The organism is Streptomyces sp. STR69, from assembly GCF_024519455.1.
Lineage (GTDB): Bacteria > Actinomycetota > Actinomycetes > Streptomycetales > Streptomycetaceae > Streptomyces.
This window is the reverse complement of the sequence record NZ_JALJRY010000002.1, coordinates 114,889-157,780: the sequence shown is the minus strand read 5'-3', so window position 1 is coordinate 157,780 and position 42,892 is coordinate 114,889. Positions and strand designations below refer to the sequence as shown.

Annotated in this window: 35 protein-coding genes; 16 read left to right on the top strand and 19 right to left on the bottom strand. The window is 71.3% G+C overall.

Going from position 1 to position 42,892, the window contains the following annotated elements:
• The first annotated feature begins 74 nt into the window (after window positions 1–74).
• Window positions 75–653 (top strand): histidine phosphatase family protein, encoded by a 579-nt coding sequence (locus OC490_RS04405; RefSeq protein ID WP_262056447.1) that lies wholly within the window; start codon window positions 75–77, stop codon window positions 651–653.
• A 143-nt stretch (window positions 654–796) separates the two neighbouring features.
• Window positions 797–1,531 (top strand): polysaccharide deacetylase family protein, encoded by a 735-nt coding sequence (locus OC490_RS04400; protein WP_262056772.1) that lies wholly within the window; start codon window positions 797–799, stop codon window positions 1,529–1,531.
• 21 nt (window positions 1,532–1,552) lie between these two features.
• On the opposite strand, the gene OC490_RS04395 is transcribed toward OC490_RS04400, so the two are convergent.
• The gene (locus OC490_RS04395) at window positions 1,553–2,767 is read right to left on the bottom strand and encodes a cytochrome P450 (RefSeq protein WP_262056446.1); all 1,215 of its coding nucleotides are present in this window, start codon (window positions 2,765–2,767) and stop codon (window positions 1,553–1,555) included.
• A gap of 87 nt (window positions 2,768–2,854) precedes the next feature.
• Window positions 2,855–3,868 carry a DUF2278 family protein gene (locus OC490_RS04390; protein ID WP_262056445.1) on the bottom strand — a complete coding sequence of 338 codons (1,014 nt, stop codon included), beginning with the start codon at window positions 3,866–3,868 and terminating at the stop codon, window positions 2,855–2,857.
• A 114-nt stretch (window positions 3,869–3,982) separates the two neighbouring features.
• Here OC490_RS04390 and OC490_RS04385 point away from each other — a divergent pair, with 114 nt between their 5' ends.
• A complete protein-coding gene (locus OC490_RS04385) occupies window positions 3,983–4,423 on the top strand; it encodes an SRPBCC family protein (RefSeq protein ID WP_262056444.1) in 441 nt (146 codons plus the stop codon).
• Between the two features lie 4 nt (window positions 4,424–4,427).
• Here the strand turns inward: OC490_RS04385 and OC490_RS04380 are convergent, their stop codons facing one another.
• Window positions 4,428–9,245, bottom strand: a complete 4,818-nt coding sequence (locus OC490_RS04380) for a DNA/RNA helicase domain-containing protein (protein ID WP_262056443.1) — start codon at window positions 9,243–9,245, stop codon at window positions 4,428–4,430.
• Window positions 9,246–9,336: 91 nt separating this feature from the next.
• On the opposite strand from OC490_RS04380, the gene OC490_RS04375 reads away from it, so the two are divergent.
• From OC490_RS04375 to OC490_RS04360, 4 genes are read left to right on the top strand one after another with little or no spacing between them, the layout of a single operon-like run.
• Window positions 9,337–10,191, top strand: coding sequence for a DUF4231 domain-containing protein (locus OC490_RS04375; RefSeq protein WP_262056442.1), 855 nt, complete (start codon window positions 9,337–9,339; stop codon window positions 10,189–10,191).
• 12 nt (window positions 10,192–10,203) lie between these two features.
• Window positions 10,204–11,493 carry a toll/interleukin-1 receptor domain-containing protein gene (locus OC490_RS04370; protein ID WP_262056441.1) on the top strand — a complete coding sequence of 430 codons (1,290 nt, stop codon included), beginning with the start codon at window positions 10,204–10,206 and terminating at the stop codon, window positions 11,491–11,493.
• Window positions 11,490–12,470, top strand: coding sequence for an AAA family ATPase (locus tag OC490_RS04365; protein ID WP_262056440.1), 981 nt, complete (start codon window positions 11,490–11,492; stop codon window positions 12,468–12,470). The genes OC490_RS04370 and OC490_RS04365 overlap by 4 nt, the downstream gene beginning before the upstream one ends.
• A 1-nt stretch (window position 12,471) precedes the next feature.
• Complete coding sequence (locus OC490_RS04360) at window positions 12,472–13,593, top strand: hypothetical protein (RefSeq protein WP_262056439.1); 1,122 nt, start codon at window positions 12,472–12,474, stop codon at window positions 13,591–13,593.
• On the opposite strand, the gene OC490_RS04355 is transcribed toward OC490_RS04360, so the two are convergent.
• Entirely contained in the window at window positions 13,501–14,142 is a 642-nt protein-coding gene (locus OC490_RS04355; protein WP_262056438.1) for a LysE family translocator, read from the bottom strand. The two genes, OC490_RS04360 and OC490_RS04355, sit on opposite strands and share 93 nt — an antisense overlap.
• Before the next feature lie 146 nt (window positions 14,143–14,288).
• On the opposite strand from OC490_RS04355, the gene OC490_RS04350 reads away from it, so the two are divergent.
• The gene (locus OC490_RS04350) at window positions 14,289–16,448 is read left to right on the top strand and encodes a protein kinase domain-containing protein (RefSeq protein ID WP_262056437.1); all 2,160 of its coding nucleotides are present in this window, start codon (window positions 14,289–14,291) and stop codon (window positions 16,446–16,448) included.
• A gap of 10 nt (window positions 16,449–16,458) precedes the next feature.
• Here the strand turns inward: OC490_RS04350 and OC490_RS04345 are convergent, their stop codons facing one another.
• From OC490_RS04345 to OC490_RS04325, 5 genes are all read right to left on the bottom strand, one after another.
• Complete coding sequence (locus OC490_RS04345) at window positions 16,459–17,667, bottom strand: XdhC family protein (RefSeq protein ID WP_262056436.1); 1,209 nt, start codon at window positions 17,665–17,667, stop codon at window positions 16,459–16,461.
• A 47-nt stretch (window positions 17,668–17,714) separates the two neighbouring features.
• Entirely contained in the window at window positions 17,715–19,175 is a 1,461-nt protein-coding gene (locus OC490_RS04340) for an NCS2 family permease (protein ID WP_262056435.1), read from the bottom strand.
• A gap of 112 nt (window positions 19,176–19,287) precedes the next feature.
• On the bottom strand, window positions 19,288–21,672 hold the full coding sequence (locus tag OC490_RS04335; protein ID WP_262056434.1) for a xanthine dehydrogenase family protein molybdopterin-binding subunit: 2,385 nt from the start codon (window positions 21,670–21,672) through the stop codon (window positions 19,288–19,290).
• A gap of 2 nt (window positions 21,673–21,674) precedes the next feature.
• Window positions 21,675–22,259, bottom strand: a complete 585-nt coding sequence (locus OC490_RS04330; protein WP_262056433.1) for a (2Fe-2S)-binding protein — start codon at window positions 22,257–22,259, stop codon at window positions 21,675–21,677.
• A complete protein-coding gene (locus OC490_RS04325) occupies window positions 22,259–23,149 on the bottom strand; it encodes an FAD binding domain-containing protein (RefSeq protein ID WP_262056432.1) in 891 nt (296 codons plus the stop codon). The genes OC490_RS04330 and OC490_RS04325 overlap by 1 nt, the downstream gene beginning before the upstream one ends.
• A 311-nt stretch (window positions 23,150–23,460) precedes the next feature.
• On the opposite strand from OC490_RS04325, the gene OC490_RS04320 reads away from it, so the two are divergent.
• Both OC490_RS04320 and OC490_RS04315 read left to right on the top strand, forming a co-directional pair.
• A complete protein-coding gene (locus tag OC490_RS04320) occupies window positions 23,461–25,134 on the top strand; it encodes a PucR family transcriptional regulator (RefSeq protein ID WP_262056431.1) in 1,674 nt (557 codons plus the stop codon).
• Window positions 25,135–25,251: 117 nt separating this feature from the next.
• Entirely contained in the window at window positions 25,252–26,034 is a 783-nt protein-coding gene (locus OC490_RS04315) for a hypothetical protein (protein WP_201050999.1), read from the top strand.
• A 1-nt stretch (window position 26,035) separates the two neighbouring features.
• Here OC490_RS04315 and OC490_RS04310 read toward each other — a convergent pair whose 3' ends face one another.
• Together OC490_RS04310 and OC490_RS04305 are read right to left on the bottom strand one after the other, a co-directional pair.
• Window positions 26,036–26,293 (bottom strand): hypothetical protein, encoded by a 258-nt coding sequence (locus OC490_RS04310; protein ID WP_262056430.1) that lies wholly within the window; start codon window positions 26,291–26,293, stop codon window positions 26,036–26,038.
• A gap of 128 nt (window positions 26,294–26,421) precedes the next feature.
• Window positions 26,422–27,228, bottom strand: coding sequence for a GntR family transcriptional regulator (locus tag OC490_RS04305; RefSeq protein WP_262056429.1), 807 nt, complete (start codon window positions 27,226–27,228; stop codon window positions 26,422–26,424).
• 157 nt (window positions 27,229–27,385) lie between these two features.
• On the opposite strand from OC490_RS04305, the gene OC490_RS04300 reads away from it, so the two are divergent.
• The gene (locus OC490_RS04300; RefSeq protein ID WP_262056428.1) at window positions 27,386–28,234 is read left to right on the top strand and encodes a (2Fe-2S)-binding protein; all 849 of its coding nucleotides are present in this window, start codon (window positions 27,386–27,388) and stop codon (window positions 28,232–28,234) included.
• 303 nt (window positions 28,235–28,537) lie between these two features.
• Window positions 28,538–29,569 (top strand): DUF2637 domain-containing protein, encoded by a 1,032-nt coding sequence (locus OC490_RS04295; protein WP_019071112.1) that lies wholly within the window; start codon window positions 28,538–28,540, stop codon window positions 29,567–29,569.
• A gap of 81 nt (window positions 29,570–29,650) precedes the next feature.
• Here OC490_RS04295 and OC490_RS04290 read toward each other — a convergent pair whose 3' ends face one another.
• The gene (locus OC490_RS04290) at window positions 29,651–30,103 is read right to left on the bottom strand and encodes an ATP-binding protein (protein ID WP_262056427.1); all 453 of its coding nucleotides are present in this window, start codon (window positions 30,101–30,103) and stop codon (window positions 29,651–29,653) included.
• Window positions 30,104–30,578: 475 nt separating this feature from the next.
• Window positions 30,579–31,049 carry a hypothetical protein gene (locus OC490_RS04285; protein ID WP_262056426.1) on the bottom strand — a complete coding sequence of 157 codons (471 nt, stop codon included), beginning with the start codon at window positions 31,047–31,049 and terminating at the stop codon, window positions 30,579–30,581.
• Window positions 31,050–31,232: 183 nt separating this feature from the next.
• Here OC490_RS04285 and OC490_RS04280 point away from each other — a divergent pair, with 183 nt between their 5' ends.
• Window positions 31,233–32,318, top strand: a complete 1,086-nt coding sequence (locus tag OC490_RS04280) for a helix-turn-helix domain-containing protein (protein ID WP_262056425.1) — start codon at window positions 31,233–31,235, stop codon at window positions 32,316–32,318.
• Here OC490_RS04280 and OC490_RS04275 read toward each other — a convergent pair.
• On the bottom strand, window positions 32,315–34,057 hold the full coding sequence (locus tag OC490_RS04275) for a pyruvate dehydrogenase (RefSeq protein WP_262056424.1): 1,743 nt from the start codon (window positions 34,055–34,057) through the stop codon (window positions 32,315–32,317). The two genes, OC490_RS04280 and OC490_RS04275, sit on opposite strands and share 4 nt — an antisense overlap.
• 73 nt (window positions 34,058–34,130) lie before the next feature.
• On the bottom strand, window positions 34,131–35,780 hold the full coding sequence (locus tag OC490_RS04270; protein ID WP_262056423.1) for a protein phosphatase 2C domain-containing protein: 1,650 nt from the start codon (window positions 35,778–35,780) through the stop codon (window positions 34,131–34,133).
• A gap of 471 nt (window positions 35,781–36,251) precedes the next feature.
• Between OC490_RS04270 and OC490_RS04265 the strand changes: the two genes are divergently transcribed.
• Entirely contained in the window at window positions 36,252–37,232 is a 981-nt protein-coding gene (locus OC490_RS04265; protein WP_262056771.1) for a TrmB family transcriptional regulator, read from the top strand.
• Between the two features lie 36 nt (window positions 37,233–37,268).
• On the top strand, window positions 37,269–37,751 hold the full coding sequence (locus tag OC490_RS04260) for a DUF456 domain-containing protein (RefSeq protein WP_262056422.1): 483 nt from the start codon (window positions 37,269–37,271) through the stop codon (window positions 37,749–37,751).
• A 13-nt stretch (window positions 37,752–37,764) separates the two neighbouring features.
• On the opposite strand, the gene OC490_RS04255 is transcribed toward OC490_RS04260, so the two are convergent.
• Window positions 37,765–38,979 carry an SGNH/GDSL hydrolase family protein gene (locus OC490_RS04255; RefSeq protein ID WP_262056421.1) on the bottom strand — a complete coding sequence of 405 codons (1,215 nt, stop codon included), beginning with the start codon at window positions 38,977–38,979 and terminating at the stop codon, window positions 37,765–37,767.
• A 172-nt stretch (window positions 38,980–39,151) separates the two neighbouring features.
• On the opposite strand from OC490_RS04255, the gene OC490_RS04250 reads away from it, so the two are divergent.
• Window positions 39,152–39,523 (top strand): PPOX class F420-dependent oxidoreductase, encoded by a 372-nt coding sequence (locus tag OC490_RS04250; RefSeq protein WP_262056420.1) that lies wholly within the window; start codon window positions 39,152–39,154, stop codon window positions 39,521–39,523.
• Here the strand turns inward: OC490_RS04250 and OC490_RS04245 are convergent.
• The 3 genes from OC490_RS04245 to rsgA all read right to left on the bottom strand — a co-directional run bounded on the left by OC490_RS04245 (window position 39,520) and on the right by rsgA (window position 42,851).
• Window positions 39,520–40,032, bottom strand: coding sequence for a methylated-DNA--[protein]-cysteine S-methyltransferase (locus OC490_RS04245; protein ID WP_262056419.1), 513 nt, complete (start codon window positions 40,030–40,032; stop codon window positions 39,520–39,522). The two genes, OC490_RS04250 and OC490_RS04245, sit on opposite strands and share 4 nt — an antisense overlap.
• On the bottom strand, window positions 40,029–41,696 hold the full coding sequence (locus tag OC490_RS04240) for a DNA-3-methyladenine glycosylase 2 family protein (protein WP_262056770.1): 1,668 nt from the start codon (window positions 41,694–41,696) through the stop codon (window positions 40,029–40,031). The genes OC490_RS04245 and OC490_RS04240 overlap by 4 nt, the downstream gene beginning before the upstream one ends.
• A gap of 87 nt (window positions 41,697–41,783) precedes the next feature.
• Window positions 41,784–42,851 (bottom strand): ribosome small subunit-dependent GTPase A, encoded by a 1,068-nt coding sequence (gene rsgA, locus OC490_RS04235; protein ID WP_410098571.1) that lies wholly within the window; start codon window positions 42,849–42,851, stop codon window positions 41,784–41,786.
• Between the last annotated feature and the right edge of the window lie 41 nt (window positions 42,852–42,892).

Here is a 42,892-nt window from a genome sequence, read left to right as displayed (position 1 = left end):
CTCCCGGCCGACCCCGCCCCTCAGCACAGCGGGACGATGTCCGTACACCCTGTCCGGAGAACTGGAGCGAGCGAGTGACCAGCCGCATCACCTTGATCTCACCGGCGATGAACCGGTCCCTGCGGGAGACCCGGTTCGACGACGGTGCCCCGCTCGACACGAGCGGTACGGCCCGCGCCGAGTCCGCCGCCGGCTCGCTCCGGGCGGCCGACCGGGTGCTGGTCTCCCCCACCGTTCGCTGCGAGGAGACCGCGTCCGCCCTCGGCCTCGCGGCCGTTCCCGAGCCGGAGTTGGCGGGTCTCGACATGGGCCGCTGGCGGGGTCTGACCCTCGACGAGGTGATGGCGCAGGAGCCGGACGCGGTGATGTCCTGGCTGACGGACACGGACGCGGCGCCCCACGGCGGCGAGTCGGTGCGGGCGCTGTGCGAGCGGGCGGCCGGGTGGCTGGAGGTGGCGGCGACGTTCGAGGGCAGGACCCTCGCGGTGGTCGAGCAGGAGCTCGTACGGGCCCTGGCGGTCACGATCCTCGGCGCGCCCGGGCCCGCTTTCTGGCGGCTCGACGTGCCTCCGCTGACCGCGACCGACCTCAGCGGACAGTCCGGGCGCTGGAACCTGCGGCTCGGGCGGGAGTTGGGGTCCGAGGGCCGCTGACGCGGGTACGGGGTCCCTTTCCCGGCCACCTCGATCAGCTATACACGCCGTATATAGTCGCTGTGTATAGTCTGGACATGCCATCTCTGAGCTCTCTGCGTAAGAAGAGGAAAAGAACGCGGGCCGGGTTGCGTGCCGTCGGCATGTTCGTGGCGGTCGTCTCGCTGGCCCTCGCGTCGAGCGGGTGCACCAAGCTCGACACGACCTCGCCCGCCGCCGCCCGGACGCATGCCGTGTCGGCGACCGCGCAGGCCCGGTTCGGGACGGTCGACTGCCGTGAGGCGAAGTGCATCGCGCTGACCTTCGACGCCGGTCCGAGCGAGCACTCGGCGCGGCTGCTCGACATCCTGAAGGAGAAGCAGGTCCCGGCGACCTTCTTCCTGCTCGGCAAGCGGCACATCGAGAAGTACCCCGAGCTGGTCAAGCGCATGGCGGCCGAGGGGCATGAGGTGGCCAGCCACACCTGGGACCACAAGATCCTGACCCGGATCACGCCCGCGCAGATACGCGGCGAACTGGAACGCACGGACGACGCGATAGAGCGGATCACCGGCAAGAAGCCGACGCTGATGCGTCCGCCGCAGGGCCGCACCGACGACACCGTGCACAAGATATGCCGTGAGCTGGGCCTCTCGGAGGTCCTGTGGAGCGTGACCGCCAAGGACTACGCGACCACCGACTCCGCGCTCATCACCAAGCGCGTCCTCGCCCAGGCCACCCGGGACGGGATCATCCTGCTGCACGACCTGTATCAGGGCACCGTGCCCGCCGTACCCGGCATCATCGACGCGTTGAAGGCACGCGGGTACGTGTTCGTGACCGTGCCACAGCTGCTGGCGCCCGGTAAGGCGGAGCCCGGGAAGGTGTACCGGCCCTGAGCCATTCAGGGCCCGCTCCTTTCACCACGTCAGGTGCAGGGCGTACGGGGAGCGGTGGATCATCGTGGGCCGCATGGTGACCGGACGGCCCTCCGTGAGCCGCAGACCGGGCAGCCGGCGGGTCAACTCCTCCAGGGTGAGCCGGAGTTGCTCCCGGGCGAGCTGGGAGCCCGGGCAACCGTGCACGCCGAGGCCGAAGGCGAGGTGACGGGCGGCCGGGGAGCGGGTGATGTCGAAGGTGTCGGCGCGCGGGTGGCGCCGTTCGTCCCGGTTGGCCGCGCCGAAGGCGACGAACAGCGTTGCCCCGGCGGGGAGTTCGGTTCCGGCGAGGACGACCGGCCGGGTGGTGATTCTGCGGAAGCCCTGCAGTGCGGTGTCGTAGCGGGCCGCCTCCTCGATCGCCGCGGGAATGCGCTCGGGCTCGGCGCACAGCAGCTCCCACTGGCGCGGGTGGCGGAGCAGATGCAGGACGGTGGTGCCGATGAGCGCTGTGGTGGTGAGGTGTCCGGCGATCAGCAAGTTCTGGAGATCGGCTACCAGTTGGTGCCGGTGGTCCAGGGTCAGCGGACCCTCTGCGACGGAGGCGACCAGCTCCGAACAGAGGTCCTCGCGGGGTCGGTCGTATCGCTCCCGTGCACACCGGTCGAGGGTGTGCTGCATCGCCACGACGTCCTCGGCCGCGGCGACCTGCTCGCTCTCCTCCAGGGGACGGAACAGCAACTCCTCGGCGCGGTGTCCGCCGTGGACGACTCCGGGCACGTCGGCGGGGTCGAGGCCGACGATCCTGCCGATCACCTCGCCGGGGAGCCTGCGGGCGTACGCCGACATCAGGTCGACCTGCCCGTCTTCGGCGAAGGCGTCCACGAGGGCGGCGGCGCGCTCGGCGGCGTAGGGCAGGACGGCCGTGACGCGGGCCGGGGAGAGGCCGCGGACGATGGGCGCGCGCAGTCGCTGGTGCTCCGCGCCGTCGGCGGTGACGACGACCGGCCGCCCGCCGAAGCCGCCGCCGAGGACGGCCAGCGCGGCGGGCGAGGGCAGCACGTCGGGCCGGAGCGCGACCGCCGAGGAGAACTCCTCGGGGCGGCGCAGGACTTCGCGGACGTCGGCGTCCCGGGCGATGAGCCAGGCGTCGAGTTCGGCAAGACGGGTGAGGCCCTCGGCCTGCCGGGCCCGGGTGTAGTACGGGTACGGGTCGCGCTGCAACTCGTCAAGTCCGGCAAGCAGTTCACGGTCCACGGGACACCCTCCGGCCGGTGGTGCGGTGCGGGTCGGGCTCATGGTGCCGTACGCGCACGCGGTGCGGAAGGGAGGTTCCGGGCAGCGTCAGAACACCACGGTCCAGCCCTCCCGCGCGGCCTGTTCGGCGGTGTACGAAACGCCGTGCACCTTAAGGCCATTGGCATCGAGGAGGGTGATCTCGCCGCCCTGGTTGCCGAGTTGGACGCCGTCCGTGAGCGGGACGAGGAGCGGGGCGCCGGCGGTGAGCGGGCCGGGGGCCGGTACCGCACAGGAGTTGCCCAGCCGGTCCCGGACGTGCCAGCCGGTCAGGTCGACGGGATCGGGCGAGGCGTTGAGGAGCGTGACGTTCTCCGACTCGGGTGCCGGACCACGGGGGTTGACCAGGGCCGCCACGATCCGGACGGGCTGCCCGCCGGGCTCGTTGCGCGAGGGATCGGTGCCCTCCAGGGTGTGGCCGGTGGTGTCGTCGGTGTGCCAGGACTGGCTCTGGAAGGCGAGGAAGATGCCCACCCAGCGCGACTGCGCCGGGAAGTGGATCAGGATGCCGCCGTCCTGCCAGACCCCGTCGTCGCCGCTGAAGCGGCGGCTGTTGCCCTGGTTCATGTGGATGTCGTGGACGCCGTTGCCGGGCAGGAAGCCGAACACCTTGTCCTTGACGGTCGGTTCGGGGCCGAAGCGCTCGCCGAAGACGTACAGCCGGGCGTCCGGGTCGTCGACCGCACGTCGTACGTAGTGGTCGAGGAGGTCGGCGAGGTCGTTGTCGGGACCGCTCGCGTCCGGCGGGAGCGTGCGCAGTTGCGCCGGGTCGAAGAGGTTGCCGCGCACGAAGTCGAGGTTCGGGCCGCCGGGTCCGGGCAGCAGGGTGTTCCAGCCGCTGGGCAGGCCCTCCAGGCGGGCTGTGACCGGGTGTTGGAAGTCCTCGCTGACGAGGTAGAGCAGCTCGGAGGGCTTCTCGGCGGACAGGACGTTGACGGCGGCGCGGTAGTGCGTGCCCGCGTCGTCCGTGAGGTGGATCTGATAGTGCGGTGTACCGGCGGCACCCTCGCGCCGGGTGTCCACCGCGCGTGTGATCAGTACGCCGTAGGCCTTCAGTGGCATGACGACCGACTCCCCCAGTGGTGTACGTCTGCGTGCCTATGAACTTCTGGGCCAAGGGTGTGAGCCCCCCGACGAAAGTACCGCCGACCGTGATGCGTTCTCTACGATCCCTGCATGGTCAACTTCCGTCTCGAACGCACGGCACCGCTCCCCCTTGAGGAGGCGTGGCGCCGGTTGACGGAGTGGCCGCGCCACGCCGAGGTGGTCCCGCTGACCCGGGTCAGCGTGCTCACCCCGCCGCCGACCGGTGAGGGCACGGTGTTCGTGGCGCGCTCCGGTCTCGGCCCGCTCGCCTTCGACGACCGTATGGAGGTCACCGTGTGGCGACCGCCGACGGACGACGAGCCGGGTCTCGTACGGCTGGAGAAGCGGGGGCGGGTGGTGCTCGGCTGGGCGGAGATCGAGGTGCGGCCGGGGCCGGGGGGCCGTAGCCGCGTGGTCTGGCAGGAGGAGCTGCGGGTGCGCTTCCTGCCACGGCTCTTCGACGGACCGCTGCGGTGGGCGGCACGGTCGATGTTCGGGCGGGCGGTGAACGGACTGCTGAGGCGGGCGTGACGCGTCACTGGCCGGCAGGACGGAAGAGGCCGGAGGCCGTCCCGGGTGCGAGGGCCCGCAGCGCCTGCCGGGTCTCCGGGTCCGCGGAGCAGAGGACGACGCCTCGCGCCGCGCGCGTGAGGAGGATGCGGTAGGCGTTTCTGATCAGTCGGTCGGCTTCCGCGTCCGGGAGCACCTTGGTCCTGAGCAGTGTGGATTGGTTCTCGGACCGTACGGTGATCCAGCGGCCGTCGCGATGCACGAAGTCGGGTCCCAGGAGGACACCGCACCAGTCGAACTCGAAGCCCGCCGCGCCATGGATGTTGCCCATCTGCTCGACTCCGGAGGCGTCCACGGCCCAGCGGCCCGGTGGGGTCGGTGACTGCCACGGCCGGCGCCACTCGCCCACAGTGACCTCGCCTCTGGTCTGGTCCGACGCCTCCTCGTCGGCAGGGACCGTCCACGGCCAGCACAGACCTGCCGTCATCCGCACCGAGTTGCCGTCCTCCAGCCGCGCCCGCAGAAAATCCTCCATCTCCTGCGGACTGTCGGCGGCCAACACGTCGTAGCGACCGTCCGGTTGCCAGGAAACGGCACCCTCGTCGGTCCCGCCCAGCAGGCCCGCGACCCACCGGGGGTACGCGGCACTGCCACCGAAACGGAGCGGCCCGCCCAGTTCCACGTGCACGGTCGGCAGTCCCTTGTCCCTCGCGGACTGCAGAATCCGCTCGGCGGATCCGACGTGGTTGCGGTCCCAGGTCGAAGTCTCGTCGACAAGGAAGACGGAGACGTCCGCCGAGTCCATCATGCGCTCGGTCTCCGGCTGGTCCGATCTCTCGGCCGGGGGAATGTATCGGCCGTTCGACCGGGCGCGGGCGAACTGCGCGTCGTCGCAGACGAGCAGCGGAAGCCTGGCAGTCGACGCGGAGCCATCGCCATCCGGTGGTACGACATGAAAGGGGAACCGAACCCAATCGGCGTTCCTCGCCCGGCCACTGCCCAGGGCCATCCGCAGTCGGCTCGCGAAGGCACGCAGTCCGGAGGCGTAAGTCGCGTCGGGGTGCGTCTGCCGGGCTTCAAAAAGCAGCATCAGGGCGAGGGCCGTCTTCCCCGTTCCCGCCGGTCCTGTCACCACGACGACCTGCCGTTCCGCACGTCGCAGCGCCGACATCGCATGGCCGAGGACGGCCGACTGACCGCCGAGTGCGGAGAAGGGCGGCTCTCTGTCGAAGCGTACGGCGGCGCTCAGCACGGTCTGCCGGGGAAGCAGGCGCCCGAAGAGCAGGCGGTCCGCCGCCAGCGCCGCAGGTATCGGTGCGAGGCGGGACTGCAGAAACTCCTGGAAGTCGTCCAGCTGGTCCCCCGTGAACAACGGCACGCCGGGTCCGTCCAACGGCTGAGGCATCCGGTCGACGTCCCTGTCGTGCGCCAGGGGCAGGAAGACCACCGAGGTCAACTTCTGGTAATTGCGGCTCAGGACGTCGTGCGTGGCGACGAGCTGTGCCCATCGACTCCGCGCCCGCTCCTGCGGGTTGACCTCCCAGCGGGTCGCTTTACTGCCGGGCCTGCACAACCGTGCGTCTCCGCGGTCCACCACCAGGGACCGCCAGCCCCGTAGTTCCACGACGACGTACGAGAGCTGTCCCGTCGACGGGTTCTCGCCCGCGAGCATCACGTCCGTCGGATCGTCGCCCGGCCCCGTGCACTGACCGATGAGCACCTCGACATCCCGGAGCCCGGCGTCGACAAGCGCCCGCGCCAGCACGCCCAGTCCGTTCCGCCACTGTCCCAACTCCCCTCGCGGCAAAGGGCCTTCTGGCGAGACGGCCCGCGCGTGGCGTACCTCCCGTTCGATCCGGGCCAGTACTTCGGGTGCGGCAAGCGTCCCCGCCGACACCCGGAAGCACCAGCCGGATCGGGTCTCCTCCAGACGGAGAACGTCGCCCGTGGTGCCGCCGTCCGGGACGGGCGGCGGGGGATCGGGAGCGGCAGCGAGCTCGTAGACATCACCGCGCGGTGTACGCAGCCGTACCGGCCCGTCCCCGACGCTCACGGTGCGAGCCTCGCCCGGCGACACCGTCACCGTACGGAACACGGGCTCCGTACCGCCCTCGTCGACCAGTACCTCGACCACGCGGGGATCCGTGTCCGGCACGAGGATCCCGGTGTCCTGCGCGGTTCCGGTGCCGGCGCCCAGGGTCAGGGTGTCCCGGCTCCTGGCGACGGTCAGTACCGCGTCCCCGACCGACTCGACGATGACCGAGACGTCGACGGCGGTCAGGTCGGTCGGTGCGGGCGCCTGTTCCAGGCCGGCGTCGGGGACCTGCTGTGCGGCGGCCGTCACCAGTTGCCAGGCACGGACACTCTCCCGCGCGGCTTCGGGCAGCCGGGACCAGGCACCGGACAGCCAGTCGGCGACCCCCTCGCGCCGCTCCTCCACCAGGGCACGCAGGGCGGGCGACAGCAGGTCACCAACGATCGCCTCGCCGTCACGGGAGCCCAACACACCTGTCACGTCCAGCCAGTTGAGCCGTTCCTCCACGCGCAGCGCGGGCGAGATGTGCTCGTGGACCTCCATCACGATCGCGCCGAGGTGATGGATCGGGTCGCCGGGCGCGGCGCTCGCGAGTCGTTCCGCGAGTTCGGCTCTCAGCACGGGCAGCAGCTCGGGACGCAGCGCCATGGCATGCGCCGTCCGTGCGGCCGTCCAGGCGCTGAACCAGAGGTCCGCCTCGTCGCCCACGTCCAGGAGGGGGAACACCCGCAGCCGTACGGCCCGGATCAACTCCGGTTCGATGCGGGTCGCGACGCTCAGGGCGACGGCCAACTCGCGTGCTCCTGGGGGTGGTTCGGGGAGTCTGCGGAGCGCGGAGGGCCACGCCGGGTGCGGTGGGAGCGAGTGACGCCGGGCGGCGGCCTGGGCTTCGGGCCCGGGGATCCGGACGAGGATGTCGAGGAAGGCCCGGTTCTCGGCACGGCTCAGCGCCGCGGGCTCGGGCAGGAGGGCCAGGACGGTCGGGCCGAGGGCCGCGAAGTCGGTCGCCTCGTCGGCACTGCGGGGTGGCAGGCAGCCGGCGATGCGGTCCATGACCGCTTGCCGGACAGACGGTTCGACCTCACTTGCCTCGGTGAGGCACATCGCGGCGAGCAGGTAGAGACGCAGAGCGGCGGAACGCTCGCGCTCGGCGTCGCCGAGTTGGAGGAGGTCCGTGAGGAGTTGACCGCGCTCACGCGGTCTGGCAAGCCCCACGGCGTTCAGGAGGACGTCCCGCCACTGGTCGTCGTTCACGTGCCGCCTCAGAAGCGGGAAGTCGGCCTCGACGACCAGGGCGCGCGCCGCGAGGAAGTCCTGAAAGGAGCGGTGAACAAACTCGACGGCCCCGAGCATGTCGCTTCGGAGGAGGCCCGTGCGCTCAAGGAGGTGAGCAAGGATCTCCTCCGGAACAAGACGAGTCGGCGGTCCCGGCAGGACGAGGTCGATCTGCCGCACCACATCGTCGTGCGCCATCCGGCTCATGCCGTTGCGAAGCATCCAGTGGGCCAAACGCCCCAGCAAGAGGAGTTGTTGGTCCTGCCCGAGGCCTCTCGACGCGAGCGTTACGATGCCTCGCTCCCCGTCCCGCCGGTGGAGCAACAGCTCCAGGAAACCCGAATAGAGAGACGTGCGGTCCCCGGGCAGCGCACCCGTACCTGCCGTGTTCAGGGAACACAACACGGCACACATCAGGGGATTGCTCGCCAGCTCCGTCAAGTCGGCCCGACTGCGCAGGAGTTCGAGGAGCGACTCTTCGTAGGCCGAATTCTCCTCCGTATCGACATCTGTCGCGAGCCTCGCGCGGTACCACGCCCGTACCAGGTTCTCCGCACCAGCCGCCGTCAGAGGAGGCAGGACCACGTCGGCGAAGTCCTGGACGCCGCGCTCAGGAACCGCCGTCGGACGGCAGCTCATGATCCATTGGTTGTCGCGATAGGTGTGGAGCATCTCGCCGAGCCAGTCAAAGAAACGTCGCTGCTCGTCGGCAGACACCTCGTCCAGCCCGTCCAGCAGAACGACGGCCCTCCCCTCACCGAGGACGCGTGCGGCCCAGCCGCGGGGCTGCTGTTCCGCGAGGGGGCATCCGATCGCCGAGAGGAACTCGTCCGGCGTCGGCATCCGTCCGCGTCGGATCACCGTACGCAGGGAGAAGAAGAACGGCACCAGGACGGCACTTCCGTCCGGCGTTCGCACGGCATTATCGGCAACCCGCATCGCGAGCCACTGAAGTGTCGTCGTCTTGCCGGAGCCCGCCTCGCCTCGCAGCACGGCTCGTTGCCGACTCATGAGCAACTGCTCGACCGACCCTACATAGGCGATTTCCAGCGGCAGTTCGTAGGATCTCTCCGCCGGGCCGAAACCATGGACGGTCAACTTCGCATATCTCGCAGCGACATAGGCCCTGTACCCCGCCTCGAACCCATCATCGGCTCGCCCGCCGAACTGACGCACAAGCGAGCAGAGCTCCGCGAGAAGCCGTCGGCCGTCGGTCTCCGCCGACAGGGCCAGTCGGCGGTCCGACACTCGCGTCCAGATCAGGTCGGCGACTTCGGAAGGGCTCTCGGTCCACCTCCGAGCGGACCCCGGCCTCCGCGCGATCTCAACGAGGGCATCGCCCAGCCTGTCGATCAGGGGGCTCAACTCTGTTCTCCGCGTGCCCAGTTCGCCGTTCACGGCAGCACGCCGCACCACACGTGCGGCACACCCGCGTGCCAGGTCCTCGTTCTCGACCGAGGGGTCGGCAGACACCATCTCCAGGTACGGCAGCACGTCGTCCAGTGCCACCAGCTCCCCCGAATTCCGCTCCACGCACCCGAGTATGTCCGAGTCTTTGCCTGCGGCCACGCCCGTCCGTCAGAATCCCCCCGTGGGGATTCTCGGGGGGAACACGTTGATATCCATGACCTGGCAGCGGCAGCGCGTCTGGTCGCATGCCGCCACGCGGCAGAAGAAGTCCGTCGCGCGCGCCCGTCTCCTCGCTCTGGGCCTCTCCATCGTCACGGCGATCTCCGGTACCGCCTCCGCCCAGACGATGGACGTCTCCGCCCCGCTCGGCCGTGGACTCGCCTTCGTCGCCGCGCTGGCCGGTGCGGCGACTCCGCTGGTCGCGGTGGGCTCCGGGCCGGGGCCGGCCGCGGAGTGGGTCCGGCTGCGGGCCATCTCGGAGGCGCTGAAGTCGGACACGTACCGCTATCTGGCCGGTGTCAGCCCCTTCCGCGGCCCCGACCGTGACGTCGTACTCCAGGACCGTCTCACCCGGCTCGAACGCGACGCGGCGGACCTGGTCCACCACACCAACGGCACGATCGCCGCGGACCGTCCGCTCCCCGATGTACGGGACGTCGCCGGCTACGCCGCTCGGCGCCCGCGCCAGCAGATGGACGAGTACTACGTCCCGCAGGCCCTGCGCATGCGCGAGCGCGTCGCCGTCGTCCGCCGGCTCGAAGTGTTCTTCAGCCTGTGCGGCGCGGCCCTCGGTGCGACGGCGGGTGCCTTCGCGATCGACCGGGCCGGGGTCTGGGTCGCGGTCTGCGCGACCATGGCCACCGCCGTGACCGCTCATGGGGCAGCCTCGAAGTACGGCTACCAGGAACTCGAATACACGCGTACGGCGAACGAGTTGAGGGTGTTGCTGATGGGCCGTACCAATCTGTCGGCGCCCACCGAGGCCGACGAGGACGCGTTCGTCGCCGCATGCGAGGACATCATCTCGGTGCAGAACGACGCCTGGATGGTGAAGTGGACGACGGCGTAAGGCGCGCACGACATGATCGACGTGTTCATCAGTCACAGCTCGAAGGGCGATCGGCTGGCCGGGGCGGTCCGCGGGCGGATCGTGGGCGGCCTCAGCGCCATGAACTACCGGGTCAAGGTGGACACCGTGGCCCTGCGCAGGGGCCGGGAGTGGTGTCTTCAGCTGATGCGGTGGATGGCCGACTGCCATGCGGCCGTCGTCCTGTTGAACGAAGCGGCGCTCGAATCGGACTGGGTACGCCGTGAGGTCAACATCCTGATGTGGAGACGCGCCCTGTGGCCGTCCCTGCGCGTTCTTCCCGTCCTGATCGGGAATGTGACGACGGATCAGCTGAAGAAGGCCGGCTTCGGTGACATCCTCCCCCTGGAGTTCGTCCGCCTGCCGCGTGAGGACGGCGAGGACGACGCGGAGTACGCCCGGAAGCTCAGCGTGGCCGTGCTCGCCGAGTTCGCCGACCTGCCCGCCGTAGGACTCGAAACCGATCACATGCGCAACTGGATCGAGGATGTCGCGGCGTTGCTGGACATGTCCGACTCCCCCGACACCTTGCGGGCCACGGGGCGGGCGCTGGGCATCGAGGAGCAGGATCTGTACCTGTTGGACGCGCACGCCGGCGCGGGGCAGTTCCTCGCCCATCACCTGCTGGCCACGGCTTCCGTCACGAGGCTCAGACAGGCCGTGCACGAGATCGCACGGAAGCGGCGGCTGAGCCGTGACGATCTCGCCTCGCTCATCACACTCCTCACGCCTGCCTGGATCGACGGTGAGGCGGCCCGGCGGCTGCTGCCTCCCGACGGGCTGGCCGTCAAACGTCTCGTGGCGCTGAACGCGCGGGGCGCCGACACCGCCGGGCAGTACGTGGATCGCGCCATGTGCCGACAGATCATGTACTACCGCTTCCACACCGCCGGCGGCATCCCGGTGGGTGAGGACGCCCTGGACGACCTGGCCGGTCAGTGTGTGGAGGCCGTACGCCAGGTCCTGGTCGCCCCGCCCTGGCAGGATCACCGCAACTTCCGGCCGCGCGAGAACTTCCTGCACTGCCTGATCCTCAACGTCCGTGAGGTACGGCCGCGGTTGGTCGAGGAACTCGTGACCCGGCTGCACCAACTGTTCCCGTGGCTGCTGATCGTGCTGCTGTCCGACGAGTGCGATCCGAGCCGGGCCAGGCTCGCGCCGCGGCTCAAGGACCTCGTGATCCTGCCCGACCTCACCGAGGCCGAGGAAAGTCTGGGCTACCAGCTCACCCACGAGCTGCGGGGCCTGCCCGACCGTCTGAAAGGCCTGGAGGCCAGCGCATGAGCGGTGAAGATCCGACCCTCGAACCGCGAAGTTCGCGCGCGCCCGACCTGCGGGCCGACTCCGTCTACATCATGTCCGAGCGGATCGATCTCGCCGTGAAGGTCGCGCTGGCCACGGGACGGCCACTGCTGCTGCGCGGGGAACCCGGTTCCGGCAAATCGTCTTTGGCGCCCTACATCGCCCAGGTCCGCGGCTGGCGCTACTACGAGCACGTGGTCACTTCGCGTACGGCCGGAAAGGACCTGCTGTGGACGTACGACCATGTGCGCCGGCTCAGCGACGCGCAGGTACGCGCGGCCGGAGCGGGACGCGACGCGTACGCACCAGAAGCGGCCGTCGAACTCCGGGACGAGGACTATGTGACTCCGGGCTCGCTGTGGTGGGCGTTCGATCCCGGGTCGGCGGCCGGCGACGGTAACGGGCGCCGGCGCGTCGACCCCTTCTGGGAGCTCAACGTGCTTCGCTCGCCGGACGGTTCCGTCGTCCTGATCGACGAGATCGACAAGGCAGACCCGGACATGCCCAACAGCCTTCTGGTTCCGCTGGGTTCGGAATGGTTCCTGGTGCAGGAGACCGGACAGGTGATCCGCCGGGAGCCGACCGCCCCCGGAGGCGGACATCTCGTGATCATCACCACCAACGAGGAGCGGGAACTCCCCCAGGCATTCCTCCGCCGCTGTGTGGTCCTTGCCCTGGAGGCACCGAACGGGCGGCGTCTGATGCGCATCGCCGAGGCCCATTTCCACCTGGTCTACGGGGCGTTCACACCGGATGACCGGTCCCTCGCCGAGGAACTCGCCGAGGCCCTGCTGACCACGCGCGCCCAGGCCCGGGACAAGGGCATGCGTCCGCCCAACACCGCCGAGTTCCTCGACGCACTCCACGCCTGCAAACAACTCGCGATCGACACCGGGGACCCGCGCTGGGAGCAGCTCAAGGAGCTCACTCTCCTCAAGTCCCAGCAGCCGGAGGCCTGAGGTGGCGCCCTCGCGACCTCCCGGCATCTGGTTCGGGGACCTTGCCCGGGCGGTCGGCGCCGTCGGTGCCTCGGATCCGGAGACCCTGCGTGCCGTCGCCGGCCTGCTCGGGTTGACCCCCGTGGGAGAAACGGGCCGAACCATCCCGCAGGACGGCGAGGCCGAGGAGCAGCAGCCCCAACTCCCTTATGCAGACCCGCCGTCCGACGGTGATACGGGCACCTCGGACGTCCCGCTCCACCGTCGTACGTCCCCGGTCACCGACCTCACGTCGTCCGGCGAGGGTCCGCAACTTCTCACGCCCGTGGCCCGCGAGCCGCGGACACCGACCGTGTGGGCCACCCCGTCGCTGCCGCCCGCGTCACGCGCCGCACATCCGGCGCCGCACCGCCCCCTCCTGGCGCCCCGCTCGGCGCGCGCGATCATCCAGGCCGCGGTGTCGCGCCACGAGGCGGACCGGGACGTGGACATCGAGCGGGCCGTGGCCCGGCTCGCCAAGGGCTTGCCCCTGCGCACCCTGCCGCGACTGCCCGCGCCGACGCTCCGCTTCGGGGCGCAGGTGCTGGTGGACCGCGGGCCGGGCATGCAGCCCTTCCACCGCGACCAGGACGAACTCTCCGCCCTCATCGCCGGCACCGTCGGCCGGGAGGCCACGGAGGTGCTCCATTTCGAGGACTCCCCGCTCCGCGGTACGGGGCTGGAAGCCCGTTGGACGTGGCGCGAGTACGCCCCTCCGCCGCCCGGGACCCGAGTGCTCATCCTCAGCGACCTCGGCATCGGCGGCCCCCCGCACCCCTCCCTGGGCGGTCGCGCCGCGTGGGAACGCTTCTTCTCGCTGCTCGCCCAAGCGCGGTGCACGGCCGTCGTGTTCGTGCCGTATCCCCCACCGCGTTGGCCCGGCTGGGCCCCCCGCCTGGTCCGTATGGTGCCCTGGGACCGCACCACCACGGTCGGCTGGGTCCGGATGCACTCAGGCCCGGCCGCCCGAAGCCGCCCCTACGTTCGTCAGGCCGACGCCCTCGTCCGGGGCTCAGTCCTTGCGCCCGGTGACCGCCACCGTCACGCCCAGCCCGATCATCGTCAGCCCGCCCACCCCGCCGACCGCGGACAGCCGCCCTGGTGACCGTGCGAACCAGTCGCGGGCGGTCGCGGCGACCAGCCCCCACACGCTGTCCGAGGCCACGGCGATGAGGTTGAAGACCAGGCCGAGCAGCAGCATCTGGGCCGTCACGTGGCCGTGTTCGCGGTCCACGAACTGGGGCAGTACGGCGGCGAAGAACACGATCGTCTTGGGGTTGGCGACCCCGACGGCGAAGCCCTCCCAGAGGGTGCGCAGGGCGCTGTGCGGGGGCGCGTCCTCGCTGGTGAACGCGGCCCGCAGCGAACCGCGTTGGCGCCAGGCCTTCACTCCGAGGTAGATCAGGTAGGCGGCGCCGGCGAGCTTGAGTGCGGTGAAGACGAGCACCGAGCGTTCCACCAGCGAGCCGACGCCGAGGGCGACCGCCACGACGAGGAGGTAGGCGCCGAGCGTGTTGCCCAGCACGGTGGTCAGCGCGGCGCGGCGGCCGTGGGCCAGCGCCCGGCCGATCACGAACAGCACGCTGGGGCCGGGCACCACGATCAGCAGGAAGGACAGGGCCGCGAAGGCGAGCAGTCGGTCGGTGGACACCATGTGCCCATGGAAGGTGGGACCGCCCCTGGCTCGCAACCCATTTCCCGCTCCCCCGGCGGCAGTGTCCGGTGACAGGTGCGCACGCTTTAGTGTGATGGTACTGAACGGCCTTTGTGGGCACGGGAATCAGGAAAGGTGACCGGCCGATGTCGCTGCACCGCGGGGATGCGGAGTCCGTGGGCGGCTATGTGCTGGGAGACCGGCTCGGCAGCGGCGGGATGGGCGTCGTGTATCTCGGGCGGTCGGCCTCGGGGCGGCAGGTCGCGGTCAAGGTCGTGCACGCGCAGTACGCGCAGGACGAGGAGTTCCGGGCCCGGTTCCGGCAGGAGATCGCCGCCGTCCGCCGGGTGAGCGGTGCCTTCACCGCGCCCGTCGTGGACGCCGACCCCGATGCCGAGGTCCCGTGGATGGCGACGCTCTATGTGCCGGGCCGCACGCTCGCCGAAGTCGTCGAGAAGGACGGCCCGTTGGGCGGCCGGGCGCTGCGCACCCTGGCGCTCGGTCTGGTCGAGGCGCTGCGGGACATCCACCAGGCCGGTGTCGTGCACCGGGACTTGAAGCCGAGCAATGTGCTGCTCGCCGAGGACGGCCCCCGGGTCATCGACTTCGGGATCTCGCGCGCCGCCGACAACCAGACCCTCACCATGACGGGGCGGCTGATCGGCACTCCGCCGTTCATGTCCCCGGAGCAGTTCGCGGCGCCCCGGGACGTCACCGCCGCTTCCGACGTCTTCTCGCTGGGCTCGCTGCTGGTGTACGCGGCCTCCGGCAACCGGCCCTTCGACGGCGCCAGCCCGTACCTGACGGGTTATCAAGTCATGCACGAGCAGCCCCGGTTGGACGGTGTGCCGGAGCCGTTGCGGAGCATCGCCGAGCGCTGCCTGCACAAGGAGGCACGGGCCCGGCCCCAACTCACCGAACTCCAGGGCATGTTGCTGGCCCTGTCCGAGTCCAGCACGCCGGTGGACCTGCCGGGAGGCGCACGCCCCGGCCCCGGCACTCCCGCGACCGCGACCGCGACCGTGCGGGACGGCGGACGACATCCGCGCCGGGCCCGGCGGCTCGTCATCACGCTCGCCGTCGCAGTCGCCGTCGCAGTCGCGGGTCTCGGCCTCACGGCCCTGCATCGGATGTCGAACAGCGACACGGGCGCGAGCGCGTCAGCCGCGCCCTCGGCCGCCGTGGCGCTGCCCGCCGGCTGGCGGCCGTGGCGGGCGAGTCTGCTCACGGCCAAGACGGGCGACCCCCTGGACGAGCTGGAGTCGGGCTGTGTGGCGGGCGGCGACGCCCTCGTCTACTGCGCCGGTACCGGCTTCACGGTCACCGCGCTCGACACGGCCTCCGGCCGGGTCGCCTGGCGGTCGGGCACCAGTCCGGAGACCTCGCGCCCCATCGGCGTCCAGGACGGCCGCGTCTTCACCTACGTGAAGCCGGACTCGGCCCAGACCTTCGTCACCCGGCGCCTGGTCGCCCTGGACGCCAAGACCGGCACCCGACTGTGGGAGCACCCGGTCAGCGAGGACCGGAACGCCGTCCTGTTCGACGGCGGAATCCTGGCGATGGACGAGAACGCGACGAAGTTCGTCGCCTACGACACGACGGGCGACCGGCTGTGGACCGCACCGGCGAAGTCGACGGCCGGGGACGCCTGCACCACGGCAGTGCTGGACGGCACCCCCTACGGCCTGTGCACACCGGCGGACGATCCCACCAAGGGCGGGGTCACCCTGCTGCATCTGAATCCGGCGGACGGCACGTCCAAGGAGATCGCCCAACTGCCCACGGGGGCCGAGCCGTTGGGTGTGACCGACGAGCGGCTGGTGTTCGCGGTGCCGAAGCTGGCGGCGGGCTCCTTCGGCAGCGGCGAGGACCAGCCGTACACCACCCTGGAAGAGGTGGACCCCGCCGACGGGGGCCGGCGGGTCCCGCTGCCGGGCGCGGCGCGCGGCACACCCACCTTCCTCAAGGGCGTCATCTACTTCGTCCGCCCGAACGGCACGGTCACCGCCGTGCGCGCGAGCGACGGCAAGCAGCTGTGGCAGCGGGCGACGGAGATCGAGAACCTGTCGGCGCCGGTGCTCTCGACGAAGTCCGACACCCTTTGTTTCACCAACCGGTTCGGCCGGCTGCTGGCCCTGAACGCGCGCACCGGCACGGTCCGTTGGCGCACTTCGGCGCTCCAGAACCCCGGTGACTCCACGGACGACACCGTCCCGTACGCCCTGCTCGTCAAGGACGCCCTGGTGGCGGTGGCGGGCGACACGGCCTTCTCCGTACGCACGGACCGGCCCGTCCTGCCGCGCTGACAGCGGGAGTTCAGGCCACCGAACCGATCCGCCGGGCGGGCAGCGAGGTCGCGTCGTGGTGGATCGGGGTGTGCGCGCCGGTGAGTGAAATGCCGCTGCCGCCACGTCTGTTGGCGACGATCTCGGAGGCGATCGACAGGGCCGTCTCCTCCGGTGTCCGGGCACCGAGGTCGAGTCCGATCGGGGACCTCAGTCGCGCCAACTCCAGTTCCGTGACGCCGACTTCGCGAAGCCGCTCGTTGCGGTCGAGGTGGGTGCGGCGGGAGCCCATCGCGCCGACGTACGCCACCGGGAGGCGCAGGGCGAGTCGCAGCAGCGGTACGTCGAACTTGGCGTCGTGGGTGAGGACGCACAGGACGGTACGGGCGTCGACGTCGGTGCGCTCCAGGTACTTGTGCGGCCACTCGACGACGATCTCGTCGGCGTCGGGGAAGCGGGTCCTGGTGGCGAAGACGGGGCGGGCGTCGCACACCGTCACGCGGTAGCCGAGGAACTTGCCGATGCGGACCAGTGCGGAGGCGAAGTCGATCGCGCCGAACACGATCATCCGGGGCGGCGGCACCGAGGACTCGACCAGGACGGTGAGCGGGGCCCCGCAGCGGGAGCCCTGCTCGCCGATCTCGACGGTGCCGGTGCGGCCCGCGTCCAGGTGGGCAGCGGCCTCGGCGGCGACCGTGCGGTCCAGTTCGGGGTGGGCACCGAAGCCGCCGTCGTAGTCGTGGGAGTACGAGTCGTGGGAGTACGAGTCGCGGGAGTACGAGTCGCGGGAGTACGAGTCGTCGGGGCGTACGGCGAGGGCGCGGCCGAGGAGTTCGGCCGGGCCGGAGACGATCCGGGCCAGCGCCGTCGCCGCCCCGCTCGCGGCGGCGGACAGCGCGGCGGCGATCGTCGGACGGGCGGGGTCTTCCGCCCGTACCGGTGTCACGAGGATGTCGATGACTCCGCCGCAGGTGAGGCCCACGGCGAAGGCGTCCTCGTCGCTGTAGCCGAAGCGCTCCAGGACGGTTTCGCCGTCGGTGAGGGCCTGTTGGCACAGGTCGTAGACCGCGCCTTCCACGCAGCCCCCGGAGACCGAGCCGATCGCCGTGCCGTCGGCGTCCACCGCGAGGGCGGCGCCCGGCTGGCGCGGGGCGCTGCCGCCGACGGCCACCACGGTGGCGACGGCGAAGTCGCGGCCCTGCTCGACCCACCGGTGCAGCTCTTCGGCGATGTCCAGCATCTCGGTCTCCTAACGGGGTTGCGGGGAAGGGGTGTTGGGGGCCGCGGCTAGTGCACGCCGAGCCAGCCCTCGATCGGGTGGAGGGCGAAGTACACGAGGAAGATGACGGTCAGGCCCCACATGAAGGCACCGATCTCGCGCGCCTTGCCCTGGGCGCTCTTGATGGCGACGTACGAGATGACGCCGGCGGAGACGCCCGCGGTGATGCTGTACGTGAACGGCATCACAACCACCGTCAGGAACACGGGAATTGCGGTGGCGCGGTCGGCCCAGTCCACGTGCCGTGCGTTCATCAGCATCATCGAGCCGATGACGACCAGGGCGGCGGACGCGACCTCCTGCGGGACGATCGCGGTGAGCGGGGTGAAGAACAGGCAGGCGGCGAAGAAGAGTCCGGTGACGACCGAGGCGAGGCCCGTTCGCGCGCCCTCCCCGACTCCCGTCGCCGACTCGATGAAGACGGTCTGGCCGGAGCCGCCCGCCACTCCGCCGATCGCGCCGCCGGCGCCGTCGATGAACAGCGCCTTGGACAGACCGGGCATCCGGCCCTTGGCGTCGGCGAGTTGGGCCTCCGTGCCGACGCCGATGATGGTGGCCATCGCGTCGAAGAAGCCGGCCAGGACGAGCGTGAACACGATCATGCCGACCGTCATCGCGCCGACCTTGCCCCAACCGCCGAACTCCACATGGCCGAAGAGCGAGAAGTCGGGCATCGAGACCGCGCTGCCGTGCAGTTCGGGGGCGGCACCGCTCGCCCACTGCTTGGGGTCGATGACCCCGGCGGAGTTGAGGATCGCGGCGACGACCGTGCCGGTGACGATGCCGATGAGGATGGCGCCGGGCAGGTTGCGGGCCTGGAGCATGAAGATCAGGAGCAGGGTGCCGGCGAACAACAGGACGGGCCAGCCCGCGAGTTCACCCGCCGGGCCGAGGGTGACCGGCGTTGCCTTGCCTTGGTGCACGAAGCCCGACTTGTAGAAGCCGATGAGGGCGATGAACAGGCCGATGCCCATCGTGATGCCGTGTTTCAGGGCGAGCGGTATCGCGTTCATGATCATCTCGCGCAGCCCGGTGACGACGAGCAGCATGATGACCACGCCGTACATCACGCACATGCCCATCGCCTGCGGCCACGTCATCTGCGGGGCGACCTGCGAGGAGAGCACCCCGGAGACGGAGAGTCCGGCGGCGAGGGCCAGTGGCACCTTGCCGACGAAGCCCATCAGGAGCGTGGTGAGGGCCGCCGCGAACGCGGTCGCGGTGATCAGGCCCTTCTGGCCGAGCGTGTCCCCTGCCACGTCCTTGCCGGACAGGATCAGGGGGTTGAGCAGCAGGATGTACGCCATCGCCATGAAGGTGGTGACTCCGCCGCGCACCTCGCGCGCGACGGTCGATCCCCGTTTCGAGATGTGGAAGTAACGGTCGAGCCAGGACCGGCCGGCCGGGACGCGGGTTCCTTCACCCGCGTCTTCGGTGGCGGTCCTGGGTTCCACTGACTGCTGGGTCATGGGGCCATCTCCCAAGGTTCACAGGGGCACCCGCCATCCGCCTTCGGCGGTGCGCGGGATTTGGGATGGACGACCCGGGGGACGGCCCGAGACGAACAAGGGGACCCGGAGGTCACATACCGGTGAGGTGCTCCGGGCGTACCGGTGTCCTGTTCAGTTCCAGCCCGGTCGCGTTCCGAATCGCCGCCAGTACGGCGGGAGTCGACGACAGGGTGGGTGCCTCGCCGATGCCGCGCAGCCCGTACGGGGCGTGCTCGTCGGCGAGTTCGAGCACATCGACCGGAATGGTCGGCGTGTCGAGGATGGTGGGGATGAGGTAGTCCGTGAAGGAGGGGTTGCGCACCTTCGCGGTCTTCGGGTCGACGATGATCTCCTCCATGACCGCGATGCCGAGACCCTGGGTCGTACCGCCCTGGATCTGGCCGATGACGGACAGCGGGTTGAGCGCCTTGCCGACGTCCTGCGCGCAGGCCAGCTCGATGACCTTCACCAGGCCGAGTTCGGTGTCGACCTCGACGACGGCGCGGTGCGCGGCGAAGGTGTACTGGACGTGGCCGAAGCCCTGTCCGGTACGGAGGTCGAAGGCCTCGGTGGGGCGGTGGCGCCACTCGGCCTCGATCTCCACGGCCTCGCCTTCGAGGACGTCCACCAGATCGGCGAGGACCTCACCGGCGTCGGTGACGACCTTGCCGCCCTCCAGGAGGAGTTCGGCGGTGGCCCAGGCCGGGTGGTAGGTGCCGAGCTTGCGGCGGCCCATCTCCAGGACCTTCTCGCGGACCAGCTCGCAGGAGTTCTTGACGGCGCCGCCGGTGACGTACGTCTGCCGGGACGCGGAGGTCGAACCGGCGCTGCCCACCTGGGTGTCCGCCGGGTTGATGGTCACCTGGGTGACGCCCAGTTCGGTGCGGGCGATCTGCGCGTGGACGGTGACCCCGCCCTGGCCGACCTCCGCCATCGCGGTGTGCACGACGGCGACGGGCTCACCGCCGACAACTTCCAGGCGGACCTTGGCCGTTGAGTAGTCGTCGAAGCCCTCGGAGAAGCCGACGTTCTTGATGCCGACCGCGTAGCCGACCCCTCGTACGACGCCTTCGCCGTGCGTGGTGTTGGAGAGACCGCCGGGCAACTGCCGTACGTCGGCGGCCTCTCCGGCGGCGAGCCACTGCTGCTCGGGCGGCATGGGCATCGCCTTGACGCGGCGCAGGAGTTCGGCGACGGGCGCCGGGGAGTCGACGACCTGGCCGGTCGGCATGACCGTGCCCTGCTCCATCGCGTTGAGCTGACGGAACGCGACCCGGTCCATGCCCACCTTGTCGGCGAGCTTGTCCATCTGGGCCTCGTAGGCGAAGCACGCCTGGACCGCGCCGAAGCCGCGCATCGCGCCGCAGGGCGGGTTGTTGGTGTAGAGCGCGATGGCCTCGATGTCGACGTTGTCGATGACGTACGGTCCGGCACCGAGCGAGGACGCGTTTCCCACGACCGCCGGGGAGGCGGACGCGTAGGCGCCGCCGTCCAGGACGATGCGGGCCTTGAGGTGGGTGAGCCTGCCGTCCTTCGTCGCGCCGTGCTCGTAGTGGAGCTTGGCGGGGTGGCGGTGGACGTGTCCGAAGAAGGACTCGAAGCGGTTGTAGACGATCTTCACGGGTTTGCCGGTGCGCAGGGCCAGCAGACAGGCGTGGATCTGCATCGACAGATCCTCGCGCCCGCCGAACGCGCCGCCGACACCGGAGAGCGTCATGCGGACCTTGTCCTCGGGCAGGCCGAGCACGGGCGCGATCTGGCGCAGGTCGGAGTGCAGCCACTGGGTGGCGATGTAGAGGTCGACACCGCCGTCCTCGGCGGGTACGGCGAGCCCGGACTCGGGGCCGAGAAACGCCTGGTCCTGCATGCCGAAGGTGTACTCGCCCTCGACGACGAAGTCGGCGCGCTCGCGGGCGGATTCGACGTCTCCGCGGACGATCGGCTGGCGGTGGACGATGTTCGGGTGCGGGACATGGCCGATGTGGTGGTCGTCGCGGCCCTCGTGGACGAGGATCGCGTCCGGCGCGGTCGCGGACAACTCGTCGGTGATGACCGGGAGTTCGCGGTACTCGACCTTGATCTTCGCGGCTGCGCGGCGGGCGGTCTCCGGGTGGTCGGCGGCGACGATCGCGACGGGCTCGCCGTGGTGGCGGACCTTGCCGTGCGCGAGGACCGGGGTGTCCTGGATCTCCAGGCCGTAGTTCTTCACGTCGGTCGGCAGGTCGTCGTAGGTCATGACGGCGTAGACGCCCGGGGTCTTCAGCGCCTCGACGGTGTCGATGGAGACGATCTCGGCGTGCGCGACCGGGGAGCGCAGGATCTGGCCCCAGAGCATGTCCTCGTGCCACATGTCGGAGGAGTACGCGAACTCTCCGGTGACCTTGAGGGTGCCGTCCGGGCGGAGCGTGGACTCGCCGATGCCGCCCTTGGTCTTCGAGCGCTGGGTGAGGTTCGTGGGAGTGCCGGTGGTGCCCATCGTCAGACCGCCTCTCCCTGCCGGGCCGCTGCCAGGCGGACCGCGTCCATGATCTTCTCGTAGCCGGTGCAGCGGCACAGGTTGCCCGAGAGCGCCTCGCGGATGTCCGCGTCGGTCGGGTTCGGATTGTGCTCCAGCATCTCGTCGGCGGCGACGAGGAGACCGGGGGTGCAGAAGCCGCACTGGACGGCACCGGCGTCGATGAACGCCTGCTGGATGGGGGCGAGTTCGGTGCCCTCACCGGTCTGCGAGTCGAGCGGTTTCGCCTGCCAGCTCTTGGCCTCGTCAACCGACGTGCCGCAGGCGCCCGTTCCGCAACTCCCGTGCTCCGCGCGCTGCTTGGCGTAGTCCGCGAGCCCCTCGACGGTGACGACCTCGCGGCCCTCGACCTGCCCGGCGGCGACGAGACACGAACACACCGGAATCCCGTCGAGCCGGACGGTGCAGGAACCGCACTCGCCCTGCTCGCACGCGTTCTTGGAGCCGGGCAGACCCATCCGCTCGCGCAGCACGTACAGCAGGGACTCGCCCTCCCACACGTCGTCCGCTTCCTGCGGACGGCCGTTGACCGTGAAATTGACGCGCATCAGGCGACTCCCTCCGTGCGGGCGGCGGTGCCGCGATAGGACTCCCAGGTCCAGGTCAGGGTGCGGCGGGCCATGATGCCGACCGCGTGGCGGCGGTAGCTCGCGGTGCCCCGGACGTCGTCGATCGGGTTGCAGGCGGCGGCGCACAGGTCCGCGAACTGCTTGGCGACCGACGGGGTGATGATCCTGCCGTTGTCCCAGAAGCCGCCCTCGTCGAGCGCGGCGTTCAGGAATTCCTCGGCGGCCTTCGCCCGGACGGGTGTCGGCGCGGCCGATCCGATGCCGGTGCGGACCGTGCGGGTGGCGGGATGCAGGGCCAGACCGAAGGCGCAGACGGCGATCACCATGGCGTTCCGTGTACCGACCTTCGAGTACTGCTGCGGGCCGTCCGCCTTCTTGATGTGGACGGCCCTGATCAGTTCGTCGGGTGCGAGCGCGTTGCGCTTCACGCCGGTGTAGAACTCGTCGATCGGGATGAGCCGGGTGCCTCGCACCGACTCGGCCTCGACCTCGGCGCCGGCCGCGAGGAGCGCGGGGTGGGCGTCGCCGGCCGGGGAGGCGGTGCCGAGGTTGCCGCCGACGCCGCCGCGGTTGCGGATCTGCGGGGAGGCGACCGTGTGCGAGGCGAGGGAGAGGCCCGGCAGCTCGGCGCGCAGGTGCTCCATGATCCGGGCGTACGGGACCGAGGCCCCGAGCCGCACGCTGTCGGCGCCGACCTCCCACTCGTAGAGATCACCGATGCGGTTCAGGTCGAGCAGGTACTCGGGCCGGCGGTGGTCGAAGTTGATCTCGACCATCACATCGGTGCCGCCCGCGATCGGAACTGCGGTGGGGTGCTCGGCCTTCGCGGCGAGCGCCTCCTCCCAGCTTGCGGGGCGAAGGAAGTCCATGACCGGCTCTCTTCTTCGTCTCGTGGGTCGTACGGATCAAGCCAGTTCGTGTGCGGCGGGCCCGGCTCGTTCATGCGCTGTTAATGCAGCGTGAGGTCAGTACACAGGGCCGTGCTCGTCGGGGTCAGTCACGGAAACCATGAAGGAGTTGGCTGGCCAGCGCGGGCATCTTGTAGATTCGTATGAACGGAGGTCATCAGTAACCCCTCCGATTCCCTGTGGAAACGTGGGAAACAGCCCCGCACGGCCCCGCACCCACAGAACCTCTTGGTTCATCGTAGTTTTCTAGACAAAGAACGGCGGCGACGGCGATGCGGCTGCGCGCACTTCTGGACACCGATGCGCTGGGGCTGCGGCTGCTCGGCGGGGCGGACGAGCTGGACCGCACGGTACGCGGGGTGATGACCACCGACCTGCGGGACCCCAGCCGCTACCTCTCGGGCGGCGAACTGGTCCTGACCGGTCTGGCCTGGCGCCGGAGCCCGGCCGACACCGAGCCGTTCGTACGGCTCCTGGTGTCCGCCGGGGTGGCCGCGCTGGCCGCAGGCGAGGCCGAGCTCGGCGACATCCCGGACGACCTCGTGACCGCCTGCGCCAAGCACCGGCTGCCGCTCTTCGCGGTCAACGAGTCGGTGGCGTTCGCGACGATCACCGAGCACGTCGTACGGCAGGTCTCCGGTGAGCGGGCCGGTGATCTGGCGGCCGTGGTGGACCGGCACCGCCGGATGATGACCTCGGGCCCGGCGGGCGGCGGCCCGGACGTGGTCCTGGACCTGCTCGGCTCCGACCTCGATCTGCGGGCGTGGGTGCTGTCGCCGACCGGGCGGCTGATCGCGGGCTCGAAGGTGTCGGGGCCCGCGCTGCCCGCGGACGTGTGCGCCAAGCTGGCCGCCGAGCACCTGGCCGCCACCCGCACGGGCCGCCGGGGACCGCACCGGCTGGCGCTGGGCGCGTCGACGTACTCCCTCTTCCCGATCCGCAGCAGCGGGCGTTCCCCGCAGGGCTCCCGGGACGTGCGCGGGACGGTGCTGTCGGACTGGCTGCTGGCCGTCGAGGCGGACGCCGGGGACTGGCCGGACGAGCGGCTGGACCTGCTGCAGGGCGTCACGCAGCTGATCGCGGTCGAGCGGGACCGGCGGGACGCGGCGCGCACGGTCCGCAGACGGCTCGCGCAGGAGGTCCTGGAGCTGGTCCAGACGGGTGCCGCGCCGGCCGAGATCGCCGCGCGGCTTCGGGTCGCCGCGCCCGTCCTGCTGCCCGGTCTCGGCGCGGCCCCGCACTGGCAGGTGGTGGTGGGCCGGGTCGAGTGGGACGGCGGCGACATCGAGGCGGGACCGGTCGCCCAGTCGCTCCTTGAGGAGATCCTCGTCGACCCGCTGACCACGGGTCCCGAGCCCTCCGACCGGATCGCCGTGGCCCACTCGGGCGACGAGGCGATCGCGCTCGTACCGCTGCCCGCGGTGTCGGCGGAGCACGACGGCTCCGAGTCCGGACTCCACGCGGACGTGCTCCTGGAGGCCGTACGGGATCCGCTGTCGGCCGGGCTCGACGACGACGGGCGGGTGACGCTCGGGGTGAGCGCGGCCGTGCACTCGGCGGAGGGGCTGCGCGGGGCGCTGGAGGAGGCGCGGCACGCGCGGCGGGTGGCGGCGGCGCGGCCCGGGCGGGTGTGCGCGGCGGGGCACCAGGAGCTGGCCTCGCACGTGCTCCTCCTCCCCTTCGTGCCGGACGACGTGCGGCGGGCGTTCACCGCGCGACTGCTCGACCCGCTGCGCGACTACGACCGGCGGCACCGCGCGGAGCTGATTCCGACGCTGGAGGCGTTCCTGGAGTGCGACGGCTCGTGGACGCGCTGCGCGACCCGGCTGCACCTGCACGTCAACACGCTGCGCTACCGGGTCGGCAGGATCGAGCAGTTGACGAGTCGGGACCTCTCGCGCCTCGAGGACAAGCTGGATTTCTTCCTGGCACTGCGGATGAGCTGACCGGAAGATCCCACGACTTTGTGAATTCTTTCACCCACCCCCTTGGCCGGGCGCCGGGATTCGTGCTGAGATGCGGCCACCACTCAACAGCTCAATGGTGTGCTCGGGGAGGGCAACGTGGCGCATTCCGCCATGTCTGGATACGGAACGACCGAAGGTGACGATCCCCTCCAGACCGCGGTGTGGCGGCTGCGCTCGCGGGCCTGCTGGGTCGACGCGGCGGCACTGCTGCGGCCCGACACCGCGGCGACGGCCCTCCAGCGGACCGCCCTGTTCGTGGAGCGGTGTCTCTACACCGAGCAGGGCTGGGAAGAGGCCGACGACGCGCTGCGGACGGCCGAGGCGCTGGCCCACAGCGACGACGAGCGGGGCGCGGCGGCCTGCGAACGCGGATACCTCGCCTACGCGGCCACGCTGCACGGGGTCCGCGACCGGGCCGACGAGGCGCGGGCCGCGCTCGGGCGGGCGGCGGCGCTGATCCCGCCGGGCGGTGGTGGACGGGCACTGCTGGACTTCCGGCGGGGGCTGCTCGCGGAGAACCTGGCGCGTTCGCCGCAGGCCGCGCGGGCCGCGTACCGGCGGGCGCACGCGGGGGCCGCCGATCACGCCGACCCGCTGCTGCTGTCGTTCACCTGGCGCCACCTGGCCGGACTCGCCCTGCGGGACGGGGAGTTGGCGGAGGCCCGGCACGGCTTCGCCGAATCCCTGCGGATCCGGGAGGAGTTGGGCTACCTCGTCGGTACGGCACCGGCCCTCGCGTCGCTCGCGGACGCGGAGGTCGAGCCGGAGGCGTCCCGGCTGCGCGAGGAGGCGCGGCGGCTGTTCCGGCTGCTCGGCGGTGTACCGACGTGGCTGGCACGGCAGTTGGCGGTGCCCGCGCCGGGGGCGGCCACGGCGTAGGTCAGGAGCCGTCGGCCCGGTTCTGGACGACGTTCACGACGTGGTGGACGAAGTGCAGGACGGACGCCCGGAGTTCGGGATCGCGCGCGACCAGCACCACGACGGCGACGAGCAGGAGGAAGCTCAACCGGCCGCCGCCGGAACGGGAGTGGCCGCGCCGGGCTCCCGCCTGTGCGGCCCGCATCCCGTCCTCCGCCGCCCGGCGTGCGGACTGTTCGGCACCTCGCTGTGCGGCCTGCTGGCCGGGATTCGGAAACATCGGCGCTCTCCCCCACGGAACGGACATCCCTTTCCGTGGGGCACGTCACCACCGGCCGGACGGGTTCCCGTCGGGGCCCACGGTCGCCGGACCCGGACCCGCTCGTGACCGGAGTCACATATTCGGTTTCACTCGGCACCCGCGAAGTGCTCCCGCACCAGCGACTGCGCCACGTCCCACTCCCCCGCCCCCAACGCCTCCAGGAGCGCGAGGTGTTCGGCCGCGTCGGCCACCAGGTCGGCGCGTCCGCGCGGAACCGGACTGCCGGCCAGCGGCCACTGGGTGCGGCGGTGCAGGTCCTCGGCGAGATGGACGAGCTGTTCGTTGCCGGAGAGGGCGAGGACCGCGCGATGGAAGGCCCGGTCGGACTCGGCGTAGGTCGCCCGGCACCCGGAGGACGCGGCGCGCACGGTCCCCTCGGCGAGCGGGCGGAGGTCGGCCCAGCGGGCGGTGGGCACCGTACGGGCGAGCCGCAGCATCACGGGGACCTCGATCAGGGCGCGGATCTCCGCCAGTTCGGCGAGTTCCCGGGCACCCCGCTCGACGACGCGGAAACCCCGGTTCGGTACGACCTCGACGGCGCCCTCGGTGGCGAGCTGCTGCATCGCCTCGCGCACGGGCGTGGCGGAGACGCCGAACCGGTCGCCGAGCGCGGGCGCGGAGTAGACCTCGCCGGGGGTCAGTTCCCCGCCGACGAGCGCGGTGCGCAGGGCGTCGAGTACCTGCCCGCGCACGGAGGGCCGCTGGAGGGTCTGCCGGGGGCGCGGGAACGGTGTCTCGCTGTGCGTGTGCTCGCCGCGCACGGCATCCGCGCCGTCCGCGAGGTCCCGGTCGCGGTCCACATCGGCGGCGCGCGACTGCGGCGGCACCCGGGCCCCTCGGGTACGCGGGTCCGGTATGCCGGTCCCGGCGGAGCCCTGCGCGCCCTGCTTCACGGGTCCTCCTCCGGACGTGTCGGTACTTGGGGTCATTACGGCTGCTTGTTACTCGTCCGTCAAGCACCTTAGGCGCAGATCGGACTAGTTCAAATTACAGGCGGGGTGGGTAAGGTAAGCCTTACCTCTAAACCAACGGTGAATCGGTGGTCCCGGCATGCCCCTGCCCTCTTCGGCCGTAGCGGACTCGTACGCCCGCCTCACCGAGGTCATCCCCGGGCTCGCGATCACCGAACTCCCCCTGGAACAACCGCTCCCCAGCGGTGGCGGCTGGGCCCCGGCGGCCGGGCTCGCCGCCGGCGGAGCCGACCTGGAGGCGTTCCTGGCCTGGGACGACGCCCAGGTTCTGCGCGACCACGGCCGGGCCGGCCGGCCGGACGTGATAGCCACCTTCGGCCTGCACCGCTACGCCTGGCCGGTCTGCCTCCTGTTCACCGTGCCCTGGTTCCTGCACCGCCGGGTCCCCCGCCTCCCCGTGAACCACGTCACATACGACCGCACCGCCGAGGGCCTCGACCTGGGCCACCTGGCCGTGCGCACCGACTCGTTCGCCTGTCTGCCCGGCGACCCGGCGGCGGCGCTGCCCGGTGCGCGAGTGGTCTCGGACGAGGAGGCGCTGCGCGCGGAGGTGCGGGCCGCGGTCGCCGAGCACATGGAGCCCCTGCTGGCCGGCTTCGGCCCGCGGATGCGACGGCGGGGCCGCGCACTGTGGGGCATGGCGACCGACGAGGTCGTGGAGGGGATCTGGTACGTCGCCGATCTCTTCGGCGAACAGCCGCGCGCGGTACGGGAGTTGGAGCGACTGCTGCCGGGCGCCACCAAGCCGTACGTCGGGTCCGCCGCGTTCCGCGAGGTCACCGGCCCGAACGGCGAGCCGCTGGCGACCCGGGACCGGGCGAGCTGCTGCATGTACTACACGCTGGACGCGTTGGACGCCTGTCCGACCTGCCCGCGCAGCTGCGAGGCGGAGCGGGTCACCAAACTGCCGGCCGCCGCCGCGAGTTGAGGGACCCTCAGTGCGGGGCCCGATTCCGGGCCCGCTAGGATCGGCCGCGAACGAGACGCCCGCCCGGTTACAGGTGCTTCACAACTTCCTCACTTGTCGCAGGAACTTTCCGTGGAACCACCCGTACGGGTAGTCTTATTCGAACTCAACTCCCGCCCCTCAAGCGGCAGTTCGAGCAGAAAGCCGCCCTGGGCATCCCCTTGCACCTCCTTGGCGGCCTCTTGCCCCGAAAACGCCTGAGGGCCGTTGGGATTGGGCCACTATGGCGGGCGTTACGCCCTATCCCAATGCAAGGGACCCCAGATGAGACTGACCGACATATCGCTTAACTGGCTGCTTCCCGGCGCCGTACTGCTCCTGGGCATGCTGGCGGCGGTTGCGGTGCTCGCGCGGAGCAAGCGGTCCGGCGGGGAGCACGCGAAAGACGACTCGTGGGAGCGCACGGAGGAGCGCCGCAGGCGCAAGGAGGCCATATACGGCATCGCCTCCTACGTCCTTCTGTTCTGCTGTGCGGCGGTCGCCGCGGCACTCTCCTTCCACGGACTGGTCGGCTTCGGCCAGGAGAACCTCGGCCTCACCGACGGCTGGGAGTACCTGGTCCCGTTCGGCCTCGACGGCGCGGCCATGTTCTGCTCCGTCCTCGCGGTCCGCGAGGCCAGCCACGGCGACGCGGCCCTCGGCTCCCGCATACTCGTGTGGACGTTCGCTGCCGCTGCCGCCTGGTTCAACTGGGTGCACGCGCCCAGGGGTGTCGACCACGCGGGCGCTCCGCAGTTCTTCTCCGGCATGTCCCTGTCGGCCGCGGTCCTGTTCGACCGCGCGCTGAAGCAGACCCGACGGGCCGCGCTGCGCGAGCAGGGTCTCGTGCCGCGTCCGCTGCCGCAGATCCGTATCGTCCGCTGGCTGCGGGCCCCCCGTGAGACCTACAGCGCCTGGTCGCTGATGCTCCTGGAGAACGTGCGCAGCCTGGACGAGGCGGTCGACGAGGTGCGCGAGGACAAGGCGAAGAAGGAAGAGACCCGACTGCGCCGCCGCGACCAGCAGCGGATCGAGCGGGCCCAGCTCAAGGCCATAAGCCGGGGCCAGCGCGGCCTCATCGGCCGCCGGTCGCCGGAACCGCAGGCCCTGGAGCGCGGCTCCGCCCAGCCTTCCGCGGAGCCTGCTCTATCGACCGGAGAACCGCTGCCAGTTCGCACGCGTCCCTCACTCCAGCCAGTCCGCGGGGCATCTGACCCGATAACCGTCGACCTCACCGCGGAGGACGACACCATGGCACTGCCGCGGCTCGACTCCCTTGAGCGCAAACTCAAGGACCTGGAGCAGCAGTTCGGCTGAGATCCGGGACCACGAGGTCCGGGACCGGGCGACAACGGGACGGGGACGGAGTCCAACTGGACGCCGTCCCCGTCCCGTTGCTCATGCCGCGTCCGAATCGAGTTCGAACCAGACGGACTTGCCCACCCCGTGGGACGACACTCCCCAGGCGTCCGCGAGGGACTGCACCAGGACCAGACCCCGCCCGTGCGTACCGTCGTCGGCGATCGGTGCGCGCAGTCTGGGCCTTCGGGCCACGAAGTCCCGTACCTCCACGCGCAGTCCACGCGGTCCGACCGTCGCCGTCAGAACGGCGTCGTGGTCGGTGTGGATCAGCGCGTTGGTGACGAGTTCACTCGTGAGCAGCTCCGCTATCTCCGATCGTCCCGGCCTCCCCCAGTGCCGTAACAGTTCACGCAACGCCCTGCGTGCTTCGGGCACCGCCCGCAGGTCCGCGCGTCCGAGTCTGCGCCTCAGTTGAGGCGACTGCGCCGGTTCCATGGCGCTGTCGGCCGTTTCCTCCACCGTTTTCGCCGAGGAGGCCCCGACCGCCATGGGACCGCCCCCTCGTGCTTGCCTCTTCATGACCCCCGCCTGCGCCGGTTTTCCGGTTCCCCTCCTGCTCGAACATGTTCACGGGGATCCATGCCCTCGTCCGGAACGGGCCAGTCATGTCGAATCGTCAACGACCAGGTGTTCGGCCATGGTTGGGCCCAATCCGGCGGGGCGGAGGAATCGAGGGCATTGACGTCCGTACGGTCGAACGGCCACCGTACGGAGCATGCGGCGCGGGCGGGCCGGCCGGGACGTCCACCCCCGCGATGTCATGGCGTCCGGTGCCGGGACCAGACACCTCGTGCCGTCCTGACCACCGGCGATCGCACCGACTGCCGATTCCGGGCTGCCGATCCGGCCGTAGTCCGTGAAGGCGTGGGGCGGTTGGTCCCCCCGCAGCTCCCCCAGGGGCCGTCCTCCGCGAATCTGGCCGGAATCAGCCGCTCAGGAACCGCGAACGGCCCCTTCGCGAGGCCTACTTGCCGCCAATGCCCTTCGTGCCGATGTGGAAGATCTTGTGGGTCGTACGGGTCATGTCGACGATCAGCTTGGTGGTGTCCCCGCCGCCCCAGGTCAGGGTGATGGCGGCCTCGGTGTAGTCGGCGGTGCCGTTGTCGGTGACCTTCCAGCTCAGGGGGGTGTTCTGCGCCTGGAGGACGCCATCGGCGTGGTTCTTGTCCTCCCAGGCCGTCAGCTGCTTCAGGTAGGCGGGCGTGAGGTAGTACGCGCGCAGCTGCTGGGCGAGCTTGCCGCCGCCGTTGTCGAGGTCGCTCTCGGCGTCGACGTAGGCGCCGTAGAAGTCGGCGATGCGGGTGATGTTGTCGAACGGTGAGCCGCTGACGGTGCGCGGGCCGCCGGCGGAGGCCTGGGCCGCCACGCCCAGCCCGAGGGCGAGGGCGAGGCCGGCGGCGAGGGCGGTGCGGCGCGTGGCCTTCTTGCTGTTCACGTGGGTTCCCCGTTTCGGTTCGGTGCCGTGCGGTGTGGTCGCTCAGAGCTTCGGCGCCCGGCGCGGACGACCGCAATGACCGACACCCAACCCGCAACGGTGGAACCGTCCCACCCCCGCTGACCTCCTCATATGTGGAGTGCCTGGGATGCCGTCCCGGGACGCGACACGCACGGGGGAACGGTGTCGGGCGAGGGCGACGACAAGGATGTCGAGGAGTTCGCGGCGCTGCTACGGCGGCTCAAGGACCGTGCGGACCGCAGCTACAGCCAACTGGCCCGCCGGCTGAACATGAACGCGTCGACCCTGCACCGCTACTGCGTGGGCGAGGCGGTCCCGCTCGACTTCGCCCCCGTGGAGCGGTTCGCGGGACTGTGCGGGGCGACACCGGAGGAACGGCTGCGGCTGCACCGGTACTGGATCCTGGCGGTGGCGGCCCGGCAGCGGCCCCGGCCCGCCGGGCACCCGGTCCCCGACCCCGAACCGGTGCCGGAGGAAGTCCCCGCGCCGGCGCCCGGCCCCTGGTACCGACGGCGGCGCACGCTCACCGCCGCCGCGGTGTGCGCGGTACTCGCGGTGTGGGGCAGCCTGTCGGCGATCTCCACCCACGACACCGCCGAGCCCAAGGCCACACCGTCCGCACCTCCTGCACCCCCCGCACCCCTCGCCTGGACCGCCGACTCCCAGGCGTGGGCCATCCATTGCAGCCACGACTACGTCGTCGAGAAGTCACCCGCGCGGGTTCCACCGCCCCCGGCCCCGGAGGACGCCGGGACCTGGGCGGCGAAACAGCGCGCGGTGCACGGGCGGGAGACCGACGTCGAGATCTCGGTGCAGGGGCGGACAACCACGGCGGTCGTCCTGGAGTCGCTGCGCGTCCGGATCGTGGGCCGGACCGCCCCCGTCCACGGCACCGCCTACGCCATGGACCAGGGCTGCGGCGGCGAGGTCAGCCCGCGCTACTTCGGGGTGGACCTGGACGCCCGCCGCCCCCTGGCCCGCCCGGTCGCCGGGAGCGACCTGGGCACACCGGTCCCCGCGGTGCACCTGCCGTACAAGGTCTCCGCGCAGGACCCGGAGGTGCTGCTCGTCAAAGCCCGGACACAGACCTGCGACTGCCGCTGGTACCTCGAACTCGGCTGGTCCTCCCAGGGCCGCACCGGCACCCTCCGCATCGACGACCACGGCAGGCCGTTCCGCACGACGAGCATCAAGGGCCTGCCGCACTACTGGTACTCGGCGAAAGGCTGGGCGCCGTACGACGGTTAGAGCCCGCGCACGTTCCTGATGTTGGAGCGCGCCATCTGCAGCATCCGGCCAACTCCCCCGTCCAGCACGATCTTTGAGGCCGAGAGCGCGAAGCCCGTCACCATCTCGGCGCTGATCTTCGGCGGGATGGACAGCGCGTTGGGGTCGGTGACGACATCGACGAGGGCCGGGCCCTTGTGCTTGAGGGCCGCCTTCAGCGCGCCTTCGAGGTCCTTGGGCTTCTCGACCCGCACACCGTAGGCACCGCAGGCACGGGCCACGGCACCGAAGTCGGGGTTCTTGTTGGTGGTGCCGTACGACGGGAGACCGGCGACCAGCATCTCCAACTCGACCATTCCCAGAGAGGAGTTGTTGAACAGGACGACCTTCACCGGCAGGTCGTATTGGACGAGGGTCAGGAAGTCGCCCATCAGCATGGAGAATCCGCCGTCGCCGGACATCGAGATGACCTGCCGCTCGGTGTCGGTGAACTGGGCGCCGATCGCCATCGGCAGCGCGTTCGCCATCGAGCCGTGCGAGAACGAACCGATCACGCGGCGGCGGCCGTTGGGCGTGATGTAGCGGGCGGCCCACACATTGCACATCCCCGTGTCGACGGTGAACACGGCGTCCTCGTCGGCCAGTTCGTCGAGTACGGAGGCCACGTACTCGGGGTGGATCGGGACCTGCTTGTCGACCTTCCGCGTGTACGCCTTGACGACCCCCTCCAGCGCGTCGGCGTGCTTCTTGAGCATCCGGTCGAGGAACTTCCGGTCCCCCTTCGGCTTCACCCGGGGGATCAGACAGCGCAGCGTCTCCTTCGCGTCGCCCCACACCGCGAGGTCCAACTTCGAGCGTCGGCCGAGGTGTTCGGGCCGTACGTCGATCTGGGCGATCTTCACGTCGTCGGGCAGGAACGCGTTGTACGGGAAGTCGGTGCCGATGAGGATCAGCAGGTCGCACTCGTGGGTGGCCTCGTAGGCGGCGCCGTAGCCGAGCAGTCCGCTCATGCCGACGTCGTACGGGTTGTCGTACTGGATCCATTCCTTGCCCCGCAGGGCGTGTCCGATCGGGGACTTGATCTTCCCGGCGAACTCCATCACCTCGGCGTGTGCACCCGCCGTGCCACTGCCGCAGAAGAGGGTGACCTTGTCCGCCGCGTCGATCATCTCGACGAGCTTCTCGACCTCGGCGTCGCCGGGGCGGACGGAGGGGCGGGAGGTGACGAGGGCGGTCTCGGCGGCCTTGTCGGGGGCGGGCTCGGCGGCGATGTCGCCGGGGAGGGAGACGACGCTCACGCCGGACTGGCCGATCGCGTGCTGGATGGCGGTCTGCAGAAGCCGGGGCATCTGCTTGGGACTGGAGATCAGTTCGCTGTAGTGACTGCACTCCTGGAAGAGCCGCTCCGGGTGGGTCTCCTGGAAGTAGCCGAGGCCGATCTCGCTGGACGGGATCTGCGAGGCGAGGGCGAGGACCGGGGCCATGGAACGGTGGGCGTCGTAGAGGCCGTTGATGAGGTGCAGGTTGCCGGGGCCGCAGGAGCCGGCGCAGGCCGCGAGCTTCCCGGTTATCTGCGCTTCGGCGCCGGCGGCGAAAGCGGCGGTCTCCTCGTGCCGTACATGGATCCAGTCGATGGCGGAGTTGCGGCGGATCGCGTCGACGACCGGGTTGAGGCTGTCGCCGACGACGCCGTAGAGGCGCTTGACTCCGGCGCGGACGAGGATGTCGACGAACTGTTCGGCAACGTTCTGCTTGGCCATGGTTCTCGCGTGCCCTTCGGTTTCCGGTGTCCTGCGGATCCCTCTGGGTTCCATGAATTCACAGCCCGGGCGCTCACGCCTCCCAAACGGCGGCGGCCGTGCGGTCGTCGGCATAACCCTTGACCCGCACTTGGGTGTCGGCGAGGAACGCGGCCAGACCGGGCGGAGCGGCGGCCGACCACCGGCCCGCCAGATGGGCGGACAGCTCGGGCTCGCCGCGCAGGGGTTCGGCGAGGCCGCCGGTGCACATCAGGAGGGTGTCGCCGGGGCGGGCGACGGAGGCACGGAAGCGGAAGGGTTCGCGGGGCGGTTCGGGGGCGGGTTCGTACGGGCTCGGCGGCGTCGGGATGCCGAGGTCCATGGTGAGCCGGTCGCCCTCGGGGGTCTCCGCGGGCTGCGAACCGAAGCCGACGACGGCCTCGCCTGCCGTGTCCCCGGCGGTGGGTTCGATGTCCTGCCACTCCCCGTCGCGCAGCCGGAACAGACCGCCGGGGCCGACGCCGAAGAAGACGCGGGTACGGCACTCCGGGTGGGCGGGCAGGAGGAGACAGCGCAGGGTGGCCGCGTACTCGTCCGGGTCGATGCCCTGTTCGGCGGCGCTGGCACGGAGTTTGCCGAGGCTGCGGTCGGTGAGCCGGTGCAGGCCGGACTTGAGGTCACCGCGCCGGGCGGCCCGGATGTCCTCGGCGAGCCGGGCGTGACTCCGTCCGACGGCCCTGCCGATCCAGTGACAGGCCTCGGCGGCGGCCCGATGCGCCCCCGGTGTGGCCCGGGCCCCGGTCGCCATCGCGACCAGCACCAGGGCTTGCTCTCCCACCCCGAACCGCGCGGTCAGCAACGAGTCCCGGCGCGGCTCACCCCGGAACCGAGCGGAGTCCCCCCGCACGGAAGCGGCCCGCAGCGTGCTGCTCCCGTATCGCGCCCCGTCCAGCACGGTGTCCGCGACCAGGTCGTCGAGATCGTCCGGGTCGGCGGGCGGCAGGGCGGTGGGCTCGGCGTCGTAGGTGGGGGGACCGGAGCCGACGTAGTCGAGGGTGAGGGATGCGGGAGGGGGTGAGGGGGGCTGCGGGGGTGGTGGTGAGAGGGCGGGGAGGTTCGGGGGCGGGCCGGTGAGGGCGGCCGGGGACGGCGGGTAGGCGGGGGCAGCGAGAGGCGCTTCCCCACGGAACGGCTGCGGGACGGGCGGCGCGGGGCTGATCAGTGGCGGTGGCGGTGGTGGCGGGAATGGTGACGCGCCGAGGGGCGGGGCCGTGCCGACGCCCCGTCCGGCCGGAGAGGGCGAGCTGTCGTCGCCCGTGGCCGCGGCCGGACGGTGGCCCGAGGCGTCGGCGTCCGCCGTACCGCCCAGAAGGGAACCGCCGACACCGGCACGCGGTGCCGGAACCCCCGAGCCGGCCACCGGACGCGGGCCCCCGTCCAGGGGACCGGGCGCTGAACGCGCGCCCTCGCCCCCGATCCCCGGTACCGGACGCGCGCCCTCGCCCGCAGTCCGCGACACCGGACTCGCGCCCTCGTCCACGGCCCCCGGCACCGGACGCATGCCCTCATCCGCACTACCCGGCGCCACACGCGCACCCTCGTCCACAGTCCCGGCCGCCGAGGCGAACCGGTCCTCCAGGGAGTCGGCCGCGGCCGTGGCCCCCGTGTCGTCGGCGGAGTCGTCGTACAGCTGGCCCCACCAGTCGTCCTCATGACCGGGCGGCTTTCCCCCCTGCTGGTTCATGCCCCTAATTGTCCACCGTGCGGGCCGGATGAAAACGGGGCGTCAGGAAAATCCGGTGCGCGCCCCTCCTCGAACGGCGTGTCGGATGACATACCGAACACCCGTCCGCCACAGGGCTGTTCAGGACAGCACAGAGCCGCCGGACGGTTCCACCCCCCACGGGAGAACCGCCCGGCGACGACCGAGTGACCGAATCCCGTCGCGGATCCGGCCCGTCCGGCCCTGAGTGTGGCTTGCCTTCCTGAAGGGCCGCTGTGATGCGCGCCCGACTCCCCTATGAGTTGCTCCGGGCGCGAATCCGCAGGCCGAACAAGCCCAATCCAGGCATTGCGGACGGGTGTTGGTGCCTCGGTGGCGCAACCTTGGCAGAGTGACGGGTGGTACGGCGATGATGTGCGGAGGCGGGTTCGCGCCGTGGCCGGTTTCCGCCACGGCCCGCGCGACGGGGTCTTCGGGGAGGGGCGGAACCTGATGCTGGGAGCGATAGGCCTGGACGAGGCGCACGAGTCGGCCTACCGAGCGCTGGTGTCCGTCGGCGCCGCGGACGTGACCGATCTCGCCCGACGGCTGACCATCGGGGAGTACGACACCGAGCGCGCCCTGCGCCGCCTGGAACTGCACGGACTCGCCGCCCAGTCCTCGGCCCGCCCCGGCCGCTGGGTCGCCGCCCCGCCCGGAGTCGCCCTGGGCGCACTGCTCACCCAGCAGCGCCATGAACTGGAGAAGGCCGAGCTGGCCGCCGCGCTGCTCGCCGAGGAGTACCGGGCCGCCGCCGCCGAGACCGCCGTACACGATCTGGTGGAGGTGGTGACCGGCGCCGCGGCCGTCACCCGGCGCTTCCTGCAGCTCCAGCTCGGCGCGAGCGACGAGGTGTGCGCGCTGGTCACCGGGAACCCGGTCGCCGTCACCGGGATGGAGAACGACGCGGAGGAGCAGGCCGCCGGACGCGGGGTTCGTTACCGGGTCGTCCTCGAACGCGCGGTGCTCGACCTGCCGGACGGGCCCACCGAACTGGCCGCGGCGCTCGGCCGCGGCGAGCAGGTGCGGGTGGTGGACAAGGTGCCGACCAAACTGGTGGTCGCCGACCGGACCCTCGCCCTTGTACCGCTGACTTCACACACCGCCGAACCCGCCGCGCTCGTCGTGCACGCGAGCGGACTGCTGGAACTGCTCTGCGGGCTCTTCGAGTCGGTCTGGCGGGACGCGCTCCCGCTGCGCCTGGGCGCCTCCGGCGCCACCGAGCAGGAGCCGGACGGCCCCGACGGCACCGACCTGGAGGTGCTGTCCCTGCTGCTGGCCGGGCTGACCGACGCGAGCGTGGCGAAACAGCTCGATCTGGGCCTCAGGACGGTCCAGCGCCGGGTGAAGCGGCTGATGGAGCTGACCGGGGTGACGACCCGGCTGCAACTGGGCTGGCACGCCTACGAACGGGGCTGGGTGACCCGTTACTGACCTGCGCTTTCCCCCGGGATCCCGCAGGCTGGGCAGATGGGAGTGGCTGAACTCCTGCTGGTCGGCGTCGTCATCCTGCTCGGCCTGTGCGGAGTCCTGGTGCCCGGCGTTCCGGGATCGTGGCTGGTGTGGGCCGCGGTCCTGTGGTGGGCGCTGAAGGATCCGCAGCCGGTGTCCTGGGGCGTCCTCGTCGGCGCCACGGCCGCCCTCCTCCTCTCCCAGGTGGTGCGCTGGGCGCTGCCGCCCCGCCGGTTGCGCGCGAGCGGAGCGACCCCCCGGATGGCGGTGTACGCGGGGACCGGCGCGTTGCTGGGTTTCCTGCTGCTTCCCGTGCTCGGCGCGATCCCCGGCTTCATGGCCGGGATCTACCTCCACGAACGCCTGCGGCTGGGCCGGCACGCCGAGGCCATGGCCTCCCTGCGTACGGCGATGCGCTCGGGCGGCTCCAGTGTGCTGACCGAGTTGTTCACCTGCCTGCTGATCGCGGGGGCGTGGCTGGGCGCCACGATCTGGGGCTGAACCGGGGCGTCCCCTACGTCAGCGCGGTGAGGTCGACCGTGTCGGCGAGTGCGCGCATGCCGGCGTCGTTGAAGTGGAGGTGGTCGCCGGGGTCGTAGGCGGGCCGGATCCGCTGCGGCTGCTCCGGGTCGCGGACGGCGGCGTCGAAGTCGACGACCGCGTCGAAGGGCCCGCCGGCCCCGGCCCGGATGACGGCATTGACCTTCTGCCGTACGGCTTCCCGGGCCGCCGTGTACGCGCTGTTGCCGCCGTACGGCGTGAGGGTCGCGCCGATGACGCGGATGCCGTGGGCGTGGGCACGGGTGACGAGTGCGCGGTAGGCGCTTTCGAAGGCGTCGGGGTCGGTGGCGTTCGGGGTGCCCTTGATGTCGTTGATGCCCTCCATGACGATCAGCACCCGCACACCCGACCGCGACAGGGCGTCCGCGTCGAGCCGGGCCAGGGCGCTCGGCCCGGTGTCGTCGCGCAGCAGACGGTTGCCGGAGATCCCGGCGTTGAGGACGCCGAGGCGGCGGTACGGGGGCAGGGCGCCCAGGCGCTCGGCGAGTCGGTCGGGCCAGCGGTGGTTGGCGTCGCGGGTGGAGCCGTTGCCGTCGGTGAGGGAGTCGCCGAAGGCGACGACACTGCCGGCCGCCGGGGCGTCGAGGACGTCGACGCCGGTGACGTAGTACCAGGAGGTGGTGGTCGTCGTGTACGCGGCGCCGTCGCTGTCGGCCGCCCAATTGCCGCTCGGGGTGCGGTAGTTGGTCTGTCCAGCGGCGCGGTGGTAGGTCGCCGGGCCGGAGTCGTCGGGCGTGTGGACCGTGACGAGCAGGTCCGCCGCGGCGGGTACGGCGAGCGGGACGGAGTCGGTGACCAGGTCCTCGCCCGCCGGGATCGTGACCGTGCCGGCGCCGTTGAAGGTGGCGGTGCGCATCGAACCGGGCACAGCGTCCGCGCCGGTCCCGCGCAGGGCGACGGTCACCGTGTCGAGGCGGAGGGGGGCGGTGCCGAGCCGGTTGGTGAGCCGGACGCGGACCGCGTCGCCGCCGACGCTGAGGTGGACGACGTTGCGGAAGGAGGCGCCGGGGTGGGCCGTGGTGGTTCCGGAGGGGGCGGCCTCCCAGCTGCCGGTCCAGGTGTCGAGGGGTACGGGCGCCGGGGCCTCGGCTGTCGCCGTGCCCTGGCCGACTCCCACCCCCAGTACCAGTACCAGCAGTGCCACGCCGATCCGTCCGGCCCCGATCATGAGCGCTCCGCCTCTCCCCACCGAACACGAGGAGGCGACCGTGGCACGCGGAGCGGGGCGGACTGCGGAGCAGCACCGGTGGCCGCCGCCGTATCCGCCTGTCCGGAGTAGGACGGAAGTCCTGGTCCCTGAAGCCGATGCGGTGGGCGGGCGGGCGTGTTTGGCTGCGGGCATGACCGAATTCACCGAGGCCGAGCGCGCGTACCTCAAGTCGCAGCGGCTGGGGCGACTGGCCACCGTCGACCCCCAGGGACAACCGCAGGCCAATCCCGTCGGCTTCTTCCCGCAGGACGACGGGACGATCCTCGTCGGCGGGTATGCGATGGGTACGACGAAGAAGTGGCGCAACCTGCGGGCGAACCCGAAGGTCGCGCTGGTCGTGGACGACATCGTCAGCGTCAGCCCGTGGCGGGTACGCGGCATCGACATCCGCGGCGAGGCCGAACTCCTCGTCGGCCCGCACGAGTTGGGGCCGCACATGAGCGAGGAGGTGATTCGCATTCACCCGCGGCGGATCCACAGCTGGGGCTTGGAGACGGACTAGTTCGAGGAGTCCGACTGGTTCGAAGAGTCCAACGCGTCCTCCAGGGTGAGGAGTTGGACCTTGCGGTCGAGGCCGCCCGCGTAGCCCGTCAGTGTTCCGTCGGCGCCGATCACCCGGTGGCAGGGACGGACGACCAGCAGCGGGTTGGCACCGATCGCCCCGCCCACGGCCCGCACGGCGGCCCGGGACGCGCCGATCCGGGCGGCGATCTCGCCGTACGTCGTCGTCGCACCGTACGGAACGGAGTCGAGCGCGTTCCACACCCGCTCGCGGAAGTCCGTGCCGGAGGTGTGGAACTCCAGCTGGAATTCCTTGAGTTCACCGGCGAAGTAGGCGGCGAGCTGCTCGCCGGCCGCGCGGAAGGGGCCGGGGTCCTGCAGCCACTCCGGCTGGACGGTACGACCGCCCTTCTGGCCGGGGACGGAGAGGGAGGTGAGGGCGCCGCGCTCGTCGGCGGTGAGGAGCAGCTGCCCCAGGGGGCTCTCGAAACTCGTCCAACGGATGGTCATGGAGACTCCAACTCCCCTGCTGTGCGCAGGTGTTGCAGGTGTTGTACGGCATAGGAACGCCAGGGGCGCCAGGCGTCCGGGATGTCGGCGCCGGGCGGTGCCACGTCGGGGTCGCCGAGGGCGCGGGCGCGGATGACGGCGACCGTGGCCTCGTCCACGCCGGGGAGCGCGAGCAGGGCTGCCTGGGCGTCGTCCCGGTCGGCACCGACGTCGAGTCGTACGGTGCCGTCGGCAAGGGCGGTGACGAGGCCGGCCAGGGGCTCGGCGGGCAAGGCCTCGGCCAGCACGGACGGTTCGGGGAAGAGGTGGGTGAGGCTGCCGGACGGGGCGTCCAGCGTCCGGCCGTGGCGCCGCACCAGCCGCTCGGCCTCCGCCCGCCCCACCAGCGCCCGCACGGCCAGTTCCTCCGGATCGGCGGCGCCCGGTGAACGCAGGCCCGGCCGGGCGGCGACGAGTGGGGCGAGCCGGGGATCGGCGCCGAGCCGCTCGTCGACGGCGTACGGATCGGCGTCGAGGTCGAAGAGACGTCGTAGCCGCTGTACGGCGGTGGTCAGGTCGCGGTGGTCGGTGAGATGCAGACGGGCGTCGAGCCAGCCGCCGGGGTGGGAGCGGGGTGCGACGCCGTCGGACGGGCCGTCCGCGTGGGTGCCGGATACGGCCCCGTCGCGCCGACCGTCCGCATGGGGGCCGGACACGGCGCCGGCGAGCCGGTCGCTCTCATGGGCGCCGGATGCCGCTTGGTCGGGCGGGACGACGGGACGGTCGCGGGGCACGCCCTTGAGGGTGCCGGGGCGTTCGTCGACCGCGACGATCCCGGTGCCGTAGGGGAGGCGGAGGGTGCGGCGGTAGGTGCGGCGGCCGGGGATGCCGGTGACTTCCTCGATGCCGGGGACGGCCTCGCGTTGCAGCAGGTCGAAGACGGCAGCGGACTGGTACGGGCCCCGGTGCGCGAGCCGCAACGGAATTCCGGCGGACGGCTCGGTGGCGGGGACGGTCCCGTCGGCCGACGCGTTGTCCACCGCCCTGACCAGCTCCTTTGCCAGTGGCCTGGCAGATGAATTGGTCGGCGCCTTAGTCGATGTCCTGGGCGATGTCCTGAGCGATGTCCTGGGCGCGTTGGTGCGTAGTTCGCTGGGGGTCGACGCGTACACGGCGCGGATCGTGTCGTTGAACTGGCGCACGCTGGCGAACCCGGACGCGAACGCGATCTCCGTGATCGGCAGGTCGGTCGTCTGCACGAGTACGCGTGCGGTGTGCGCCCGTTGGGCCCGGGCGAGGGCGACGGGACCGGCGCCGAGTTCGGCGGTGAGCTGCCGCTGGACCTGCCGTGCGCTGTATCCCAGCCGTACGGCGAGCCCGGCGACGCCCTCGCGGTCCACCACTCCGTCGCCGATCAGCCGCATGGCGCGGCCCACGACATCGGCGCGCACGTTCCACTCGGCCGACCCCGGCACCGCGTCCGGGCGGCACCGCCGGCAGGCCCGGAACCCCGAGCCCTGCGCGGCGGCGGCCGTCGTGAAGAACCGCACGTTGCGCCGCTTCGGAGTCACGGCCGGACAGCTGGGCCGGCAGTAGATCCCGGTGGTCGCGACGCCGAAGAAGAACTCGCCGTCGAACCGGGCGTCCCGGCTCCGTACGGCCTCGTACCTGGTGTCTTCGTCCATCACGCCGTCCAGTCTCCGCCATCCCCGGGGGTGGGGCTGGCGGAAATCGGACGGGGCGTTGACGTCGGACGGGACCGAGCCGGGCCGCTAGGCCCAGCGCCCCCGCTTCGCCTCCATCGCCGCCTTCCCCTCCGCCCCCTTCCGCTTCCAGTCGCGCCGCAGTTCGGCCCTGAGTCGGGCGTCGGTCTTGGCAACGATCCACTGGTTCTCGCGCATGAGCTTGCGGTAGCTGTCGAGCCGGCGCTCGGGCAGCTCGCCCGACTCGACAGCGGCCAGCACCGCGCACCCCGGTTCCGCGATGTGGGCGCAGTCCTGGAAACGGCACTTCCCCGCCAGTTCCTCGATCTCGGCGAACACCTGCCCGACCCCGGTCTGCGCGTCCCACAGTCCGACACCGCGCAGCCCCGGCGTGTCGATCAGGACACCGCCGCCGGGCAGGGCGAGCAGGTTGCGCGTGGTGGTCGTATGACGGCCCTTGCCGTCCACGTCACGCGTCGCCCGGACCTCCATCACGTCCTCGCCGAGCAGTGCGTTGGCGAGCGTCGACTTGCCGGCACCGGACTGCCCGAGCAGCACGGACGTACCACCCGCGGCGACCGCGGCAAGCACGTCGATCCCCTCCCCGGTCGCGGCACTGACACCGAACACCGGCACGCCCGGCGCCGCGGTCTCCACGTCCTGGACGAGATACGACAACGTCACCGCGTCCGGCACGAGGTCGGCCTTGGTGAGCACGACGACGGGCTGGGCACCGGACTCCCAGGCGAGCGCGAGGAACCGTTCGATACGGCCGAGGTCGAGATCCCCGGTCAGCGGTACGGCGACGATCGCGTGGTCGACATTGGCCGCGAGGATCTGCCCCTCGGACCGCTTGGAGGAGGTGGAACGCACGAAGGCGGTACGACGCGACAGCAGCGTCCGCACATAGCGTGGGTCGCCGCCCGCCGGGTCGACGGCGACCCAGTCACCCGTGCACACGACCTTCATCGGGTCACGGGGCACGACGAACTCGGTGTCGGCACGGACCGTACCGGCCGACGTGACGACATCGCACAGGCCACGGTCGACCCGTACGACACGGCCGGGCAGCAGACCCTGCCCGGCGAAGGGGGCGAACTCGGCCTCCCGGTCCGCGTCCCAGCCGTAGGGCTGCAGCGGATGCACGGAAGAGGAAGACGACGAGAACGAACCCGGGA

Coding starts and splice junctions, on each gene's coding strand:
- OC490_RS04400 (WP_262056772.1), top strand. CDS start 797: ATGTTCGTGGCGGTCGTCTCGCTGGCCCTCGCGTCGAGCGGGTGCACC.
- OC490_RS04390 (WP_262056445.1), bottom strand. CDS start 3,868: ATGCCACTGAAGGCCTACGGCGTACTGATCACACGCGCGGTGGACACC.
- OC490_RS04385 (WP_262056444.1), top strand. CDS start 3,983: ATGGTCAACTTCCGTCTCGAACGCACGGCACCGCTCCCCCTTGAGGAG.
- OC490_RS04375 (WP_262056442.1), top strand. CDS start 9,337: ATGACCTGGCAGCGGCAGCGCGTCTGGTCGCATGCCGCCACGCGGCAG.
- OC490_RS04370 (WP_262056441.1), top strand. CDS start 10,204: ATGATCGACGTGTTCATCAGTCACAGCTCGAAGGGCGATCGGCTGGCC.
- OC490_RS04365 (WP_262056440.1), top strand. CDS start 11,490: ATGAGCGGTGAAGATCCGACCCTCGAACCGCGAAGTTCGCGCGCGCCC.
- OC490_RS04355 (WP_262056438.1), bottom strand. CDS start 14,142: ATGGTGTCCACCGACCGACTGCTCGCCTTCGCGGCCCTGTCCTTCCTG.
- OC490_RS04350 (WP_262056437.1), top strand. CDS start 14,289: ATGTCGCTGCACCGCGGGGATGCGGAGTCCGTGGGCGGCTATGTGCTG.
- OC490_RS04345 (WP_262056436.1), bottom strand. CDS start 17,667: ATGCTGGACATCGCCGAAGAGCTGCACCGGTGGGTCGAGCAGGGCCGC.
- OC490_RS04340 (WP_262056435.1), bottom strand. CDS start 19,175: ATGACCCAGCAGTCAGTGGAACCCAGGACCGCCACCGAAGACGCGGGT.
- OC490_RS04335 (WP_262056434.1), bottom strand. CDS start 21,672: ATGGGCACCACCGGCACTCCCACGAACCTCACCCAGCGCTCGAAGACC.
- OC490_RS04330 (WP_262056433.1), bottom strand. CDS start 22,259: ATGCGCGTCAATTTCACGGTCAACGGCCGTCCGCAGGAAGCGGACGAC.
- OC490_RS04325 (WP_262056432.1), bottom strand. CDS start 23,149: ATGGACTTCCTTCGCCCCGCAAGCTGGGAGGAGGCGCTCGCCGCGAAG.
- OC490_RS04320 (WP_262056431.1), top strand. CDS start 23,461: ATGCGGCTGCGCGCACTTCTGGACACCGATGCGCTGGGGCTGCGGCTG.
- OC490_RS04310 (WP_262056430.1), bottom strand. CDS start 26,293: ATGTTTCCGAATCCCGGCCAGCAGGCCGCACAGCGAGGTGCCGAACAG.
- OC490_RS04300 (WP_262056428.1), top strand. CDS start 27,386: ATGCCCCTGCCCTCTTCGGCCGTAGCGGACTCGTACGCCCGCCTCACC.
- OC490_RS04295 (WP_019071112.1), top strand. CDS start 28,538: ATGAGACTGACCGACATATCGCTTAACTGGCTGCTTCCCGGCGCCGTA.
- OC490_RS04290 (WP_262056427.1), bottom strand. CDS start 30,103: ATGGCGGTCGGGGCCTCCTCGGCGAAAACGGTGGAGGAAACGGCCGAC.
- OC490_RS04275 (WP_262056424.1), bottom strand. CDS start 34,057: ATGGCCAAGCAGAACGTTGCCGAACAGTTCGTCGACATCCTCGTCCGC.
- OC490_RS04270 (WP_262056423.1), bottom strand. CDS start 35,780: ATGAACCAGCAGGGGGGAAAGCCGCCCGGTCATGAGGACGACTGGTGG.
- OC490_RS04265 (WP_262056771.1), top strand. CDS start 36,252: ATGCTGGGAGCGATAGGCCTGGACGAGGCGCACGAGTCGGCCTACCGA.
- OC490_RS04260 (WP_262056422.1), top strand. CDS start 37,269: ATGGGAGTGGCTGAACTCCTGCTGGTCGGCGTCGTCATCCTGCTCGGC.
- OC490_RS04255 (WP_262056421.1), bottom strand. CDS start 38,979: ATGATCGGGGCCGGACGGATCGGCGTGGCACTGCTGGTACTGGTACTG.
- OC490_RS04250 (WP_262056420.1), top strand. CDS start 39,152: ATGACCGAATTCACCGAGGCCGAGCGCGCGTACCTCAAGTCGCAGCGG.
- OC490_RS04245 (WP_262056419.1), bottom strand. CDS start 40,032: ATGACCATCCGTTGGACGAGTTTCGAGAGCCCCCTGGGGCAGCTGCTC.
- OC490_RS04240 (WP_262056770.1), bottom strand. CDS start 41,696: ATGGACGAAGACACCAGGTACGAGGCCGTACGGAGCCGGGACGCCCGG.